General features: G+C 59.4%; 47 protein-coding genes (1 of these 47 running past the window's edge). 25 read left to right on the forward strand and 22 right to left on the reverse strand.

The genetic code is table 11. The features are described from left to right. Window positions 1-271: 271 nt before the first annotated feature. Window positions 272-1,861 carry an ABC transporter substrate-binding protein gene (locus VCA57_RS21135; protein WP_411187320.1) on the reverse strand — a complete coding sequence of 530 codons (1,590 nt, stop codon included), beginning with the start codon at window positions 1,859-1,861 and terminating at the stop codon, window positions 272-274. Between the two features lie 347 nt (window positions 1,862-2,208). On the opposite strand from VCA57_RS21135, the gene rpmB reads away from it, so the two are divergent. Together rpmB and rpmG are read left to right on the forward strand one after the other, a co-directional pair. Next, window positions 2,209-2,445 carry a 50S ribosomal protein L28 gene (gene rpmB, locus VCA57_RS21140; protein WP_090240685.1) on the forward strand — a complete coding sequence of 79 codons (237 nt, stop codon included), beginning with the start codon at window positions 2,209-2,211 and terminating at the stop codon, window positions 2,443-2,445. 10 nt (window positions 2,446-2,455) lie between these two features. Beyond that, window positions 2,456-2,611: a 50S ribosomal protein L33 gene (gene rpmG, locus VCA57_RS21145; RefSeq protein WP_007894709.1), complete on the forward strand. Its 156-nt coding sequence runs from the start codon at window positions 2,456-2,458 to the stop codon at window positions 2,609-2,611. 127 nt (window positions 2,612-2,738) lie between these two features. On the opposite strand, the gene VCA57_RS21150 is transcribed toward rpmG, so the two are convergent. Beyond that, window positions 2,739-3,104 (reverse strand): cupin domain-containing protein, encoded by a 366-nt coding sequence (locus VCA57_RS21150; protein ID WP_411187322.1) that lies wholly within the window; start codon window positions 3,102-3,104, stop codon window positions 2,739-2,741. Window positions 3,105-3,333: 229 nt separating this feature from the next. Between VCA57_RS21150 and VCA57_RS21155 the strand changes: the two genes are divergently transcribed. Both VCA57_RS21155 and VCA57_RS21160 read left to right on the forward strand, forming a co-directional pair. Next, on the forward strand, window positions 3,334-4,827 hold the full coding sequence (locus tag VCA57_RS21155; RefSeq protein ID WP_411187323.1) for an aldehyde dehydrogenase: 1,494 nt from the start codon (window positions 3,334-3,336) through the stop codon (window positions 4,825-4,827). Between the two features lie 134 nt (window positions 4,828-4,961). Further along, entirely contained in the window at window positions 4,962-6,152 is a 1,191-nt protein-coding gene (locus tag VCA57_RS21160; RefSeq protein ID WP_411187325.1) for an MFS transporter, read from the forward strand. Here VCA57_RS21160 and VCA57_RS21165 read toward each other — a convergent pair. Then, window positions 6,136-7,602, reverse strand: a complete 1,467-nt coding sequence (locus VCA57_RS21165; RefSeq protein ID WP_411187327.1) for a PLP-dependent aminotransferase family protein — start codon at window positions 7,600-7,602, stop codon at window positions 6,136-6,138. The two genes, VCA57_RS21160 and VCA57_RS21165, sit on opposite strands and share 17 nt — an antisense overlap. A gap of 181 nt (window positions 7,603-7,783) precedes the next feature. Between VCA57_RS21165 and VCA57_RS21170 the strand changes: the two genes are divergently transcribed. Next, the gene (locus tag VCA57_RS21170) at window positions 7,784-8,029 is read left to right on the forward strand and encodes a DUF1127 domain-containing protein (RefSeq protein ID WP_411187329.1); all 246 of its coding nucleotides are present in this window, start codon (window positions 7,784-7,786) and stop codon (window positions 8,027-8,029) included. 40 nt (window positions 8,030-8,069) lie between these two features. Here VCA57_RS21170 and VCA57_RS21175 read toward each other — a convergent pair whose 3' ends face one another. Next, window positions 8,070-9,383, reverse strand: a complete 1,314-nt coding sequence (locus tag VCA57_RS21175) for an NAD(P)/FAD-dependent oxidoreductase (protein ID WP_411187331.1) — start codon at window positions 9,381-9,383, stop codon at window positions 8,070-8,072. 175 nt (window positions 9,384-9,558) lie between these two features. Here VCA57_RS21175 and VCA57_RS21180 point away from each other — a divergent pair, with 175 nt between their 5' ends. Then, window positions 9,559-9,912, forward strand: coding sequence for a YkgJ family cysteine cluster protein (locus tag VCA57_RS21180; RefSeq protein WP_411187333.1), 354 nt, complete (start codon window positions 9,559-9,561; stop codon window positions 9,910-9,912). A 69-nt stretch (window positions 9,913-9,981) separates the two neighbouring features. On the opposite strand, the gene VCA57_RS21185 is transcribed toward VCA57_RS21180, so the two are convergent. After that, window positions 9,982-10,470: an Lrp/AsnC ligand binding domain-containing protein gene (locus tag VCA57_RS21185; RefSeq protein ID WP_136663590.1), complete on the reverse strand. Its 489-nt coding sequence runs from the start codon at window positions 10,468-10,470 to the stop codon at window positions 9,982-9,984. Window positions 10,471-10,625: 155 nt separating this feature from the next. On the opposite strand from VCA57_RS21185, the gene dadA reads away from it, so the two are divergent. The 5 genes from dadA (at window position 10,626) to VCA57_RS21210 (ending at window position 14,707) form a co-directional block, all read left to right on the forward strand. Continuing rightward, window positions 10,626-11,924, forward strand: a complete 1,299-nt coding sequence (gene dadA, locus VCA57_RS21190) for a D-amino acid dehydrogenase (protein WP_411187335.1) — start codon at window positions 10,626-10,628, stop codon at window positions 11,922-11,924. Further along, entirely contained in the window at window positions 11,899-12,249 is a 351-nt protein-coding gene (locus tag VCA57_RS21195) for a RidA family protein (RefSeq protein WP_411187337.1), read from the forward strand. The genes dadA and VCA57_RS21195 overlap by 26 nt, the downstream gene beginning before the upstream one ends. Window positions 12,250-12,434: 185 nt before the next feature. Beyond that, window positions 12,435-13,523, forward strand: a complete 1,089-nt coding sequence (gene alr / locus VCA57_RS21200) for an alanine racemase (protein ID WP_411187338.1) — start codon at window positions 12,435-12,437, stop codon at window positions 13,521-13,523. Between the two features lie 102 nt (window positions 13,524-13,625). Beyond that, entirely contained in the window at window positions 13,626-14,174 is a 549-nt protein-coding gene (locus VCA57_RS21205; protein WP_411187340.1) for a cupin domain-containing protein, read from the forward strand. 110 nt (window positions 14,175-14,284) lie between these two features. Further along, entirely contained in the window at window positions 14,285-14,707 is a 423-nt protein-coding gene (locus tag VCA57_RS21210; RefSeq protein WP_411187342.1) for a c-type cytochrome, read from the forward strand. A gap of 68 nt (window positions 14,708-14,775) precedes the next feature. Here the strand turns inward: VCA57_RS21210 and VCA57_RS21215 are convergent, their stop codons facing one another. Both VCA57_RS21215 and rep read right to left on the reverse strand, forming a co-directional pair. Next, the gene (locus tag VCA57_RS21215) at window positions 14,776-15,348 is read right to left on the reverse strand and encodes a xanthine phosphoribosyltransferase (RefSeq protein WP_411187344.1); all 573 of its coding nucleotides are present in this window, start codon (window positions 15,346-15,348) and stop codon (window positions 14,776-14,778) included. 106 nt (window positions 15,349-15,454) lie between these two features. Beyond that, entirely contained in the window at window positions 15,455-17,464 is a 2,010-nt protein-coding gene (rep, locus tag VCA57_RS21220) for a DNA helicase Rep (protein WP_411187346.1), read from the reverse strand. Window positions 17,465-17,729: 265 nt separating this feature from the next. On the opposite strand from rep, the gene VCA57_RS21225 reads away from it, so the two are divergent. After that, a complete protein-coding gene (locus VCA57_RS21225; protein WP_411187348.1) occupies window positions 17,730-19,400 on the forward strand; it encodes a putative bifunctional diguanylate cyclase/phosphodiesterase in 1,671 nt (556 codons plus the stop codon). Between the two features lie 109 nt (window positions 19,401-19,509). On the opposite strand, the gene pbpG is transcribed toward VCA57_RS21225, so the two are convergent. Next, window positions 19,510-20,412: a D-alanyl-D-alanine endopeptidase gene (gene pbpG / locus VCA57_RS21230; RefSeq protein WP_411187350.1), complete on the reverse strand. Its 903-nt coding sequence runs from the start codon at window positions 20,410-20,412 to the stop codon at window positions 19,510-19,512. A 153-nt stretch (window positions 20,413-20,565) separates the two neighbouring features. On the opposite strand from pbpG, the gene chrA reads away from it, so the two are divergent. Then, window positions 20,566-21,909, forward strand: coding sequence for a chromate efflux transporter (gene chrA, locus VCA57_RS21235; RefSeq protein ID WP_411187352.1), 1,344 nt, complete (start codon window positions 20,566-20,568; stop codon window positions 21,907-21,909). Between the two features lie 309 nt (window positions 21,910-22,218). On the opposite strand, the gene VCA57_RS21240 is transcribed toward chrA, so the two are convergent. The 7 genes from VCA57_RS21240 to dibA form a co-directional block, all read right to left on the reverse strand. Beyond that, the gene (locus VCA57_RS21240; protein ID WP_411187354.1) at window positions 22,219-23,565 is read right to left on the reverse strand and encodes a glutamine synthetase family protein; all 1,347 of its coding nucleotides are present in this window, start codon (window positions 23,563-23,565) and stop codon (window positions 22,219-22,221) included. An 18-nt stretch (window positions 23,566-23,583) separates the two neighbouring features. After that, window positions 23,584-24,141: a helix-turn-helix domain-containing protein gene (locus VCA57_RS21245; RefSeq protein WP_411187356.1), complete on the reverse strand. Its 558-nt coding sequence runs from the start codon at window positions 24,139-24,141 to the stop codon at window positions 23,584-23,586. Between the two features lie 11 nt (window positions 24,142-24,152). Continuing rightward, the gene (locus VCA57_RS21250) at window positions 24,153-25,442 is read right to left on the reverse strand and encodes an NAD(P)/FAD-dependent oxidoreductase (protein WP_411187358.1); all 1,290 of its coding nucleotides are present in this window, start codon (window positions 25,440-25,442) and stop codon (window positions 24,153-24,155) included. 271 nt (window positions 25,443-25,713) lie between these two features. Continuing rightward, window positions 25,714-27,366: a diguanylate cyclase gene (locus VCA57_RS21255; RefSeq protein ID WP_411187360.1), complete on the reverse strand. Its 1,653-nt coding sequence runs from the start codon at window positions 27,364-27,366 to the stop codon at window positions 25,714-25,716. Next, window positions 27,359-27,745, reverse strand: a complete 387-nt coding sequence (locus VCA57_RS21260) for a response regulator (protein WP_411187362.1) — start codon at window positions 27,743-27,745, stop codon at window positions 27,359-27,361. Before VCA57_RS21260 ends, VCA57_RS21255 begins: the two co-directional genes overlap by 8 nt. Further along, complete coding sequence (locus VCA57_RS21265) at window positions 27,738-31,637, reverse strand: PAS domain S-box protein (protein WP_411187364.1); 3,900 nt, start codon at window positions 31,635-31,637, stop codon at window positions 27,738-27,740. Before VCA57_RS21265 ends, VCA57_RS21260 begins: the two co-directional genes overlap by 8 nt. Window positions 31,638-31,669: 32 nt before the next feature. Next, window positions 31,670-33,961, reverse strand: coding sequence for a phosphodiesterase DibA (gene dibA, locus VCA57_RS21270; RefSeq protein ID WP_411187366.1), 2,292 nt, complete (start codon window positions 33,959-33,961; stop codon window positions 31,670-31,672). 165 nt (window positions 33,962-34,126) lie between these two features. Between dibA and desA the strand changes: the two genes are divergently transcribed. From desA to VCA57_RS21315, 9 genes are all read left to right on the forward strand, one after another. Continuing rightward, window positions 34,127-35,314, forward strand: coding sequence for a delta-9 fatty acid desaturase DesA (gene desA, locus VCA57_RS21275; protein ID WP_411187369.1), 1,188 nt, complete (start codon window positions 34,127-34,129; stop codon window positions 35,312-35,314). A gap of 162 nt (window positions 35,315-35,476) precedes the next feature. After that, window positions 35,477-36,448, forward strand: a complete 972-nt coding sequence (locus VCA57_RS21280) for a GGDEF domain-containing protein (protein ID WP_411187371.1) — start codon at window positions 35,477-35,479, stop codon at window positions 36,446-36,448. 448 nt (window positions 36,449-36,896) lie between these two features. After that, a complete protein-coding gene (locus VCA57_RS21285; protein ID WP_411187373.1) occupies window positions 36,897-38,198 on the forward strand; it encodes an OprD family porin in 1,302 nt (433 codons plus the stop codon). A gap of 182 nt (window positions 38,199-38,380) precedes the next feature. Further along, window positions 38,381-38,707 carry an ArsR/SmtB family transcription factor gene (locus VCA57_RS21290; protein ID WP_411187375.1) on the forward strand — a complete coding sequence of 109 codons (327 nt, stop codon included), beginning with the start codon at window positions 38,381-38,383 and terminating at the stop codon, window positions 38,705-38,707. Continuing rightward, window positions 38,704-39,135: a YeeE/YedE family protein gene (locus VCA57_RS21295; RefSeq protein WP_411187377.1), complete on the forward strand. Its 432-nt coding sequence runs from the start codon at window positions 38,704-38,706 to the stop codon at window positions 39,133-39,135. Before VCA57_RS21290 ends, VCA57_RS21295 begins: the two co-directional genes overlap by 4 nt. 2 nt (window positions 39,136-39,137) lie before the next feature. Next, window positions 39,138-39,554 carry a DUF6691 family protein gene (locus tag VCA57_RS21300; protein ID WP_411187379.1) on the forward strand — a complete coding sequence of 139 codons (417 nt, stop codon included), beginning with the start codon at window positions 39,138-39,140 and terminating at the stop codon, window positions 39,552-39,554. A gap of 20 nt (window positions 39,555-39,574) precedes the next feature. After that, a complete protein-coding gene (locus VCA57_RS21305; protein ID WP_411187381.1) occupies window positions 39,575-39,766 on the forward strand; it encodes a DUF2892 domain-containing protein in 192 nt (63 codons plus the stop codon). A 41-nt stretch (window positions 39,767-39,807) separates the two neighbouring features. Then, window positions 39,808-40,671 (forward strand): MBL fold metallo-hydrolase, encoded by an 864-nt coding sequence (locus VCA57_RS21310; RefSeq protein ID WP_411187383.1) that lies wholly within the window; start codon window positions 39,808-39,810, stop codon window positions 40,669-40,671. Beyond that, window positions 40,661-42,382, forward strand: a complete 1,722-nt coding sequence (locus VCA57_RS21315; protein ID WP_411187385.1) for a SulP family inorganic anion transporter — start codon at window positions 40,661-40,663, stop codon at window positions 42,380-42,382. Before VCA57_RS21310 ends, VCA57_RS21315 begins: the two co-directional genes overlap by 11 nt. Before the next feature lie 4 nt (window positions 42,383-42,386). Here VCA57_RS21315 and mgtE read toward each other — a convergent pair whose 3' ends face one another. From mgtE to VCA57_RS21345, 6 genes are all read right to left on the reverse strand, one after another. Beyond that, window positions 42,387-44,033, reverse strand: coding sequence for a magnesium transporter (gene mgtE, locus VCA57_RS21320; RefSeq protein WP_411187387.1), 1,647 nt, complete (start codon window positions 44,031-44,033; stop codon window positions 42,387-42,389). Window positions 44,034-44,129: 96 nt separating this feature from the next. Continuing rightward, window positions 44,130-45,236 carry an agmatine deiminase gene (gene aguA / locus VCA57_RS21325; protein ID WP_411187389.1) on the reverse strand — a complete coding sequence of 369 codons (1,107 nt, stop codon included), beginning with the start codon at window positions 45,234-45,236 and terminating at the stop codon, window positions 44,130-44,132. A gap of 309 nt (window positions 45,237-45,545) precedes the next feature. After that, entirely contained in the window at window positions 45,546-45,755 is a 210-nt protein-coding gene (rmf, locus tag VCA57_RS21330; RefSeq protein ID WP_411187391.1) for a ribosome modulation factor, read from the reverse strand. A 384-nt stretch (window positions 45,756-46,139) separates the two neighbouring features. Then, window positions 46,140-47,720 carry a glutamate--cysteine ligase gene (gshA, locus tag VCA57_RS21335; RefSeq protein ID WP_411187393.1) on the reverse strand — a complete coding sequence of 527 codons (1,581 nt, stop codon included), beginning with the start codon at window positions 47,718-47,720 and terminating at the stop codon, window positions 46,140-46,142. A gap of 139 nt (window positions 47,721-47,859) precedes the next feature. Then, window positions 47,860-48,246, reverse strand: a complete 387-nt coding sequence (locus tag VCA57_RS21340; RefSeq protein WP_411187395.1) for a PaaI family thioesterase — start codon at window positions 48,244-48,246, stop codon at window positions 47,860-47,862. Next, complete coding sequence (locus VCA57_RS21345; protein WP_411187398.1) at window positions 48,243-50,567, reverse strand: Tex family protein; 2,325 nt, start codon at window positions 50,565-50,567, stop codon at window positions 48,243-48,245. The genes VCA57_RS21340 and VCA57_RS21345 overlap by 4 nt, the downstream gene beginning before the upstream one ends. 225 nt (window positions 50,568-50,792) lie before the next feature. Between VCA57_RS21345 and ompR the strand changes: the two genes are divergently transcribed. The 3 genes from ompR (at window position 50,793) to VCA57_RS21360 (ending at window position 56,681) form a co-directional block, all read left to right on the forward strand. Beyond that, window positions 50,793-51,533 carry a two-component system response regulator OmpR gene (ompR, locus tag VCA57_RS21350; RefSeq protein WP_411187400.1) on the forward strand — a complete coding sequence of 247 codons (741 nt, stop codon included), beginning with the start codon at window positions 50,793-50,795 and terminating at the stop codon, window positions 51,531-51,533. After that, window positions 51,533-52,846 (forward strand): ATP-binding protein, encoded by a 1,314-nt coding sequence (locus VCA57_RS21355; RefSeq protein ID WP_411187403.1) that lies wholly within the window; start codon window positions 51,533-51,535, stop codon window positions 52,844-52,846. The genes ompR and VCA57_RS21355 overlap by 1 nt, the downstream gene beginning before the upstream one ends. A 64-nt stretch (window positions 52,847-52,910) precedes the next feature. After that, on the forward strand, window positions 52,911-56,681 hold the full coding sequence (locus tag VCA57_RS21360) for an EAL domain-containing protein (RefSeq protein WP_411187405.1): 3,771 nt from the start codon (window positions 52,911-52,913) through the stop codon (window positions 56,679-56,681). A 94-nt stretch (window positions 56,682-56,775) separates the two neighbouring features. Here the strand turns inward: VCA57_RS21360 and rimK are convergent, their stop codons facing one another. Next, window positions 56,776-57,671: the 3' portion of a 30S ribosomal protein S6--L-glutamate ligase gene (rimK, locus tag VCA57_RS21365; protein ID WP_411187407.1), read on the reverse strand. It continues 10 nt past the right edge of the window; 896 of the gene's 906 nt are visible here — the last part of the coding sequence; the start codon falls outside the window, past its right edge — the gene reads right to left on this strand; its stop codon occupies window positions 56,776-56,778.

Below are 57,671 nucleotides of genomic sequence, written 5' to 3' on the forward strand. Positions count from 1 at the left end.
GGCTATAGGGTCTGTTCCCGTTTCGCTCGCGGCCGCGCCGAAGCCTGTTTTAGCGCGAGGCAAGGCACGAGACACGAAGTTTGGTTGTTCCAAATGAGTGTCGAGAAACGCAGTATCGCGCTAAAACAGGCCCGGCCCTGCGGGTTACGCGCAAAATCTCGCCATGCGGTGTTGGAGGACTTGGCAAGGGAACAACCATTACCTGCGTCCTCCGCCTAGCCTGGCGAGATTTTGCGCAGCAACGCGGCTCGCGACGAAACGGCAACAGACCCTAGGGCGCGAGGCGCACCTTGGCGAAGTCCTGGCGGCCGAACGGACTGACCTGATACCCCTCAACCTGCTTGCGGGTCAGTGCATAGGCCGTTGGGTGGGCCAGCGGCAGCCAGAGTGCCTGCTCCTGGATAATCCGCTGCGCCTCTTTATATATCGCGCTGCGTTTGCTCTGCTCGCTGGTGCTTTTGCCGTCAGCGATCAGCTTGTCCAGTTGCGGGTCGCAGTAGCGCGCGAAGTTCAGCCCGGATTTGACCGAGGCGCAGGAGAATTGCGGGGTAAGGAAGTTGTCCGGGTCGCCGTTATCACCAGCCCAGCCCATAAACAATAGGTCGTGCTCGCCGGCTTTGGCGCGACGAATCAGCTCGCCCCATTCGATCACGCGGATTTCCGCTTTGATGCCAACCTTGCTGAGGTCGGCCTGCAGCAACTGCGCGCCGAGGCTCGGGTTAGGGTTGAGTACGCTGCCGCTGGGGCGAGTCCAGATGGTGGTGCTGAAACCATCTGCCAGGCCGGCCGCCTTGAGCAGTTCGCGGGCTTTCTGCGGGTCGTAGGCGTAACCGGGTAGCTCGCTGGCGTAGCTCCAGGTGCTGGGCGGATAGGGGCCGTTGGCGGCTTCGGCGCTGTTCTCGAATACGGCCTTCAGGTAATTGGCCTTGTCGAATGCCAGGTTGATTGCCTGGCGCACAGCGGGTTGGTCGAGTGGTGGGTGCTGGCTATTGATGGCCACGAAGGCGGTCATAAAGGCGGCGGTATGCACGCTCTGCAGGCTGCTGTCGCCGCTGATAGCCTGCACATCCTGCGGTTTGGGTGACAGGGCAATGTGGCATTCGCCACGGCGTAGTTTCTGCAGGCGCACGTTGGCGTCCGGGGTGATGGCAAATATCAGGTTGTCTACAGCGGGTTTGCCGGCGAAGTAGCTCGGGTTGGCGCTGTAGCGCACGCTGGCGTCTTTCTGGAAGCGCTTGAAGACAAACGGACCGCTACCAATCGGCTTGCTGTTGAGCGCTTCCTGCGTGCCGGCGGCCAGCAGTTGCGCGGCATACTCGGCGGAATAGATCGAGGCAAAGCCCATGCTCAAGGTGGCGAGAAAGGTGGCGTCAGGATGGTTGAGGGTAAAGCGCAGGCTGTGCTCGCCGGTCTTCTCGATGCCCTTGATCAGGCTTGGCAGCTGCATCGATTGGGCGTGTGGATAGCCGCTGGCGGCAACCTTGTGCCACGGATGAGCCGGGTCGAGCATGCGCTGAAAGCTGAACAGCACGTCATCGGCATTCAATAGGCGGCTGGGGGTGAAGTAGTCGGTGGTGTGAAAGCTCACATCCGTTCGCAGGGTGAAGTCATAACTCAGGCCGTCGGGGCTGATCTCCCATGCTTGAGCCAGGCTTGGCTGAAGCTTGCCCGTTACGGCATTGAAGTCGACCAGGCGATTCATCAAGACGTCAGCCGAGGCGTTGGTGGTTGTCAGGGAGTTGTACTGCACGACGTCGAAACCGTCCGGGCTGGCCTCGGTGCATACGCTAAGCGTGCTGGCCTGGGCCAGTGCGGAAGCCAAGAACGGAGCGAGTAGCAGCGGTAGGGCGGCAAGGCGCATGGCAAACTCCTGAATCGATGGGGCCAATGGGTAAAGGTCTTACCCTAGGCCATTATCTGGCAGCAGGGCAATGAATCTTGGCGACGAGCGGTTAAGTGGCGTTTTGCCCGCTTGCGACAGGCCCGTTGGCATAAATCTGCGTCTGCTCTTTGTTAGCGAAAGTACGTTTAACCTTGTTGCGGCTTAGGCGTTCTGGTATAAAGCAGCGCTCTTTTGTAGGGGCCCGGTTCTTGCGCTTTCAGGTACGGCCGGTAAGACCCTCGAGATACGCGGCGCTGAGCGCCAAGATTGAATAATTAGCGGCCAACCCATGCCGGGTTGGGCATGTGGTTTTAGAGGGCTGAGGCATGTCGAGAGTCTGTCAAGTTACCGGTAAGGGTCCGGTAACCGGGAATAACATTTCCCACGCAAACAACAAAACCCGTCGTCGTTTCCTGCCGAACCTGCAGCATCACCGCTTCTGGGTCGAGTCTGAGAACCGTTTTGTGCGTCTGCGCGTTTCTGCCAAAGGCATGCGTTGCATCGACAAGCGTGGTATTGACGTCGTTCTGTCCGAGCTGCGTGCTCGCGGCGAAAAGGTTTAAGGGGAAAGTCATGCGTGAATTGATCCGTTTGATCTCGAGTGCCGGTACTGGTCACTTCTACACTACCGACAAAAACAAGCGCACTACTCCGGACAAAATTGAAATCAAAAAATTCGATCCGGTTGTGCGTAAGCACGTGATCTACAAGGAAGGCAAGATCAAGTAATTGATCTGGCTCCTTGCCGAAAAAGCCCGCCAACTGGCGGGCTTTTTCTTGCCTGGAATTTAAGTGGGCAAATTGCGCGCATTAAAAAGCCCGCGCAAAGCGGGCGAAGGGAACGCATGAGGTAGGCTCAGTTACTGGTTTGCTCGAAAATTACATAGACCTTGCGGCAGGCTTCCAGCACTTCCCAGGTGCCAGAGAAGCCGGCCGGGATGACGAAGCGGTCACCGGCGCGCAGGGTTTTCGCGTTGCCATCTTTGTCGCGAAGCACCGAGACGCCTTGCAGGATTTCGCAGTATTCGTGTTCGGTGTAATTGACGGTCCATTGGCCAACTGCGCCCTCCCAGATCCCCGCATTGAACTGCGCGCAAGGGCTACCGTAGTGGTTGCGCACGCTTTGCTCGGGGTCGCCCTTGAGGATTTTTTCCGCTGCTGGGCGGTAATGCTCCGGCGCGGTGGTGGCAGTGGCGAAGTCGACGATCTGTTCGATGTTCATAAGCGGTTCCGGGTTGGGTTATGACTCGGCTGTGGTAGTGATTTCGGCAGTCTATGTTTAATAAAGCGCACATAACAAGGCGGGTTGTGAGCTTTTGTAAAAAATATTGGAAGTGTGCGTGCCGCTGGTTTAGTGTTGCCGGCAGAATTGGGTTGTGGAATCCATGCAAAATAATTGACAGCGCGTGCGGCTGGCCTGCGGCGCTTTACTAGCGATAGAGGATGTAGCAATGACTAGCCTGACTCGTGCCGACTGGGAGCAGCGCGCCAAGAATCTGAAGATCGAAGGTCATGCCTTTGTGCATGGCGAATATCGCCCCGCTTTATCTGGCGCGACCTTCGAGTGCATCAGCCCGGTTGATGGTCGTGTGCTCGGCTTGGTGGCCAGCTGTGATTTGGCTGATGCTGATGCTGCCGTCGTCGCTGCCCGCGCTGCCTTTGAGTCTGGCGTGTGGTCGCGCCTAGCGCCGGTTGAGCGCAAGGCAGTGATGATTCGCTTCGCTGACCTGATCGACGCTCATGCCGAAGAGCTGGCTCTGCTGGAAACTCTGGATATGGGTAAGCCGATCAGCGACGCATTGAGCATCGACGTGCCGGCTGCCTCGCGCGCCATCCGCTGGAGCGGTGAAGCGATCGACAAGATTTACGACGAAGTGGCGGCTACCCCTCACAACGAGTTGGGCCTGGTCACTCGTGAGCCGATCGGCGTGGTCGCGGCCATCGTACCGTGGAACTTCCCGTTGCTGATGACCTGCTGGAAGCTCGGCCCGGCGCTGTCCGCCGGTAACTCGGTAATCCTCAAGCCGTCCGAGAAGTCGCCGCTGACTGGGATTCGTATCGCTCAGTTGGCCATCGAGGCTGGTATTCCGGCCGGCGTATTCAACGTTCTGCCGGGCTTCGGTCACACCGTGGGCAAGGCATTGGCCCTGCACATGGATGTCGACACCCTGGTGTTTACCGGCTCGACCAAGATCGCTAAGCAGTTGATGGTCTACGCTGGCGAATCGAACATGAAGCGCGTCTGGCTAGAGGCCGGCGGCAAGAGTCCAAACATCGTCTTCGCCGATGCGCCTGATCTGCAGGCCGCTGCGGAAGCCGCTGCGGGTGCCATCGCCTTCAACCAAGGCGAAGTATGCACTGCCGGCTCGCGCCTGCTGGTGGAAAACTCGATCAAGGCCCAGTTCGTGCCGATGGTGGTTGAGGCGATCAAGGCTTGGAAACCGGGCAACCCGCTTGATCCGGCAACTAATGTCGGTGCCCTGGTCGATACCACTCAGATGAACAACGTGCTGTCCTACATCCAGGCCGGCCATGATGACGGTGCCAAGCTGGTTGCTGGCGGCCAGCGGGTGCTGGAAGAAACCGGTGGCACTTACGTGCAGCCGACCATCTTCGACGGCGTGAGCAATGCCATGCGTATCGCCAAGGAAGAAATCTTTGGTCCGGTACTTTCGGTTATCGGTTTCGATAGCACCGAGGAAGCCGTGGCAATTGCCAACGACACCATCTATGGCCTGGCGGCAGGTGTGTGGACCAGCAATCTGTCCAAGGCTCATTTGGTCGCCAAGGCGCTGCGTGCCGGTAGCGTGTGGGTCAATCAGTACGATGGCGGTGACATGACGGCGCCGTTCGGTGGTTTCAAGCAGTCGGGTAATGGCCGCGACAAGTCGCTGCATGCGTTCGACAAGTACACCGAGCTGAAGTCGACCTGGATCAAGCTGTAAGTCGACGCGCCAAGGCCAGCTTACTGCTGGCTTGGTAACGGCAAATCTGCGGCCGGGTTCCTATCAGGGGCTCGGCCGTCGCTTTTTCTGCGCTGTTAGCTGGCTGTTGGCTCCACGGGATGGGAGTTGGGTAAATGAAGTGGGCAACCTATTTCGCTGTCAGTGCGGCGGTGGTGATTGTCGGGCTGTCGCTGGGGGTGACGCTGCCATTGGTGTCGTTTCGCCTTGAGAGCTGGGGTTATGGACCCTTTGCGATTGGCGTGATGGCGGGCATGCCGGCCGTCGGTGTGCTGCTTGGTGCGCGCCTGACCGGGCACTTGGCTGGCTGGTTCGGTACGCCGCAGACCTTGCGTCTGTGCTTACTGGCCAGTGCGGTGTCGGTGGCGTTGCTGAGTGTGATGCCGAGTTATCCGCTGTGGCTGCTGTTGCGCTTGCTGATTGGTATCTCCCTGACGGTGGTGTTTGTCCTTGGCGAAAGCTGGATCAACCAGTTGGTCGAGGATCGTCTGCGTGGCCGCTTAGTGGCGTTGTATGGCACCTGTTTTGCTCTTAGCCAGCTGTGCGGGCCATTGCTGTTAACCCTGTTGGGCACTGACAGTGATCGCGGTTTCTGGTGTTCGGCCGCGCTATTGGTTGCAGGTAGCCTGCTGCTGTTGGGGCGCGATGGAGCGCCCAAGGTTGATGCGCAGAGTGCTTCGGGGCGTGGCTTATTTGCCTTCTGCCGATCCTCGCCGGCGATTGCCTGGGCGGTGGTGTTATTCGCCGCCTTCGAGGCCATGGTATTGACGCTGCTGCCGGTGTACATGTTGCGCGAGGGTTTTGCGCAACAGCAGGCACTGATCATGGTCAGCGTGGTGGTGGTCGGCGATGCCGCTCTGCAGTTACCGCTAGGCTGGTTGGCCGATCGCGTGCCACGGCAGGCGCTGTTCCGCTGCTGCGGTGTGGTGCTACTGCTGTCTAGCTTGAGTATTCCGCTGCTGCTGCACACGCCGCTGATCTGGGGTGTCTTGGTGCTGTTCGGCGCCAGCGCGGGCGGCCTGTACACGCTGTCGTTGATTCTCGTCGGCCAGCGTTACCGAGACGATGCGCTGGTGCGCGCCAATGCACACATTGCCTTGCTGTGGGGCGCGGGTTGCCTGCTCGGGCCGCTGTCCACGGGGGCTGCCAGCCAGTGGGTCAGCGGTCATGCCTTGCCGGTGATGATGGCGATTGGTGCTGCCGGATTTGTCTGGTTGGCGTTCCAGCGCGGGGCATTCAGTGAGGTGGTTAGGGGCTCCGGAACGGCCGCGAACGAAACGCCAACAGACCCTAGCGCCAGGACGTGAGCATGGCGTCTGCCGCTGTCTGGGCGAGTTGCTGTTCGCTCAGCAGTTCGGCGACGCATGCACCTGTCTGGCGGATCGCCTCTTCAAGCTCGGCGGTGGGTTTGCCTGCGTAATTGATGCGCAGGCAGTTACGGTATTTGCCGGCGGCCGAGAAAATGCTACCTGGGGCAATCTGTATGGCATGTGGCAGCAGTTTGCGGTTCAGCCGTTGGCTGTCGAATCCGGCCTCCAGCTCAATCCACAGCATAAAGCTGCCCTGCGGCCGGCTGACCCGTGTGCCTGCCGGGAAGTAGCGGCTGACCCAGTCAATCATCAGGTCGCGTCCGCGTTGGTACTGGGCGCGCATGCGCCGTAGGTGCGGCTCGTAATGGCCGGCTTCTAAGTATTCCGTGATGGCGAGCTGTGGCAGTTGCGCAGTGCTGCCGGTGCCCATGTATTTCATGTGCAGCACTTGCTCCAGGTAGCGCCCGGGGGCAATCCAGCCAATACGCAGGCCGGGGGCTAGGGTTTTGGAGAAAGAGCTGCAGAGCAGCACGCGGCCATCTTCGTCATAGGATTTGATGGTGCACGGACGCGGGTAGCTGTAGGCCAGATCGCCGTATACGTCGTCTTCAATAATCGCCACGTCATAGCGCTGTGCCAGGGCCAGCAGGGCGCGTTTGTTGGCGTCGGGCATGATGTAGCCCTGCGGGTTGTTGCAGGTTGGGGTTAGCTGGATGGCTTTGATCGGCCATTGCTCCAGGGCCAGCTCGAGGGCTTCCAGGCTGATGCCGTTGATTGGATCGGTAGGCAGTTCAAGGGCTTTCATACCGAAGCCTTTGAGTGCCTGCATGACCCCGTGAAAGCTTGGCGAGTCCACTGCCACAATGTCGCCAGGCTGGCAGACAGCGCGGATGGCTGCGGACAGCGCCTCGTGGCAGCCAGTGGTGACGATGATCTCTTGGGGCGACAGGCTGCAGCCGGAGTCGAGCATCAGCCGGGAGATCTGCTCACGCATGCCCAGATGGCCGTAAATGCAGCCGTAGGTCAGGCTCGTAGCATCCTGACGGCGACTTAGGCGTGACAGCGAGCGCAGCAACGGCTTGAGTGTCGGGCTGTCGATATCCGGTCGACCACGGCCGAGTTGCAGCAAGCCTTCTTGTCCTGGGGCCCGGCTGATCAGCTCCAGCACTTGATCCCACTGCGATACGTCCACCGGGCGTTGGGCCATGCGGCTGACCACGGGTAGCGCCGGTTGGTGGCGGGCGACTGGCACAAAGTAGCCGGATTTGGGTTTGGGAGTAGCCAGGCCTTGGTCTTCCAAGTGGCGATAAGCCTGCTGCACGGTACTCAGGCTGACGCCGTGTTCGAGGCTCAGGGCGCGCACGGACGGCAGGCGATCACCGGGGCGATACAAGCCTTGCTCAATGCGTGCGCCTAGCAGCTCCGCCAGGTTGGTGTAGAGCGTCATAACAGTTACCTCGCGGTATTCCTTGAAAACTCAGCAGGCAGTACAGATCAGCTAGAAATCTACCATTCAGAGCTCGTTTGCCAAGATCTGTATGGATTTAAAAGTCATTCTTTGAATCTGTCATGCTTTTTCTGCGTCGCTCATCATGATCTCCCATCAGGCTTTCTAGCAGGAGCAGGCGATGAACGGGTTGAGTGATGTCAGGCTGGTGCTGAAATCAGAAGAGTTGCGGCAGGTGACTGTTGATCAGCATCTGTGTGCTCCGGTGAGCGCGAATGCGCCAACTGTTAGCCGCTGGCGCGGATTCTGGCGGCGCCTGACCACTCGCCGGGCACTGCTGACGCTGAGCGATGAGCGGCTGCGGGATATTGGTCTTAGCCGTGCGCAGGCCAGGCGTGAAGCATTGCTGCCGTTCTGGAAGCTGTGAGGTCAGTGCGCAGCAGGCCGAGGCATGTTGCGCACGGCGATCAGACCAGCTCTTTCATCCGATGCCAGAGCATGCCCAGCGCGAGGAGAGGCGAGCGCAGGTGCTTGCCGCCCGGGAAGGTCATGTGCGGCACCTTGGCGAACAGGTCGAAACCGTTGCTGGCTTGGCCGGCGATGGCTTCAGCGAGCAGCTTGCCGGCCAGGTGTGTGGCGTTGACGCCGTGGCCTGAGTAAGCCTGGGCGTAATACACGTTGGGTTGCTCTTTGAGGCGGCCGATCTGCGGCAGGCGGTTGGCACCGATGCCGATCATGCCACCCCATTGGTAGTCGATGCGCGCGTCTTTCAAACCGGGGAAGACTTCCAGCATTTTCGGTCGCATATAGCCGGCAATGTCTGCTGGATCGCGTCCCGAATAGTGGCAGGCTCCGCCAAATAGCAGGCGGCGGTCGGCGGACAGGCGGTAGTAGTCCAGCGCCACCCGTTGGTCGCACAGGGCCATATTCTGCGGAATGATCGTCTGCGCTTGTGCTTCTGACAGTGGCTCGGTGGCGATCACATAGCTACCGGCGGGTAGCACCTTGCCGCCCAGATTGCTGTTCAGGCCGTTCAGGTAAGCGTTGCAACCAAGCACCAGAGTAGCGGCGCGTACCACACCGTTGGCGGTATGCACTTTGACCTCGTTACCGTAGTCGATGCGCGTCACTGTCGAGTTCTCGAACAGCTGCACACCCAGGCTCTGCGCAGCAACCGCTTCGCCGAGAGCCAGGTTGAGCGGATGCAGGTGGCCTGAGCCCATGTCGATCATGCCGCCGACATAGCGGTTGGAGCCCACCACTTCATGCATCTGTTCTGGCTGTAGCAAGCGCATCTCATGGCTGTAGCCCAGCTGCTTGAGTTCGGCCATGTCCTCGGCAAAGTCGCTGAGGTGGCTGGGCTTGTTGGCCAGGTCGCAGTAACCCCAGGTCAGGTCGCAGTCGATGTTGAATTGCGCAACGCGCTGGCGAACGATTTCCACCGCTTCCAGGCCCATCAGTTTCAGCTCGCGTACACCTTGCGTACCAATCACCGAGGCGAACTGCTCGACGCCATGACCGACGCCGCGAATCAGTTGCCCGCCATTACGCCCGCTGGCCCCCCAGCCGATCTTGTGGGCTTCCAGTAGCACTACCGAGAGGCCTTTTTGCGCCAGTTCAATCGCGCTATTGAGGCCAGAAAAGCCACCGCCAACAATGCACACATCGGCGCGCAGTTCACCGCCGAGGGCGGGGAAGTCGAGCTGGCGATTGGCGCTGGCAGCGTAATAGGAGTTGGCGTGCTGACTGTCGTGAACCGGCTGGTGAACGCGGGCGTTCATGTGTGGAATCCTGATTGTTATGTTTGGAAAATTTTACGAAGAATAAGCGCGGGATTTGCCAAACGCCAAGCGACAATCGCGAAATAAGCAGCATTGTGTCGTTTTAGCCAGGCAACTGCCGCGATCTGATGGGCTGTCACGTTACTATGACGGCTTGTGTTCCAGGATTACGCCGATGAGTTGTACCCGCCGAAAAATCGACCAGCTGCGTTTGCAGATTCCCAGCTTTGCCTGTGTGCCGGGCTGTCACGACTGCTGTGGCCCGGTTACCGCCTCAACCGAGGAAATGTCGCGGCTGCCGCGCAAGAGCGCTGCCGAACATGATGCGGCGCTGGCCGACTACAACTGCGTACACCTCGGGCCGCAGGGTTGCCAGGTGTACGACCAGCGCCCGCTGATCTGTCGCTTGTTCGGCACCACGCCAAGCCTGCCGTGTCCGCGTGGTCAGGGGCCGGAGCAGATGATTGAGCCGGCAGTGGAAAAACAGGTGCATAACCTGATTGCGACGACCCGCCAAGTATTGGTGTAGGTTGGGTCGGGCCACGTTGGTTGAACGCAGCGATACCCAAAAACTCTAGAGGCGCTGTGCAAGCCAGGGCTACTCGGCAATCGGCAGGCTCAGGCTCTCTTTCACTTCTTCCATGACGATATAGCTCTTCGACTCGCGCACGTGCGGTAGCTTGAGGAGGATGTCGCCGAGCAGCTTGCGGTAGCTGGCCATTTCGTTGATCCGTGCTTTCACCAAGTAGTCGAAATCCCCTGAAACCAGGTGGCATTCCAGTACGTGCGGCAGCTTGAGTACGGCGCGGCGAAACTCCTCAAAGGTGTCGCCGGATTTGTAATCCAGGCTGATCTCGACGAACACCAGTAGGCTGGCCTTGAGTTGCTGTGGGTTGAGGCGCGCGTGGTAGCCCATGATGATCCCTTCGCGCTCCAGGCGGCGCACGCGCTCGGTGCAGGGAGTGGTCGACAGGCCAACTCGCTCGCCCAGCTCGGTGAAGCTGATGCGCCCATCGTCCTGCAGGATACGGAGGATGTTGCGATCGATTTTGTCCAGTTCGCGGCGGCTCTGATGCTGGGTGCGCATGGTGGATCCCCCTCTACATAAGGCGATATTGCCAAGAATTGTCGCCAAATATAGCTATTTATATAGTGAAAAGCACTGGCTGTCTCTTCCTATACTGCGCTCAATTGTGGTCTCAAGAATTATCCGCCGTGTTTACTCGCGGCGAGGAGAGCGTCATGCGGGTTTTGGTTCTCGGTAGTGGTGTGATTGGTACAGCCAGTGCGTATTACTTGGCGCGTCAGGGTTTTGAAGTGGTGGTAGTCGATCGGCAGAGTGCGCCGGCGATGGAAACCAGCTTCGCCAACGCCGGTCAGGTTTCCCCTGGCTATGCCTCGCCGTGGGCTGCGCCGGGTGTGCCATTGAAAGCCATCAAGTGGCTGCTGCAGAAGCACGCACCGCTGGCGATCAAAGCCACCGCCGATATCAACCAGTACCTGTGGATGGCACAGATGCTGCGCAACTGCACCGCCAGCCGTTATGCGGTGAACAAGGAGCGCATGGTGCGCTTGTCCGAGTACAGCCGCGATTGCCTTGATGAGCTGCGCGCTGAGACCGGTATTGCTTATGAAGGCCGCAGCTTAGGCACCACTCAGCTGTTCCGCACCCAGGCGCAGCTGGACAACGCCGCGAAAGACATCGCCGTGCTGCAGCAATCCGGTGTGCCTTATGAAGTGCTCGATCGCGCTGGCATTGCCCGTGTTGAGCCGGCCTTGGCCGCCGTCACCGATAAGCTGGCCGGAGCCCTGCGCCTGCCCAACGACCAGACCGGCGATTGCCAGATGTTCACCACTAAGCTCGCCGAGATGGCCAAGGCGCTGGGGGTCGAGTTCCGCTTCGGTCAGGATATTCAACGCCTGGATGCCGCCGGCGACCGGATCAATGGCGTATGGATCGACGGTAAGCTGGAAACTGCCGACCGCTACGTGCTGGCGCTGGGCAGCTTCAGTCCGCAAATGCTCAAGCCGCTGGGTATTCGCGCGCCGGTGTATCCGCTCAAGGGTTACTCACTGACGGTGCCGATCACTAATGCGGCTATGGCGCCTGCGTCGACCATCCTTGATGAAACCTACAAGGTGGCAATCACCCGTTTCGACAACCGCATCCGCGTCGGTGGCATGGCCGAAATCGCTGGTTTCGACCTGAGCCTCAACCCGCGTCGTCGTGAGACTCTGGAGATGATCACTGCTGATCTCTACCCGCAGGGCGGCGATCTTAGCCAGGCTGAATTCTGGACTGGCCTACGTCCGGCCACTCCAGATGGCACGCCGATTGTTGGGGCCAGCAGTTTCCGCAATTTGTTCCTTAACACCGGTCACGGCACACTGGGCTGGACCATGGCCTGCGGTTCCGGTCGCTTGCTTGCCGATTTGATGGCGAAAAAGCGTCCGCAGATCAGCGCCGATGGTCTGGATATTTCCCGTTACAGCCGCCACCAGGAGACTCATAAGCATGTCAGTACAGCGCCTGCACACTGAAAGTCGATACAGCGAAATCGTTATCCATAACGGCACTGTCTATCTAGCCGGACAATTGGCCGATGATTACAGCGGCGACATTGTGCAGCAAACCCGCGAAACCCTGGCCAATACCGATCGTATGTTGGCCGAGGCCGGTAGCGATAAGTCGAAGATCCTCTCGGTAACGATCTACCTGAAGGATATGGACCGCGATTATGCCGGCCTCAACCAAGTTTGGGATGCCTGGGTCGCGCCAGGTGCTGCGCCGGCGCGGGCCTGTGTTGAGGCGAAGATGTACAAGCCTGAGGTGCTGGTGGAAATGACCATTGTGGCTGCTCTCTGAGCCCCGTCACGACCTGCCGCAACTCGCTCTGCGTCGTTTGCGATAAGTGTTTGCCCGGCCATCACTCCGGGCTTTTTTATCGCCTGCCATCCCTGGCGGCCAACCTGCGGGCCATTGCTACGCAACGTTAAAAATGACCCCCGGTCATTTTGTAATTCTGAAAACTGCTGATAGCCGAGAACGCCATGCGTCCAGCCCGTGCCCTGATCGACCTGCAAGCTCTGCGTCACAACTACCAATTGGCTCGTGAAATTAGCGGCGCGCGTGCCTTGGCAGTGATCAAGGCCGATGCCTACGGTCATGGCGCTGTGCGTTGTGCGCAGGCGCTGCAAGACGACGCCGATGGCTTTGCTGTGGCCTGCATTGAGGAGGCGTTGCAACTGCGCGAGGCTGGTATTAGTGGACCGATCCTGTTGCTCGAAGGGTTTTTTGAAGCCGACGAGCTAGCGCTGATCGAGCTGCACGGTTTTTGGTGTGTGGTGCATTCGCAGTGGCAGCTTGAAGCAATCGAGCGCAGCACCCTGAGCATGCCAATCACCGTCTGGCTAAAGATGGACAGCGGCATGCACCGTGTCGGTTTTCATCCGGCGGATTATCAGGCGGCCTATCAGCGTCTGTTGGCCAGCGGCAAGGTGGCGAAGATTGTGCTGATGAGTCACTTCGCTCGCGCCGACGAGCTAGATTGCCCGCGCAGTGACGAGCAACTGGCAGTCTTTCAACGGGCGCGCACGGGCATTGTTGCTGAGGTTAGTTTGCGCAACTCGCCAGCCGTATTGGGCTGGCCCCAGCTATTTGAAAAGCAGGTGCCGAGCGACTGGGTGCGCCCCGGCATCATGCTCTATGGCGCTACCCCATTTGAGCAGGCGCAAGCCGTGGCGGCACGCTTGCAGCCGGTGATGACCCTGGAATCAAAAATCATCAGCGTGCGCGAACTGCCGGCGGGTGAGCCGGTAGGTTACGGCGCGCGGTTTGTCAGCGAGCGGCCAACCCGCGTCGGTGTTGTCGCTATGGGTTATGCCGACGGCTACCCGCGCCATGCGCCAACCGGTACGCCCGTGGCGGTGGATGGCCAGCTAACCCGGCTGATTGGTCGTGTATCGATGGATATGCTGACGGTTGACCTTACCAACGTGCCCCAGGCTGGCTTGGGTAGCCGTGTCGAACTTTGGGGTAAACAGGTGCTGGCCAGTGATGTGGCAACCCAAGCTGGCAGTATTCCCTACCAAATATTCTGCAACCTGCGTCGGGTGCCGCTGCTCTACACCGGGGGATGATTGTACGGCTGTAGATGAGGTTGAACGCGAGTGTTGTAAATTCCGAACGCTATGCGATGATACGGCGACTTTTTCGTATCTATCCCAAGGGGGACTCCAGCATTGGACGTCGGTGTTCGACTGCAATCCATTCGCAAACTCAAAGGCCTTTCCCAGCGTGAACTCGCCAAGCGGGCGGGCGTCACCAACAGCACTATTTCGATGATCGAGAAGAACAGCGTAAGCCCTTCGATCAGTTCGTTGAAAAAGGTGTTGGCGGGTATTCCCATGTCGTTGGTGGAGTTCTTCTCCCTGGATGTGGAGCCGGATAGCCAGGCCCAGGTGGTCTATCGCGCCGCCGAACTCACCGATATCTGCAGCGGAGCCATCACCATGAAATTGGTGGGTAAAGCGCACCCAAGTCGCGCCATTTCCTTTCTTGATGAGACCTATCCCAGCGGTACCGACACGGGCGATGAAATGTATGCTCATGAAGGTGAAGAGGCTGGGATGCTGGTCGAAGGCAAGCTGGAGCTGACGGTGGGCACTGAGGTGTTTATTCTCGAACCAGGCGACAGCTACTATTTCGAGAGCAGTAAGCCGCACCGTTTCCGTAATCCGTTTGCTCAGCCCGCCCGGCTGATCAGTGCCACCACGCCGGCGAACTTCTAAATAACCCTGCGACAATATGGGTTGTTTCGGCTGAAGCGGCTTCCCGTTATACTGTCGCCCGCTCGCGAAACCGTGGCCGCGGGCGTGACTAGCCACGAAGAGGGTGTACCGTGAACCTGATTAAAAAGATCCTGGTAGCACCGGCTACCGTATTGGCCCTGTGGGCAGTGACTGCTCATGCCACGACCGACGACGCCATTGCCGAGCGCTTGAAGCCGGTCGGTCAAGTCTGCGTGATGGGTGAAGAATGTAAGGGCGTCAACGCTGTTGCAGCCACCGCTGGTGGTGGTGCGCGTACTGCTGACGACATCATTGCCGGGCACTGCGGTGCCTGCCATACCCCAGGTATTCTGGGTGCGCCGAAAATTGGCGACACAGCTGCCTGGAAAGAGCGTGCTGATACTCAGGGTGGTCTCGACGGCATCCTGGCTAAGGCGATCACCGGTATCAATTCCATGCCGCCTAAAGGCACCTGTGCTGATTGCTCGGATGACGAGCTGCGCAGTGCAATCAAGAAGATGTCTGGCCTGTAATAGGTTTGACTCTGCTGTAAAAAAGCCGCCTGCTCAGGCGGCTTTTTTGTGGCTCAGAGCCCGCGCTATCAATCGATAAAACTGACCTGGCCATCTTTGAGTGAGCCGATGCGCGCCAGTGACTCGACTCGATAGCCTTGTGCATCCAGCTCGGCACGGCCGTTCTGGAACGATTTCTCGATCACCACGCCGATCCCGGCGATGCTCGCACCCGCTTGGCCGATCAGGTCGATGAGCGCCTTGGCGGCGTGGCCATTGGCGAGAAAATCGTCGATCAACAGCACATGGTCGTGGGCGCTCAGGTGTTTGGCCGAGATGGCCAGAGTGCTTTCGGTTTGCTTGGTAAACGAAAACACTTTGGAGATATACAGGTCGTCCTTGAGCGTCAGCGACTGATATTTGCGCGCAAATATAACCGGCACGCCAAGCTCCAGCCCGGTCATTACTGCCGGGGCAATGCCGGATGCTTCAATGGTGACGATCTTGGTAATGTTCTGGCCGGCAAAGCGCTGGGCGAACTCGTGGCCGACCTGCTGCATCAGCTTTGGGTCAATCTGGTGGTTGAGAAAGGCATCGACCTTCAATACTTGCTCTGAGAGCACGGTGCCTTCATCGCGAATCTTCTGTTTCAGCGCTTCCACGCGTTTACCCTCGTTGGTGATGTGGTGCCCGATCTATGCTGGGCTCGGGAATAAGCTTAGTTTTTCTGGCTTGCCATCCCGGGTGGCCACGCAGCTTACGCAGCGATCATTTCTTAAGCATGGCGCGCATATTGGCCAGCGCCGAGTTACCGGTAGCCGCTTTGACTTCAGGAGGTGCATCTTCCAGGCCTTCCCAGACCAGATCCTCGGGAGGCAGTTCATCGAGGAAGCGGCTGGGTGAGCAGTCGATAATTTCGCCGTATTGTTTACGTTTGGCAGCAAAGGTCATGGTCAGGTTGCGCTTGGCGCGTGTAATGCCAACGTAGGCCAGGCGACGTTCTTCTTCAACGGTGTCAGCTTCAATACTGGAGCGGTGCGGGAGGATTTCTTCCTCCACGCCGAGGATATACACCGACGGATATTCCAGGCCTTTGGACGCATGTAGGGTCATCATCTGCACGCCGTCAGCGCCGTCCTCTTCTTCTTGCTGACGCTCCAGCATGTCGCGCAGTACCAGTTTGCCGATGGCGTCCTCGATGGTCATTTCGCCATCTTCGTCGCGCTCCAGGGTGTTCTTCAGCGCTTCGACGAGGAACCAGACGTTGCCCATCCGCGCATCGGCGACTTTGTCGTTGGAGGCGTTCTGGCGCAGCCAGTTCTCGTAGTCGATGTCCATCACCATGCTACGGATCGCGGCAATGGGGTCGTTCTGCGCGCATTCCTGGCGCACCCGGTCCATCCACTTGGTGAAGCGTGCCAGGCGTTCGGTATAGCGCGCGTCCAGGCTTTCGCCCAGGCCGATTTCGCCGGCGGCAGCGTACATGCTGATCTTGCGCTCGGTGGCGTAGTTGCCGAGTTTTTCCAGGGTGGTTGAACCGATTTCGCGGCGCGGTACGTTGATCACCCGCAGGAAGGCGTTGTCGTCATCCGGGTTGACCAGCAGGCGGAAGTAACTCATCAGGTCCTTCACCTCCTGGCGGGCGAAAAAGCTGGTGCCGCCGCTCAGGCGGTAGGGAATCTGATGGTGCTGCAGTTTCAGCTCCATCAGCTTGGCCTGGTAGTTGCCGCGATAGAGGATCGCGTAGTCGCTGTAGGGGCGTTCGGTGCGCAGGTGCTCGGTGAGAATTTCCAGGGCTACGCGCTCGCACTCGGCGTCTTCGTTGCGGCAACGAATCACGCGGATTTCGTCGCCCATGCCCATCTCGCTCCACAGCTGCTTTTCGAACTCATGCGGGTTGTTGGCGATAAGGATGTTGGCGCATTTGAGGATGCGGCTGGTGGAGCGGTAGTTCTGCTCTAGCATCACCACCTTCAGCGAGGGGTAGTCCTCTTTTAGCAGCATCAGGTTTTCCGGGCGCGCGCCACGCCAGGCGTAGATCGACTGGTCGTCGTCGCCAACCACAGTGAACTGATTGCGCATGCCCACCAGCAGTTTCACCAGCAGGTATTGGCTGGCGTTGGTGTCTTGGTACTCGTCGACCAGCAAGTAGCGAATACGGTTCTGCCACTTTTCCAGAATGTCCGGGTTGTTCTGGAACAGCACCACCGGCAGCAGGATCAGGTCGTTGAAGTCCACTGCGTTATACGCTTTAAGCGTGCGTTGGTAGTGCAGGTAAACGATGGCGGCGGTCTGCTCCTTGGGATTGCGCGACTCGCTCAAGGCCTGCTCAGGCAGGACCAGGTCGTTCTTCCAGCTGTCGATAAAGTTCTTGATCTCATCTGCACCGTCGTCGCCGGCATACTCCTTCTGCATAATGTCGGTCAGCAGCGCTTTGATATCGCCATCATCGAAGATCGAGAAGCCGGGCTTGTAGCCCAGCCGCGCGTATTCCTTGCGGATGATGTTCATGCCCAGGTTGTGGAAGGTCGAGACCGTCAGGCCGCGTGCATCCGGGCCTTTGAGCAGCGTACCGACACGCTCCTTCATTTCCCGCGCAGCCTTGTTGGTGAAGGTCATGGCGACAATGTGACGGGCCTGGATACCGCAGTTCTTTACCAGGTGGGCGATTTTGCGGGTGATTACGCTGGTCTTGCCGGAGCCTGCGCCGGCGAGCACCAAGAGTGGGCCGCCGACATAGTTCACGGCTTCTTGCTGCCGGGGGTTCAGTCGGGACATATAAGCAATCGTCAGGGAAGTGGGCGCGCATTTTAGCAGGCCTGAGGTTTCTCCTGTGAGCATCTGAAAAGTGTGTCGCAATCTACATAATGGAAAGTTGCCGGGCTTGGCTAATTTTTGTATTCCAGTACTCTTGTGCCACTTTCGGGGGCTGGCCTTCCCGCAAAATACGCTCCACTGACACAAGGATGTGCGTGACTAGACGTCGATTACGACGCATCCGGGCAGCTTTTCTGCCTTTTATTTGTGCTGTGGGGGAAGTTGTTTGACCGCGTTAGTCGAACCGTTACGGTTGCTTTTACTGGCGCAAACGCCAGTCTGGGCCGAGTTGCTGCGTGAGCGCCTGAGCATGTTGGGCAGTGGCTATGCACTGATCACTGCCCCCTCCTGGGAGGCTGCCAGTGCATTGTTCGATAACCCCTGCAATGCCTTGCTGCTGACCACGCCGCAGCACTTGCCCCCATTAGGTTGTTCTCTGCCGATTATTTTGCTGCTGGATGCCGAGCCCGCAGTGGCCCCTGAGGGTGTCTACGATTGGCTGGTACGCGATCAGCTCAGTGCCGAGGTGCTGCGCCGCTGCCTGCGTTATGCCAGCGAGCGCGGCAAGCTGAATGACACCCTGCAGAGTCTGTCTGAGCAGGACGCCCTGACTGGCATTGCCAATCGTCAGGGTTTTCAAACCATGCTCGCCGCACGCTTGGCCGAATACCAAGGACGTGGCCTGACCCTTGGCCATCTAGATTTGGATAACTTCCGCCACGCCAATGACACCCTGGGTTATCAAGGGGGCGATCACCTGATCCGGCAGGTGGTGACGCGGATCAAGGCGTTGTTGCAGGCTGGTGATCGGGTCGCGCGTCTGGGTAGCGATGAATTTGCTCTGCTGCTCGATAGCCGGCGTGACCCGCAGCGCGCTGAACGCCTGGCGGCGCAGATTGTTGAAGCATTGGCCGAGCCTTACTGGATCGAAGGCGAAAGCCTGTTGCTCGGCTGTAGCCTGGGTTTGGCGCATTCTCGCGCCGAACTCAGTGCCGATGCGCTGATGTGGCATGCGCACATTGCCATGCAACAGGCCAAGAGCCAGCAAGGCTGCGCTTTTCATTTCTACGACGAGCGGATCAATCGCGGCGCACGTAGCCAGGCTGATCTAGAAAGCGAGCTGCGCCGCGCGTTGCGTCGTGACGAGCTGGAGCTGCATTACCAGCCGCGCTTGTGCCTGCAAACCGGACGCATCCTCGGGCTTGAGGCGTTGGTGCGCTGGCGGCACAGCGAGCATGGCTTGCTTGCACCCAGTGAGTTTGTGCCGCTGGCCGAGGAGAGCGGGTTGATCGTGCCGCTTGGCTATTGGGTGATCAGCCGGGCGTTGCGTGATATGCAGTGGCTACGTGGTCGTGGTATCCCGCCGCTGCATATGGCCGTTAATTTATCGTTCCGCCAGTTCCAGGATAGCCAGTTGCTACCGACCCTCAGCCGATTGATTGCAGAGCGCGGGGTGGATGCGCAGTGGCTGGAGTTCGAGTTGACCGAGACGGCGGTGATGCGGCGCAGTGAGCAAGTGCAGCAGACCATGCAGGCGCTGAGTCGTCTCGGGGTGCGCTTTTCCCTCGACGACTTCGGCACCGGTTTCTCGTCATTTGTGCACCTCAATAGCTTGCCGATTACCTTGCTGAAGATCGACAAGAGCTTTGTAGGTGGCATGTGTGAGCGTGCGGAGAATCGCCAATTGGTGCGGGCGATGATCAACCTGGCGCACAACCTCAATCTGCAGGTGGTGGCTGAAGGTGTGGAGCATGCTGAACAGTTGGCGTTGCTGCGTCAGTATGGCTGCGATCAGGTGCAGGGCTACCTGATCAGCAAAGCCTTGCCGCTTAGCGAGCTGGCGCGTTTTCTGGTGTTTGGCATGCGCCAGCCGTTGTTCGGGCTGAATAACGGCTGAGTTAGGGGCTGTTGCCGTTTCGTTCGCGGCTCGCGACGAAACGGCAACAGACCCTACGCCCCGATTGAAAAAGGCCCGCATTTGCTGCGGGCCTTTTAGTTTTATGGGTTTACTGCGCCGCTTGAGCCTGGCGCTGGGCCAATTTCTGCTGGCGGTAGCTGATGGCGGCTGGCGGCACCGCAGTGACCTTGCCGGTTTCCAGCCAGCGCTTGAGGCGGTTAGCGTCGGCCATGTGGGTGTATTTGCCAAAGGCGTCCAACACCACGAATGCCACTGGGCGCTGGTTCATCACGGTATTCATCACCAGGCAGCGGCCGGCTTCGCCGGTGTAGCCGGTCTTACTCAGGCGCACGTCCCAGCCAGGCTTGTTGACCAAATGGTTGGTGTTGTGAAAGCCCAAGGTGTAGTTGGGTTTGCGGAATGCCTGGGTTTTTTCCGTGGTGGTGGTGAATTGGCGGATCAGCGGGTATTGCTGAGCGGCCTTGAGCATCAGCACCAGGTCGCGGGCGTTGGATACGTTATGTTCGGACAACCCGGTGGGTTCGACAAAGTGTGTGTGCTTCATCCCCAGTGCTTTGGCCTTGGCGTTCATGGCCGCGACAAAGGCGCTGTGTCCGCCCGGGTAGTGATGGGCCAAGCTTGAGGCTGCACGGTTTTCTGAGGCCATCAGGGCCAGCCAGAGGGTGTCGTAGCGGCTCAGCTCACTGCCCACGCGCACCCGGGAAAAGACCCCGCGCAGCTCTTGCGTGTCGCGGATCATGATCGGCAGCATTTCTTCCAGAGGCTGTTTGGCATCCAGGGTGACCATGGCCGTCATCAGTTTGCTCACGGAGGCAATCGGCACCACCGTATCGGCGTTGCGCTCATACAGCACCTTATTGCTCTGCAGATCGACCAATAAGGCGCTGCCGGCAGCGAGGTCCTGCTGTTTAGCGGCGGCCTGGGTGTTCGATGCAACTACAACACAGCTGCATATCAGCAGCAGGTTTACTATCGAATGGCGAATTTTCACGGCGTCTTCACGGGCTGATTGTAGGGGCGCGTCACGGCAGGCGACGCGCTTCGCAGTATACGGAAATCTGCGGTTGGGCTTGAGCTGCGCGCGCTTAAATTGTCATGTGCTCGCGCTATAGTGCGACCGCGTTTATTGCCATGAGTTGCCCGCATGTCTGAATCGTCTGCACAGACCGCGCCGCCCGCCGTCAGCCTGGGTGAAGCCTTCTGGTTCTGGCTGAAACTCGGGTTGATCAGCTTCGGCGGGCCGGCTGGGCAGATCGCGATCATGCATCAGGAGTTGGTAGAGAAGCGCCGCTGGCTGTCCGAGCAGCGCTTTCTGCATGCCTTGAACTACTGCATGTTGCTGCCGGGGCCGGAGGCGCAGCAACTGGCCACTTATATTGGCTGGCTGCTGCACCGCACCTGGGGTGGGGTGATCGCTGGGGTGCTGTTCGTGCTGCCGTCGCTGTTTATCCTGATCGGCCTGTCATGGCTGTATATCGCCTTTGGCGACGTGTCGCTGGTGGCGGGGATTTTCTACGGGATCAAACCAGCGGTCACTGCGATTGTGATGCAGGCGGCTTGGCGCATCGGCTCGCGCGCATTGCAGAACAACTGGCTGTGGGCCATTGCCGGGGCGTCCTTTGTGGCGATTTTTGCCTTCAATGTGCCGTTTCCGTTGATCGTGATTGGCGCGGCGCTGCTCGGCTACCTCGGTGGTCGCCTGCTGCCGCAGCAGTTCAGCCTGGGCGGCGGACATGCGGCGCAAAGGGCGAGCTACGGTCCGGCGTTGATCGATGATGACAGCCCGCCGGCTGCACACACGCGTTTTCGTGTGTCGCGCTTAGTGCTGTTGCTGGCGGTGGGCGCGTTGCTCTGGTTGCTGCCGATGGGCCTGTTGACCTGGCTGTATGGCTGGGATGGCACGCTGACGCAAATGGCCTGGTTCTTTACCAAGGCCGCGCTGCTGACCTTTGGCGGCGCTTATGCGGTGCTGCCGTATGTCTACCAGGGCGCCATCGGTCACTACGGCTGGCTGACGCCGACGCAGATGATCGATGGTCTGGCATTGGGCGAAACCACGCCGGGGCCGCTGATTATGGTGGTGGCCTTTGTGGCGTTTATCGGCGCTTATCTGCAGCCGGTATTTGCCGGCGATTCGGGATTTATCAGCGGCGCAGTGGCGGGCGCGCTGGTTACTTGGTTTACCTTTTTGCCGTCCTTTCTGTTCATTCTCGCCGGCGGGCCACTGGTGGAGTCGACCCGTGGTGAGCTGAAATTTACCGCGCCACTGACCGCGATTACCGCTGCAGTGGTGGGGGTGATCGTCAACTTGGCGCTGTTCTTTGCCTACCACGTGCTTTGGCCGCAAGGCTTTGCCGGCAGCTTTGACTGGCCATCAGCACTGATCGCCCTGGCAGCGGCGCTGGCGCTGTTGCGTTTTAAGCGTGGGGTGATGGAGGTACTGTTGGTGTCGGCGTTGGCCGGGCTGGCGGTGCATCTGTTGCGTTGAAGTCGCGCCCGCATGGACGACCCGTAGGGTGGGTTAGGCGCTTGTTACGATTGGGATGGTTTATACGATTTACGCTGTGCCGTAACCCACCAAGGCCACAACGCCAGCTAACGCCCGGTGGGTTACGCGACGCACATAGAGCCGCTGTGCCTGAGTGTGCGGAGCATAGCGTCCCTAACCCACCCTACGAATTTGCACATTTATGGCTCACATAAACCAGCCCGTAGCGCGGATAAGCTCCAGCGCAATCCGGGGGATTTCCCGGATTGCGCCAAGGCTTATCCGGGCTACGAGAGTGTTGCGCGAGGGTTACAGAAACCAGCGGTACTCCCGCGCACTGACTTCCTGCATAAAAGCCAGATGGTCCTGGCGTTTGTTTTCGCAGTAGACCATCACAAACTCCTCGCCCAAACCTTGGTTTACTACGGAATGCTCGCGCATGGCGCTGACTGCGCTGAGCATGTCCTGCGGGAAGTCGATGCCGCTTTGACGGTTCTCGTTGAGCGGCGCAATCGGCTCCTGGCCTGCATCCAGGCCGTGTTCCATGCCGGTGAGGATCGCCGCTAGAACCAGATAAGGATTGGCGTCAGCGCCGGCCAGGCGGTGTTCGATGCGTAGGTTTTTGCCGTCTGATTCGGGAATGCGGATGCACGCGTCACGGTCCTCATAACCCCAGCTGGCGCGGCTGGCGGCGTTGACCATGGCACCGTAACGGCGGAAAGCGTTGTGGTTGGCGGCGAAAATCGGCATGCAGTGCGGCAGTAGCTCCAGGCAGCCGGCCACGGCGTGGCGCAGCGGGCGTTGCTCATTGGCTGCCAGCAGGTTATTGCCGGCGGCGTCATACAGGCTCACGTGTACATGCATGCCGCTGCCCGGGGCGTGCAAGTACGGTTTGCTCATAAAGCTGGCGCGTTGGCCGTGCTTGAGCGCCACGCCACGGGTGCTGCGGCAGAACAAGGCGGCCCAGTCGGCGGCGCGCAGGCCGTCGTCACAGTGACCGAAGTTGATCTCGAACTGGCCGGGGCCTAGTTCGGCGGTCATCACGTTGGCGTCCACGCCCTGCTCGTTGGCGGCGTCGACGATCTCGTGCAGCACATCGGCAAAGCGCGACAGGCGCTCGATGTGCATATTCGGTTGGTCGTCGGCATCGTCGCACTGCGGGTCGCGGGGGAACTGCGGCAGGCCGTCTTGCAGCTTGCGGTCGAACAGGTAGAACTCCAGCTCGAAGGCCACCACCGGATGAATGCCGCGCGCTTGCAAGCGCTTAAGTACGCGGGCCAGCACTTCACGTGGCTCGAATTCGATAGGCGCTTCAGTGCCGTCGGAGCTAATCAGCATTTGCCCCAACGGCTGGCTTTCCCAGCGCACTGGCTTGAGCGTGCCGGGGATCAGCCGGCGCGGCGCGTCCGGGTCGCCGTCGTTGAAGCAGTAATCACCAATCGGGTACAGGCCGCCCTGCACGCCCAGTAGCACACAGTTCTGCGGGATTTTCAGCGGGCTGCCGGCGGCGACCTTCTCCAGCATCTCGATGGGGTAGCGCTTGCCGTAGAAATGCCCGGGAATATCCAGGCTGATCAGGTCGACATAGCGCACCTCAGGGTGGGCGACGCGGAAGGCGCGGACTTCGCTAAGCAGGTCGGGGAGTGCGGTTGTCATGGTGGTTATCTGCTCAGGTTAGGTGAAGACCCAGAGGACTCGTGTGGGTGAACTGGAAAGATTGGCGTAGCGAAATTGTGCGTGGGGCGGCAGCTGGAAACTGTCATTCACGCCAAGGGTGACCGGCTCGTCCGCTTCGCCGTACCAGATCGTCAGCTCGCCTTCGAGGACGAAACCGCCCTGTTCGGAGCTGTCGTTGAGGTGGCCTTCGCCGCTGGTCGCGCCAGGTTCTAGATGGCTTTCGAGCATGGAGAAGCCGCCGGCCATGGTCGGCGAGGTCAGTACGTCGGTAATGCCGCCGGCGTAATACAGCGTGCGCCGCTCACCCGGGCGGGTTACCCAGCGCACAGCGCGTGGCTTGTTCAGGTTGTAGAAGTAGGTGGTTGGCACGCCAAGGCTTTCGCTGATGGCGGTGAGGTCCGCTACGGTCGGGCGCGACAGGCCGCGCTCAACCTGAGAGAGAAAGCCCACTGAGCGGTCAATACGCGCGGCCAGCTCGCCGAGGGTAAGGTTCTTGTGCTTGCGCAGGTCGCGGATCAGGATCGCCAGACCTTCGACTTCTTCCTGCATGTCCATGGGCATCGTCCTTAGATTATGTCGCGCAGACGATACCAAGCCTTGCCCACGGCTTCGATGGGCGCGGCGAGTAGGTCGCCGCCGGGAAAGCGCGGGTTACTCAGGCCCTGGTACAGCTCAAGCAGGTCGGCGTCACCGAGGATCGCGTCGCTGACCGCGCGGGCGGCGGCCAGAGTCGGCAGGATGCCGTGGCCGGAGAAGCCCTGCAGCCAGTATTTCTGCCCGCTGCGGCCAATATCCGGGGTGCGCTGCATGGTGCAATCGATGTGTCCGCCCCAGCCGTAGTCAATCTGCACGCCGCGCAGCTGCGGAAATACCCGCTCCAGATAGGGCCGAGTGGCCGCCGGCACGTCTTTAGGGATGCCGCCGAGGTAAGTGCAGCCGCCGCCGAATAGCAGGCGATTATCTGGCGTGACGCGGAAGTAGTCGGGCACGAACTGGTTGTCGATGGCGCAGGTGCCGCGCGGAAACAGCGAGCGCGCCAGCTCTGGATCAAGCGGCGCAGTGGCGACCTGATAGGAACCCACCGGCAGCAGGCGTTTCGCCAGCTGTGGGTCGAGGCGGTCGATATAGGCGTTGCAGGCCATGACCAGCACGTCGCTGCGCACCTCGCCTTGTTCGGTGTGCACTGCATAACCTTCGGCGGTTTCGCGGTAGTCCAGTGCTTTGCTCTGTTCGAAAATCTGCCCGCCGGCCGCTTCGATAGCCGTCGCCAAACCTTGCGCCAGCTTCAGCGGGTTGAGGTGGGCGGCGCCGCTGTCATGCAGGGCGGCCCGGTAACGCGGGCTGGCGATCCACTCGGGCAGTTCGGCTTTTGGGATAAAGCTCAGCTGTGAGTAGCCGTATTTCTGCTCGGCTTCTTCGAGGCTTTCCTGCAGTTGGCGTACGCGGCGCGGCAGCACGGCGGTGTAGATCGCGCCGGTGCGGTAGTCGATATCGAAGTTGTGGCGCTGCGGCAGTTTGCGCATTTCCTCGGCGGCCCAGACCATGCTGTCCCATAGGCGGCGCGCGCGATCCAGGCCGAGCGCCTTCTCGAACGGTGGCATATCGCAGGACCAGCCGGGCAGCGCCTGCCCACCGTTACGGCCGGATGCGGCCCAAGCCAGGCGACTGGCCTCCAGCAGTACCACCTTCTTGCCGGCCAGGGCCAGGCGCAGCGCCGTGTGAAGGCCGCTAAAGCCACCGCCGATAATCAGCACATCGCACTGCAACGCCTCCTGCAGGCGCGGGCGCAGGGGAATCTGGCCTGGGTAGGTGCCAGCGTAGTAGGTGCCGATGTGCTGGGCGGATTGTTTGAACATAGCGCGCCTCATGAAAATATATATAAATAATTTCATGAAAATCTACGCCATAAATTTCATAAAGCCAAGCGCGGTGGCTTTGCTCGCTGGAGGTCGCCAGGTGAACGTGTCGCCGGCAAGCGGTTGGATAGCTGTATTCGCCGTTACTTTCTCGCTACTCGAAAAAGTAAAAACTGTTCGCCGCTGCAAGGGCGCGTCAGGTTCAAACTCAACCCGCTAATGGCCAGGTTTAAGCCTGAAGGCGGCGCTGGCAAAGTCTGCAGTGCTTTATTTACTGCACCCGGTTGCGCCCGCTGTGTTTGGCGGCATAGAGCGCGCGGTCGGCTTTATCGAGCAACTCGTCGGCGGCCTTGGGGACGTCTTCGGTGGAGGCGATGCCGGCACTCAGGGTGACGACGAACTGCTGGCCGCTGGCGATAAATTGCAGCTCGGCAAAGCGTTGGCGGATTTCATCAAGAATCAGGCGCGCCTGTTTCGCCGAGCAATCGGGCAGCACCACAAGAAATTCCTCGCCACCATAGCGGCCCAGGCTGTCGATGCGCCTCAGGCGCTGGCGCAACAGGTTGGCCAGGGCGCGGATGACGTTGTCGCCTGCCGCATGGCCATAGTTATCGTTAACCTTCTTGAAAAAGTCGATATCCAGCATGGCGACGCTGGCCGGCTTGCCAGTGCGCAAGGCGCGCTCCAGTTCCACGGCGACCTGTTCCTTGATATCGGCGTGCTTGAGCAAGCCGGTCAGGCTGTCGCGCGACAGGGCATTACTCAGCAGGCGGGCGCGTTGGGCGCGGGAGAATATGGCGGCGACCAGGGCGTTGTCGGAGATCGGTTTGGTGACAAAGTCGTCGCCGGCCTTGATCAGGGCATTCATCTGCCGGGTGATATCGGTTTCTGCTGACAGGTAGATAATCGGCACGCGCAGCCAGTCATCGTTCATGCGGATGATCTGTGCCAGTTCCGGGCCGGTACAACCGGGCATGCTGACATCCAGCAACACCACCTCTGGGTTGAAACTGCGCATGCACGCAAAGATCTCGGCCGGCTCGTAGAGCATCTCTACCAGCATGTTGGCCTCACGCAGAATCAGGCTGAAGCGACTGGCCAACTCGCGATCGTCGTCGATGATCAGCACTCGGTAAGGTTCGCCCTGTTGTTGGGTGAAGCAGCGATCCAGGCGATTCTCTAATTGCGGAATATCTACTGGCTTAGTGAAGAACCCCATGGCACCGACACGCACGGCCTGCAAGTGGGTGGCGAAGTCGTCCTGGCTGGTAATCACCAGCAGTGGCAGCGGTTCGTCTAGCCGTTGTTGCAGATTGGCGGCATATTCCAGGCCGGTGAGGTGTTCGTCGGGAAGGTTGACGTCGACAATCAACGCGTCAGGCAGCTGTTGTTGCAGGGCCGCATCTAGGTCAACGATGCGGCTGAAGTGTTTGGCTTGATAGCCGAAGTTGTTTAGCGTCAGGCGCATGTTCTCGCCAATCGCGAGTTGGTCCTCGAGGATGTAGATGCGCCGCGCGGTACTGCTTGGCTTTGGGCTGCGCCTCGTTCGGCTGGTCGGTAATTGACGGTGCTCAGCCTGGAAGTGCTGGCTGGCCAGTTGTTGCAGGCTGTGGCTGAAGTCCTGCAGGCTTTGCTGCTCCTTTTGCAGGGTTTCCAGCCACAGGTCGGCTTCTTGCTCCAGTTCGCGGGCACGTTGGCCGAGGCTGCTGAAACCGAAGGTGCCGGCGGCTCCGGCCAGTTTGTGTAGTTGGTCGCGCAGGGTTTGCAGGTACTGCAACTGTTTCTGCGGATCGCTGGTGTGTAACAGCTGTTCGGCGTTGCGGCCCAGGGCCGGCAGTTCTTCCTGCAGGCGCAAGGTGAAGGCGCTGCTGAGTTGTTGCAGGTGCTCTTGCAGTTTGTCCGTGGGCGGCTTGTTTTTACTCATGCGCCTGACTCCAGATAGCGCGTACCTGTGCGGCCAGTTGTAGCGGATCGAAGGGTTTGATGATCACATCACGGGCACCAAGGCTGCGGTAATGGGCGATTTCTGCCGGCTGCACCTTGGCGGTCATAAAGGCTACGGGCACCTGATTGATATCAATCAGGCGGGCCATACGCGCCAGGGTTTGTGGGCCGTCCATATCCGGCATCATCACATCCAGCAGAATAAAGTCTGGAGCAAAGCCCTGCAGTTGATCCAGGGCGTCCTGGCCCGAGGCGCAGCTAAGGACTTGAAAGCCGCCGACGGCCTCTAAGGCCAGCTTGGCGACGGCCTGGATTGAGGGGTCGTCTTCCACGTGCAGGATGCGCTGTAATTCAGGCATGCCGGTTGTCCTCGGGAACTCTATCGGTTTCAGATGCGACGTCTTTGGTCAGGGTAGTCAGTTCAAACCAGAAAGTCGCGCCGTGTCCGGGTTGCGAGTCGAAACCGATCTTGCCGCCCATACGCTCAATGATTTCTTTACTGATGGCCAGGCCCAGACCAGTACCACCTTTTTGTCGGGTGTCGGTGGCATCGGCCTGGGAAAATTTGCTGAAGATCCGCGCCTGGAAGTTCTCGGGCACGCCAGCGCCGTGGTCGCGAACGCTGACGCGCACGCGTGAGCCCTGCTGCTCGATGCGCACCTCCACAGCCTGTCCGTGGGGTGAGAACTTCGCTGCATTGGACAGCAGGTTGGCCATAACCTGAGCCAGGCGCAACCGGTCTACGCGTACTACGGCCTGGGTCGCCGGACCTTGTAGCTGGAGGGTTACCTGAAGGCGCGTGGCATAGGGCTGGTTTTCTTTGATGGCCTGTTCCAGCAGCGGTTGCAGTGGCTGATCCTCTAGCTCGAAGAGCATCTTGCCGGCGACCAGCTTTTCCATGTCGAGTAGGTCATTGATCAGCAGGTTGAGGCGCTGGCTGTTGTTCTGGGCGATCTGCAGCATTTGCTGCATGTTGGCCGGCACGCTGCCCAGCACACCGCCATTGATCAGGCCCAGAGCACCGGCGATGGCGGTCAGCGGGGTGCGCAACTCATGGCTGACGGTGGACACGAATTCGTTCTTCATCCGCTCAATGCGTTTGCGCTCCTCGATATCGCGGATCACCGCAATAAAGCGTCGTTCTCCCTGGTGGCTGATTTGCGAGATGGCCAGCGATATGGTGAAAACCTCGCCGTTATTGCGCATAGCGGCCAGTTCAATCTCTTTGCCGAGCATCTTGTGGATAGCAGTTTTCAGGAAGTGGCTGAGGTAGCGGGCGCGTGTTGAGCGCTGTGGCTCTGGTAGCAGTAGGGTGAAGCGGTGTCCGGAAATCTCTAGGTGACTGTAACCAAAGATGCGTTCGGCGGCATGGTTGAAGGTTTCGATATAGCCCTGCTGATCGAAGGTGATGATTGCATCGAACACGTTGTCGAGCAGCGCACGCAGGTAATCTTCACGCTCGCGGATGGCCATTTCTGCGGCAATGCGTTCATTAAAGTCCTGGATCTGTACGACGAAGTGCACAGGGTTATCGTCATTGTCCCGCACCAGGGATACGCTCAGGAGCACCCAGATAATTCGCCCCTGACTGTCCAAATAGCGCTTTTCCATTTGGTAGTTGCTGACTTCTCCGGCCAGCAGCTCCTCGATATGTAGCAGGTCGGTATCCAGGTCATCGGGGTGAGTAAGTTGCTGGAAATTGCTGTTCAGCAGCTGTTCGCGACTGTAGCCGAGCATCTCGCAGAGTACTTCGTTGACCTCCAGCCACTGCCCTTGCAGAGACACCAGCGCCATGCCTTGAGGCGCGGTGCTGAAGGCGCTGCTGAACCGTTGCTGGCTGAGTCGCAGTTGGTCTTCGATCGCCTTGCGGTCGCTGATGTCCCAGATAAACCCGGAAATCCACTGCAGTTGACCCTGGCTGTTGTATTCGCCGCGGCCCTTTTCTCGCACCCAGACACTGTGGCCATCAGCGTGCAGTAGGCGATAGGTCAGCTCGAAGGATTTCTGCTGTTCGATGGCCGCCACCGCGCGGTAGGTAATTGGTAGGTCGTCGGGGTGTACCACGCTAGAGAAGCTGCGTACGCGGCTGTTAATAAAGTCAGAGGCTGGGTAGCCACTGAGCACCTGAATTTCCTCGCTGAGGTAGCTCATGGACCAATCGGCATCGTTGTGACAGCGGTACACCGCTCCGGGTAGGTTGGCCACTAAACCGCGGAAGCGGCTTTCACTTTTTTGCAGGGCTCGGGTGGTTTGGTGCAGGTCGCTAATGTCACTGGCGATACCGAGGTAGCCGTTGATAACACCCTCGGCATTGCGCATGGGACTGACGGTGAGGTTGACGATACGGTGCTCGCCACTCTTGCATCGATAGGTCCACTGGCGGGTTTCCGATCCACCTTTGGCTGGGATGCACGTGAATACCTCAAAGCCTTTGACTTCATGCCCCTCCTGGCGGCTTAACTGCTGGCCGCGAGCTTGTATCTCCTCGCTCAGATGGAACAACGCCGGGCTGGACTGGCCGATTACCTCTGCGCTGCGATAACCCAGCAGGCGCTCGGCACCTGAGTTGAAAAGAGTGATCAAGCCTTGAGGGCTGCAGGTGATGATGGTTACCCCGGTCGCGGAGTCGAGTACTGCCTGTAGGTCGCGTCGCGCCGCGCGGGATTGTTCTTCATGCTGCAGTTTTTCCAGGGTTGCACCTATCCAGCGGGCAAACAGTCGCAGAAACGCTTCGTCGGCGTCATCGAAGGGTTTGCTGCGCGCTTCGCTGGAGGCGAAGCACAGGGTGCCGAAGCACTGCCCTGCAACCCAGATACGGGTGCCGATATAGCTTTCCAAGGCAAACAATGGGTAGCAGGGGTGCGCGGCATGTTGGCTCTCGCCCATGGCGGCAATGGCCAGCACATCGTCGCTGCGCAAGACAATGCTGCAGTAGGTATCACCCAGCGCAAAACACTGGCCATCCTGCAGGCTGCCAGGTGGTGAAACCTGTGCGATTACGCGGTAGGTGTCTGCTTCAATCTGGCTAATGATACCGATCGGCATGCCATAGAATTTCTCACCCAGCGTCAGGGCCTGCCGCAGTTGTTGCTGAGCGCTCAGCTTGGGCAGTGCGGTAATTTCGTTGAGCATGCGCAGGGCCGCTTGTTGGCGCTGCATGTGTTGCTGGGCCTGCAGCTGGGCGTGATGCTGGCGCATCAGTATCTGGCTGTTATGGCGGGTGACTTTTAGTAGCACTAACAGTAGGGCTTCAGCTGCAAGCCAGGCCAGCAGCCATTGAACCAGCAGCCAGTGTCTGTCGTGCTGGTAGTGGATGTAGAGGTCACTGATGTCGTACCACGTCAGGGCAACGATGGCTGGCTCGGTTACCTCAACTGCGGTTTGGTAGTTGGGCAGCACAAACTGGTTAAGTAGATAGGTCTGCGCCTGATCCTGCAGCAGGCTGAGGTTGTCGCCGGCTTCGGGGGGCGGTAGCAGGTGCTGGGCTTGCCAGCGTTGAACCTGTGGGCGGGAAAAGCCTTCTAGGTGCCAAGTGGGGTGCGCGCTTGTGTTACTGCTACCGAGTCGTGGTGAGCGGCCCAGCAGCAGGGCAACCCCAGCACCCAGTTCCTGATCCAGGAGCCGCAGGTTATTCGCCATGTCCAAACTGATTTCCAGTGCCCCGACGTTAGCCTGATCCGCGTTGCCTTCGGCCTGTAGTGGGGTGATGGCGCGTACGACTAGTCCGTCATCGACAACACCCAGGCCTGCTTGGCCGGATACATTCTGTAAAACGTCAAACAGCATGCCGCGTTGAGCGTCAGGGGTGTCACCAAACCATTCTGGTTGATGTACGCGCAGCAACACCTTGGCATTACCGGCCAGGTGCAGGGTAAGGTTGAACGGATGGCTGGATTGCAGCGTGCGCCAACGCGGCTGCAGATGGTTTAACAGTTGCCTACGGATATTCTGCAGCGTCTGCGCTGCTGTTGCGCTGTTCTTATCCAGTGCGTAGGCCTGATGGACGAGGTCTAGCAGGCGCTCATCAGCGGCGAGCGTTCGCGCGAGCAGATGAGCCTGATTGGCCAGATTGAGATTCGCGCTGCTCAAGGCTTGTCGCTGCAGTTCGTGTTGCTTGCTGATCTGCAACTGCCAAAGGCTTTCACGCTCACTCAGGGCACCTCCGCCGAGCCAGGCAAAGAGTATCGTCAGGCCGAGGCTGCCGAGCGCTGCGATCCAGCGCATGGTTGAGGGTTTTACGTCTGTGTGCATCAGATGGCCCCAAGGTGCATCACGCCGATGCACTAGTCATGTGCTGAGTCGTTTTGCTGCGCCAATAGCTCGGCAAGTTGGGCGGCCGGTTGCGGTCGGCCGAAATAGTAGCCTTGGCCATGGTCGCAGCCTAGCTGATTGAGCAGTTCGAGCTGTTCAAACTGCTCAATCCCCTCGGCCAGTACCTTCATGCCCATGCTGTGGCCAAGGGCGATCACCGCGCGGGTTATTGCGATATCGTCCTGGTCATGGGGCAGGCCGCTGACAAAGCTTTGGTCGAGTTTGAGTTTGTGTACTGGCAGGCGTTTTAGCCGCGCCAGGGAGCTGTAACCGGTGCCAAAGTCATCGATGGCCAGACGCACGCCCAAGGCGCGTACGCGCTCAAGTAGGGCCAGCGCCGCGTCAGGGTTGTCCATGATGGCGCTTTCGGTTACTTCCAGCTCCAGGCAGGCGGGATCAAGGCCGGTATCGCGCAGTACGTCGGCTACCCGCAGGTCGAGCTCGTCGCGGCTGAACAGCCGGCTGGAGACATTGACCGCAACGAATTGCAGAGTAAGTCCAGCATTACGCCAGGACACCATTTGTCGGCAACTTTGTTGCAAAACCCAGGCATCGATGGCCCCGATCAGCCCGGTTTCTTCGGCGACTGGGATAAATTCCCCGGGTGGTACCAGGCCGCGTTGTGGGTGCTGCCAGCGCACCAGGGCCTCTACGCCGATCAATTTACGATTATGTAGGCACAGCAGCGGTTGGTAATAAACGCGTAGTTCTTGGTGGTCCAAAGCGTGACGCAGGGCGCTGGCCAGTTCCACACGTTGATGAGCGTGCTCGGTCAGTTCTTCGCTGTAGAAAGCGTAGCTTTCACGGCCACTGCTCTTGGCCTTGAATAATGCCGAGTCAGCATTGCGCAGTACCTGGGCGACATCCTCGGCGTCGCTAGGGTAAAGGCAGATGCCGATACTGGCCGTTATGAACAGCTCATGGTCGCTTATGATAAATGCGTGGGTCAGGCAGCGTTGCAGGCGCTGGGCCATGACCGCTGCTTGTTCAGCGTTGCGGCACTGCTCGTAGAGCAAGCCGAACTCATCCCCACCTAAGCGGGCCAGGGTCATACGTTTGCTGAGTTGTTCGCTGAGGCGATCGCTTACCGCCTTGAGAAGCAGGTCGCCGATGTTATGACCAAGGCTCTCATTGATGTGCTTGAAGTGGTCGAGGTCAATCAGCAGGACGGCACCGTTTTTCTGCTCGGTTTTGTCGTGCTCCAGCGCGCGAGCGACGCGTTCAGTAAACAGCAAGCGATTGGGCAGGTTACTCAGCGGGTCGTGGTGGGCCAGGTAGTCCAGTTCGCGCTGTGATCGCTTGAGGGCGCTAATGTCAGAGAACACTGCGACGAAGTGACTGATCTCACCCTGCTCGTCGTGGATTGCTCGAATGCATTGCCATTGCGGGTAAATCTCCCCGTTCTTGCGCCGGTTCCATACTTCACCGCTCCATGCCCCGTGGTTTTGTAAGGACGCCCACAAGTTTTCGTAGAATAGTTTGTCGTGGCGACCGGACTTCAGCAGGTTGGGGGACTGGCCAAGGATTTCTTCCTGGCTGTAACCGGTGATGCGGCTAAAGGCTGGGTTGCAGTGCACGATATGTTGCTGCGCATCGGTTACCAGCACACCTTCCTGGGTGGCATCGAACACGGCTGCCGCCTGGCGTAGGCTTTCTTCATCCCGGCGCTGCCGGGTGATATCGCTGGCGGTGCCAATCAGTCGTTGAGCCTGGCCGTATTCATCAAGTAGCAAGCGACCGCGAAATTGGATCCAGCGGTAGCTGTCATCGTCATGGCGCAGGCGATAGTTGACCTCATAAGGCGCTAGGCTGCCTGCTGCTAGGCGTTTTTGCAGGTTGCTTTGGAAGGTGTCACGGTCGTTTGGGTGCAGGCGCAGCAGCCATTGTTGTTGGTCGGTGCCGAGGGCTTCGCAGGTGATGCCGAGCAGGGCAGCGTAGCCGGGGGAAAAATACAGCTGCTGGGTTTGCAGGTTCCAGTCCCACATTCCGACCTGAGCAGCTTCCAGAGCCTGGTGTAGACGCCTCTCGCTGCGCTGCAAGGCGTGTTGTCCACGCTCGTACTGGCGCTGATACATTCTCAGGATTGCATACAGCAGGCTACCGGTAATGAGGACAAAAGCCATGCCTTTGAACAGCTGAGCGCGCTCTAATTGCTCAAGCGTCAGACCTATTGCGGTCAATTGGCTATCGCTGAACAGTACCCAGAGGCCGGCTGCCAGAACATAGCTGAAGGTCAGGCGCCAGGCGCGGTATGGAGCAGTCATAGGCAGCGCAACAGTCCTTTATTTGTGCCCAGCAGTATAGATGCGGACAAGGGGCAATATTCTTATGCAAAAGGCCAACTGTTTTTCTGATCCTAGTCAGGGATAATAACCGCAGATATGCGCTAAATATCAGCTAGGTCTTCCTTTGCACGAGGCACGCGACCCATGTGGTACAACGGTTTTTTAGACTTGTCGATCTGGCAACTGATCGCAGTCACCCTGCTAATGACGCATGTGACCATCGTCAGCGTCACGGTTTATCTGCACCGCTACTCCGCGCATCGTGCGCTGGAACTGCATCCGGCGCTGAAACACTTCTTCCGTTTCTGGCTATGGCTGACCACGGCGCAAAATACCCGCGAGTGGACGGCCATTCACCGTAAGCACCACGCCAAGTGTGAAACCGTCGATGACCCGCACAGCCCGGTGATAAAAGGCTTGAGCACGGTGTTGCGCACAGGTGCCGAGCTTTACCGTGAGGAAGCGAAGAATCAGGAAACCCTGCGTATTTATGGCAAGAACTGCCCGGAAGACTGGATCGAGCGTAATGTCTACTCGCGTTTCCCAGTGGGCGGTATCGCCATTATGGCCGTTATCGACCTGGCCCTATTTGGTGTGCTCGGCATGACCGTTTGGGCGATCCAGATGATGTGGATTCCGGTCTGGGCTGCCGGGGTGATCAATGGTCTGGGCCATGCCGTGGGTTATCGCAACTTTGAATGCCGCGATGCGGCGACCAACCTGGTGCCCTGGGGCATTCTTATCGGCGGCGAAGAGCTGCATAACAATCACCACACCTACCCGAACTCGGCCAAGCTCTCTGTGCGTAAGTGGGAGTTCGATATGGGCTGGTTCTGGATCAAGCTGTTTAGCCTGTTCGGCCTGGCCCAGGTACAGCGTGTAGCGCCGATTGCTCATCGCGTAGAAGGCAAGCGCAGCATGGATATGGACACCGCCATGGCCATTCTTAACAACCGTTTTCAGATCATGGCGCAGTACCGCAAACTGGTCATCGCGCCGCTGGTGCAGCAGGAACTGGCCAAGGCCGATGCCTCTGTACGGCATCATTTCCACCGCGCTAAGCGCTTGCTGTCGCGTGAAACCAGCCTGCTCGATGAAGGTCATCAGATCCGTATCCAGCGCATGCTGGAGCAGAGTCAGTCGCTCAAGGTTATCTATGAAAAGCGTCTGGCCTTGCAGCACATCTGGGTAAAAACCAGTGCCAATGGCCATGACATGCTTGAAGCCATCAAGCAGTGGATTCATGAGGCTGAGGCTAGCGGTATTCAGTCGCTGCGAGAGTTCGCCGAACAGCTAAAAACCTACTCGCTGCGGCCAGTGGTTGCCGTTTAGCGACGTGCTTTTGTTGTTACTTAAACCCGCCAATCGGCGGGTTTTTTATGGCCGTAATTTAGGCGCAGATCACGTTATTGATGCGCGAGGCGGGGAGTTGCGCCCCAACTTCTGCTAGTTGCCGCTGTCTTTATTGGGTAGCTAAACACAGTGGCGGTATCTATGGATGAAGTAAGCAGGCAGCAGCTTGAGCAGGAGGAATTGACCCTGGCCCTGCTGCATGCGCGCGCGGAGGTCGCACGTTTGCAGGAGCGCGAGCAACTGTTCAGCACGTTGCTGGGCAGCGTGAATGCAGCGCTCTGGGCGTTTGATTGGAATGCTCAGCAGATCATCTACGTCAGCCCAGCCTATGAGCGGATATTCGGCCGCTCCACCGGGTTGCTGTTGGCAGGCTATGAGGAGTGGCGTAACAGCATCTATCCCGATGACGTGGATTACGCCGCCGAGAGCCTGGCCCAAGTGCTGGAAACTGGCGCTGTCGAGGCGCGCGAGTACCGCATCATCCGCACTGACGGTCAGGTGCGTTGGCTCAGTGACAAGTGTTTTGTCAGCCGCGAAAGCGCTCCGGGAAAGCCGCACATAATCGTCGGGATCGCTGAGGATATTACCGAGAAGAAACTACTTGAAGGCGAGCTGCATCGTTTGGCCACCACGGATGTGCTGACCCAGATCAGCAACCGTCGGCATTTTTTCGAGTGTGCCCAGCGTGAGTTCGAGCTGGCCCGTGAGTACGGCAGCCCGTTAGCCTTTTTGCTAATTGACCTCGATGACTTTAAACAGATTAATGATCGTTATGGCCACCAGGTCGGCGATCAAGTGTTGCAGCGTCTGGCGTACTGCGGTGCGACCACCTTGCGTCGTGGTGACCTATTCGGTCGCATCGGTGGTGAGGAGTTCGCCGCGTTATTTCCACGTTGTGAGCCCGATCAGGCGGAGAAAATTGCTGAGCGTTTACAGCGAGAAGTGCGGCGTTTGAGCTTTAATCACGAGGATGCGGCTTTCGCTGTGACCCTTAGTCAGGGTCTGACAAGCCTGCGGCCTGAGGATGGCAATTTGGACGCTCTGTATGTGCGCGCCGATGCCGCGATGTACCGGGCGAAACGCCAGGGTAAGAATCGGGTTGTGATCGATTGATAAGCGCTGGCGGTAACCCGCCTTTTTGATTTGCCGATCAGCAGGAATCCGCTTATTGCATCTTTGTGTAGAATTTATGAATGTTATTATTGCTCGCTAAAGCCCCGAGATAGAAAGCTCGCCAGCATGTCCGCAGTTATTGGCACAGTATCTGCCTACGGGTCTATTTATAACGACTAGGATGTCGACCCAAAATAACAATGAAGAGAACAATGCTATGACCCATACATGCCCGTTGATTTGTTCTTATTCCCCAGCATGCGCGGACTGCCTTCACGCGCCCACCTGATTTTGCTTATTGCACGACCGGCCAATGACTGCGGCGGTATCCGCCTGCGCGCTGTCTGGCTCGGCAGTAAGCTTCCTGAATTCGGTGCGCGCCTGTCCCTTGATTACAAGAAGTCGTACCGCGCCGATGTGCAACTCACACACAACTGGAGAAATCATAATGAGAAAGACCTCCCTGGCCCTAGCTGTTACTGCCAGCACCCTAGGCCTGTCGCTGAGCCAAGTGGCCCATGCTGACCTTATTGGCGACACTAAAGCCACCATCGAAGCGCGTAACTTCTATTTCAACCGTGATTTCCGTCAGGGCCATACCGAAGGTCCTGCTCTGACGCAATCCAAGCAGGATGAGTGGGCGCAGGGCTTTATTCTGCGTATGAACTCCGGTTTCACTGAGGGCACTGTGGGCTTCGGCGCCGATGCTATTGGTATGTTTGGTTTTAAGCTTGACTCCGGTGATGGTACCGCTGGCAGTGGTCTGCTGGTTCCTGATAAGTCTTCCGGTGGTTCGCAGGACAACTATTCAGACCTGGCCGTGGCGGCCAAGGTGAAGGTTTCCAACAGCACCCTGCGCGTCGGTCAAATGCAGTTCAAGAACGCTGCCATTGCTTCTAGCGACGGTCGCCTGTTGCCGCAGGTGTTTGAGGCCGGGCATCTGGTTTCTCAGGAAATCGACGGTCTGATGCTTGAGGCGGCGCATGTACGTGAGGTCAATAATCGCAACTCTAATGACTACGAAGATATCTCTATCGCCAACAGCTACAACAGTACGCGTGGCACCGTAGGCACCCGCGGTATTCGCTTGAGCGGTGGTGCTACCACCGATTCGTTTGATTTTATTGGCGGTACCTACAAAGTTACCAAAGAGCTGACGGCCGGCTACTACTACTCCAACTTGGACGAGTTGTATAAGCAGCATTCCTTCAACGCTGTGCATGTTATGCCGCTGGGCGACAAGCAAAGCCTGAAGACTGACCTGCGTTATGCGCGTTCCACTGATGATGGTAACCGCAGTAACGTCGATAACACGGCCATCGGCGCTATGGTTACCTACGGCCTTGATGGCCACGCTTTCGGTCTGGGTTACCAGAAGATGAGCGGTGACACTGGTTTCGCCTATATCAACGGTACTGACCCGTTCCTGGTCAACTATGTACAGATCGGCGATTTCGCCAATAAGGACGAGAAGTCCTACCAGGCACGCTACGACTTCAACTTCGCCTCTATCGGCATTCCGGGTCTGACCTTTATGACCCGCTACCTGACCGGCGATAACGTCGATCGCGGTCGCAATGCTTCCGAAGGCAAGGAGTGGGAGCGCGACAGCGAGTTGATGTACGTGTTCCAAGAAGGCGCGTTGAAAAACCTGGGCGTGCGCTGGCGCAACGCGACTGTGCGTTCGAACTTCGCCAACGACATCGACGAAAACCGTCTGATCGTCAGCTACACCCTGCCGCTGCTTTGATTGCGGTGGTGACAGGCTGAGCTGTTGCATCCAGCTCAATCTGAGCAAAACAAAAAACCCGGACCTAGCCTAGGTCCGGGTTTTTTATTGCCTGTAGTTCGGCGACGACAAGACAGGTTATGGGGCTTGCTATTCAATATATAAAAGAATAGATTGTTTTTATCTTAATTGAATTGCATGCCATGAAACCAGATGAAATCTCGCTAGATATCCAGCAGCTGCGCGCTAATGCCGATGCAGCTGGGCAGTTGCTCAAAGCCCTGAGTAATCCGGATCGCCTGCTGTTGCTGTGCCAGTTGTCTCAGGGCGAGATGAATGTCAGCGAACTGGAAGCCCTGCTGGGGATTCAGCAGCCGACCTTGTCGCAGCAATTGGCGGTATTGCGCCGTGAGGGGCTGGTGGCAACCCGGCGTGAGGGTAAGCAGATCTATTACTGCATCAGCAGTCCAGCCGCACTGGCGGTGATCAATACGCTCTATCAACTGTTTTGCGCAGGTAGTGAATCATGAGTATTGATTGGTACAACTTCACACCCTGGACTGCCTTGGCTGGTGGCGCACTGATTGGCCTGGCGGCCAGTCTGTTTGCTGTGATGAATGGCCGGGTGGCCGGTATTAGCGGCCTGCTGGGCAGTTTGCTGGAGGGTGGTGAAGGGCGCGGGGAAAAGGCGCTGTTTATCCTCGGTTTGCTGGTTGCGCCGCTGCTCTGGCAGTTGGTCAGCCACTTACCCGAGATTGAGATTAATAGCGGTTGGGTGGCGTTGACGGTCGCGGGCCTGCTGGTTGGCGTCGGTACGCGTTACGGCTCTGGGTGTACCAGCGGTCACGGCGTTTGCGGGCTGTCACGGTTATCGCCACGTTCCCTGGCGGCGACCCTGAGTTTTATGGCTGCAGGGTTCGGCACGGTGTTTGTCCTACGTCATCTGTTGGGGGCTTGATTATGCGCAAACTGGTGGCCTTTCTCGCCGGCGTGCTGTTTGGCCTCGGTCTACTGCTGGCCGGTATGGCTAACCCTGCCAAGGTGCTGGCTTTTCTTGACCTGAGCGGTGCTTGGGACCCTTCGCTGGCGTTGGTGATGTTTGGGGCTATCGCTGTGGCCTTCTTGCCGTTCAGTTGGGCGCGATTACAGCGCAGCAGTCTGCTCGGTGCGCCGATGCAGTTACCGAGCAAGCGCGAACTGGACCGTCGATTGATCGGTGGCAGCCTGTTGTTTGGTATCGGTTGGGGGATTGCCGGCATTTGTCCTGGTCCAGCTCTAGCCATTCTGCTGACTGGACGCTGGCAGGTGCTGTTGTTCGTAGCGGCCATGTTGGCGGGAATGATTTTGTTTGCTGCGCTGGAACGCCGGCGCGGATGATTGATGATCGGGAGATCACTATGAACGCAAATGTTGGCACCCTCGACCGTAGCCTGCGCATTGCCGTAGGTCTGATTCTGATTGGCTTGAGCCTGAGTGGCGTGGTTGGCCTGTGGGGCTGGATCGGCATCGTGCCGTTGGCCACGGGAATATTCCGCTTCTGTCCGGCGTACCCGTTGTTGGGCATTAGCACCTGTAAAACCAAGCGTTAATACTGCTGGCCGACCCTGCGGTCGGCCAGTCTGGAGTTGCCATGTCACCGCTTATCCAGGCTTTTTTCGACCCCACCACCTCGACCTACAGTTATGTCGTCAGTGACCCGGCTAGCGCGCAGTGCGCCATCATCGACTCGGTGCTGGATTACGACGCGGCGGCTGGGCGCACGGATACCAGCAGTGCCGACCGACTGATCGCCTATGTACGCGAGCAGGGCTTGAGCGTGCAGTGGTTGCTGGAAACCCACGTGCATGCCGATCACCTCTCGGCTGCGCCGTACCTCAAGGCTGCCTTGGGTGGCAGGCTGGCAATTGGTCAGCAGATCCGCGTGGTGCAGAGTACATTCGGCAAGCTGTTCAATGCCGGTACTGAGTTTGCGCTGGATGGTCGTCAGTTCGATCAACTATTTGAGGATGACCAATCATTCCAGATCGGCACGCTAAGCGCCCGTGCTCTGCATACACCGGGGCACACGCCAGCCTGCATAACCTATCTGATCGGTGATGCTGCGTTTGTCGGCGACACCCTGTTTATGCCGGATTACGGCACCGCGCGATGTGATTTCCCCGGCGGCGATGCACGTACCCTGTATCACTCGATTACCCGGTTGTTTGCCCTGCCAGACAGCACCCGGTTGTTTATGTGCCACGACTACCTGGCCCCAGGGCGTGAGGAGCATCGCTACCAGACAACGGTGGCTGAGCAGCGCGCGCACAACGTGCACGTGCACCAGGGCGTTGATGAAGAGGCTTTTGTTGCCATGCGCCATGCCCGCGACGCTGGCTTAGGGATGCCGGCGTTGATGCTGCCTGCGGTGCAGGTGAATATGCGTGCCGGTCACTTGCCGCCGGCCGAAGACAATGGCGTGCGCTACCTCAAGGTGCCCTTGAATGTTCTCTAAATGGCCGCTGCTGAAAACCCTGCGCGAATACGATCGCAGCCAAGCGGGGCGTGACGTTTTGGCGGCCTGCCTGATCTGTTTGTTGCTGGTGCCGCAGGCGTTGGCTTATGCGCAATTGGCCGGGTTACCGGCTGTGGCAGGGATGTACGCGAGCATTCTGCCGCTGGTGGTTTATGCGTTAATCGGCGCTAGCCCCGGTGTGGCGCTGTCATATGGGCCGGTGGCGGTATTGGCGTTGATGACAGCGGCGGCGTTGACTCCCATCGCGGCAGCAGGCAGCGCTGCTTACAGTGTCGCTGCCGTGGGGCTGACCCTTCTGGTCGGTGCTTTTCTGCTGTTGATGGGCGTATTACGTCTGGGTTTTATTGCCAACTTTCTCAGTCATCCGGTGATCTCCGGCTTTGTCAGTGGTGCTGCTGTACTGATTGCGGTAAGCCAGCTGCGCTATCTGCTCGGTGTGTCGGTTGACGGTCTAACCCTGCCACAGGTGCTGCCTGGGCTTTATGCCCAGCTTGCGTCGATACACCGGCCAACGCTGCTACTGGCGGCGCTAAGTCTGTTACTGCTGGTGTTGCTGCGGAACTTGAGTTTGCTCAGTGTGCCTGCTGCCTGGGCGTCGCGGGTGAAGCAGCTCAGTGCGCTGTTGCTGATGCTCCTGGCGATGGCCGTCGGAGCGTTTTTGCCGCCGGAAGGCTATGGCGTGAAAGTCGTGGGGCAGGTGCCTGCCGGGCTGCCCACGCTAAGCCTGCCAACGTTGCCGCTGGGCTTGCTGCGTGAATTGCTGCCGGCCGCGGTGCTGATTGCCCTGGTCGGGTTTATTGAGTCGATATCCATTGCCCAAAGTATGGCCATGCGTAAGCGCCAGTCGATTAGTCCCGACCAGGAGTTGTTAGGTCAGGGCGCGGCTAATGTGGCGTCTGCCTTGAGTGGCGGTATGCCCGTTGCGGCGAGCTTTTCCCGTTCGGCGGTGGCCCGGCAGAGCAATATGGCCACGCCGCTGGTTGGCATCTTTGCGGCGGGCTTGATGTTGGCTGCCGTGCTTGGCCTGGCCCCGATGTTGCGGCACCTGCCGCAGGCGGTATTGGCGGCGAGTATTCTGGTGGCGGTAATCGGCCTGGTAGACGTGCCGACCTTGCGCCACACCTGGCGCTATTCAAGGGCGGAGGGTGGGGCGCAGTTGGCGACCTTCTTTGGAGTGCTGCTCGAAGGGGTGGAGGCCGGCATCATGCTCGGCGTTTGCCTCTCGCTGTTGCTGTTTCTCTGGCGCACCAGTCGGCCACATATGGCGGTGGTCGGGCAGGTGCTGGGCAGTCAGCATTTCCGCAATATTCAGCGCTATGACACGCTGCAGAGCACGAGTGTGCTGTCGTTGCGGGTCGATGAAAGCCTGTATTTCCCCAATGCGCGTTACTTGGAGGCGCGTATTGGTGAGTTGATTGCTGCTAGCCCTGACGTGCGCCATCTGGTGCTGATGTGCTCGGGCGTCAATCAGATTGATGCCAGTGCGCTGGATACGCTGGAGGCAATCGCCGAGCAGTTGCACGGTGCCGAGGTGCAATTGCACCTGTCCGAAGTTAAAGGCCCGGTGATGGATCGCTTGCAGCGCTCGGACTTTCTCCAGCGCTTCGGCGGCCAGGTGTTCCTCAGCCAGTACCAGGCCTTATGCACTCTGGACCCGCAGTGTGCGGTGCGTGGGCTGACGCCGGAATAACCTGCTAGAGCAACAGCAGGGTGGCGAGGCCAAGGAAGGCGAAGAAGCCGATAACGTCGGTCACCGTGGTGAGGATCACGCTGCCGGCCAGCGCCGGGTCAATGCCCATGCGGTGCAACAGTAACGGGATGCCCCAGCCGGCGAGCGTGGCGCAGAGCAGGTTGAGCAGAATCGCTGCACCCAATACCGCACCAATCCCCCAATTGCCGAACCACCCGACAGCAAGCAGGGCGATGACCACTGACCACAAGATGCCGTTGAGTATCGAAATACCCAGTTCGCGGTTGAGCAGGATGCGGATGTTGCCTTTCTGCACCTGACCCAGTGCAAGCCCGCGAATGACTAGGGTTAGCGTCTGGCTACCGGCGATGCCGCCCATGCTGGCGACAATCGGCATCAGCACGGCGAGGGCCACCAGTTGTTCCAGAGTCGCTTGAAAGAGGCCGATCACCCAGGCGGCGCCGAAGGCCGTTATCAGGTTGATCCCCAGCCACAAGGCACGCCGCCGAGCGCTGACCAGCACCGGTGCGAAGATATCGGCCTCATCGTCGAGACCGGCCATGTGCATCAGGGCGCGGTCGGAGTTTTCGCGAATCAGGTCGATCACGTCGTCCACCGTGATGCGGCCGATCAGTCGGTTGTGCGCGTCGACCACCGGCGCGGAGAGCAGGTCGTCGTCTTGGAACAGCCGAGCCACTTCGTTGCCGTTAGTGTCCACGGCAATACCGGCGATGTCGCGGTTCATCAGCTCGCTCACGCGTTGGTCGAGTTCGGCCGTGACCAGTTCGCTAAGGCGCAGCGCACCTTGGTAGTGGCCTTTACGGTCGACCACCATCAACAGGTCGGTTTGCGGCGGTAGGCGCTCAAGTAGACGTAGGTAGCGCAGGACGGCACCCGCACGGACGTCGGCACGAACCTGAATCGGGTCGGCGTTCATCAGGCCGCCGGCCGAGTCCTCCGGGTAGGACAGCATCGCCTCAAGTTGCTGGCGCTGCGCCTGGCTACTGGCGTGCAGCAGTTGGTTGCCCAGCTCAGCCGGCAGCGTTTGGATCAGGTCGACGCGATCATCCAGCTCAAGCTGTTCGGTGGCGTCGATCAGGTCTTCCAGGTCAAGTTCCAGGGCCAGCGCCGTGCGGATCTCGTCATGCAGGTAAGTCAGTACTTTGCCCGCCCGCTCGGTTTCCACCATGCTCCAGGCGCGGGAGCGTTCTAGCGGTGGAATAGACTCGAGCAAGCCGGCGATTTTCGCCGGGTGCATGCGTTGCAAGAGCTTGCCCAGGCGCTTGAGCTTGCCTTGTGCCAAGGCCATGCGCACCGCTTCCAGCTGGCTGCTGTTCGGGTTGTCGGCCTCATCACTGGCCGCTAGGCCCGTTTCGCTGGAGTCGCCGGCCAATTGCGCACCTAAGCTTGGGCTCAGGTGATGCAGGGTGCGCTCTTCCAGCTCGGGATCAATTTGTTGCCACAGCGTCAGGCGCTGTTCCGCATCCAGTAGCTCCAGCAGGGCGGCAACTTTACCGGGGTGCATGCGGGCCAGTAATTTGCGTACGCGTTTGTTCTTGCCGTTGGCCAGGGCTTGGATGATGGCGCTGGTTTCCGTACGGCTATCTGCTGGGGAGTTGTCGTGTGCGGGAGGCGATGAGGATGATTTCATGCTGCGCAGAGTAACACTCGAGCTATAGCGCGTGTATGGGCGCTCGGTCGTGGCCCTGCACGCGTGAAAACGCCCGGCGCTGGCCGGGCATCCGTATTAGCCGTGTTGCGGTGTGGGTTGCTGTTGAGTGATGCAGTGGATATTGCCGCCGCCCAAGAGGATTTCCCGGCCCGGCACCATGACCACGCGGTGCTGCGGGAACAGCTTGCACAGAATGGCCTCGGCCTCGGCGTCCAGTGGGTCATTGAACGAGGGGGCGATGATGCCGCCGTTGACGATCAGGAAGTTGACGTACGAGCCAGCCAGGCGGATCGAGGGATCACGCTCCTGACTACCGGCGACCATATCCACCCCGGCGCACTCTTCGTCGCTGGCATGCAGCGGCCCAGGAATCGGCATTTTGTTCACAATCAGTTGCCGGCCCTTGGCATCACGGGCGCTTTCCAACACGCGCATGGCGGCCTGACAACGCGGGTAGTTGGGGTCGTTTACATCGTCGGTCCAGGCCAGCAGTACTTCACCCGGGCGCACGTAGCAGCAGAAATTGTCGACGTGCCCGTCGGTTTCGTCGTTGAACAAGCCGTCCGGCAGCCAGATCACGCAGTCGATGGCCAGGTGCTCGGCCAGGTAGTGCTCGATCTGCTGGCGATTCAGGTGCGGGTTGCGGTTCGGGTTGAGCAGGCATTCTTCGGTGGTGATCAGGGTGCCTTCGCCGTCGACGTGGATTGAGCCACCTTCGAGGATTAAGTCATCGGTGCGATAGCGGGCGCAGCCTTCGATCTGCAGGATCTTGCGCGCCACCTGATCATCACGCACCCAGTTGGCGTACAGGCCGCCATTAAGCCCGCCCCAGGCATTGAACGCCCAGTCGACGCCGCGTACTTCGCCGGAGGCATTGGTCACGAAGGTCGGCCCAGTGTCACGCACCCAGGCGTCATCGGTGGTGATTTCCAGCACGCGGATATTGGCGTGGGCAAGGCGCTCGCAGGCGTTTTCGTACTGGCCGGCAGATACGCACACCGTCACCGGCTCGAACTCGGCAATGGCTTTGGCTACTGCGGTAAACGCAGCCTGTGCGGGCTTGCCGCCCAGGCGCCAGTTATCCGGGCGTTCAGGCCAGACCATCCAGGTTTGGTCGTGGCGTTCCCACTCGGCTGGCATGCGAAAACCATCGGTACGCGGGGTGCTAGTGAGCAAAGTCATGGGTCACCTGTAGCGGAGAGAGTCCGGGGATAAGTGGTCGGCAAAACGTGCATGGATTGTATCCATACTCTGCGTGTGATGACTCGCAGGTATGGCGCAGTGATGAGATGCGATGGAGAGGCGCTAGTTTTATACGATAAAAATCGGCTTTAAAAGTTTATTTAAGAATTTTTATCGTTTTAAAAGTGAAATTATCGAATATATATCCGATATCTGTGCGCATAGGTACGGGGTATGTGTTTTGCGATGCAGGCGCTGTGCAGGCATAAGCGCTGCAGTCGCTGCGAAGGGGGGCTTTGTTGAGCGGGATTAGGCGCTGCGACGTTTGTGCAGCTCGAATTGCTCGTGACCATCAACCCAGCCGGCTTCCCAGGCGGCGATCAGCACATCGGCCAAGAGGGTGCGTGGGGTGCTGGTTTGTCCGGTTAATCCAGCCATGTAGCCTTGCTGGTAGGCCTTGTTGAGGCTTTCCAGGCTCCAGTGCTGGTCATCTTCCTTGTTGATATTGGCGCAGGCCATGGCGGCAGCTCGTAGTCAGGTCACCTGTGCAATGCTAGCTGTATCCCTCTGCTGAGACTGCGCCGCTGATCCTGCTTTTGCCACCGCTGACGTTTTATGTGATGCAGTTGGCGAAATGCTGGCTGCGCGCAAGAAGCTGTGATTCGTGGCGATGTTTAGGGCTTGCGAGCTAGAGCCGTGCAAGGCGCTGCATTAGTAACCGCCTCCTGCTGGTCAAAGCAGGCGAGGAAGCGGACTGGGCTCGCACTCGAGTGTACTGTTGTACATGAGCATGACTCGTTTCACTCGCCCTACGGGCCGCGCTAAAGCGCGTTAGCCACAAGTGGCTTGCCGAGCCTGTTTTTAACGCAGCAGGGCCGACGCGCAGCAGACCATAAACGCGGTTTAGACCGCCAGGGCCAATATGCTGGCCTGGTAAGCCGCCGCAAAACTGTCGAAGTCACCGTCTTCATGGGCTTCCAGCTCTGCCTGGGCCTTTAGCGACTGCGCGGCACTGGCCTCGAAGCTCGCCTGCTGTTCGCTGCTTAGCGGTTGGCTGCGGAAGTACTCGGCGTGCAGCTTGCTCTGGCGCAGCGCAAATTCGCTAAAGCTGACGCCTTTTTGCAACTGCGCCAGTACTTGCGCGGATGGCGTTAGGCTCGGGTCGGCGACCTTAGCTTGCTGCGCCTGTAGCGCCTGGCGGTGGGCGTTGCTGCCTTGGCTTTGATCGAATAGCTCGGCCAGCGGCAGAATCTGCTCCAGCAGCTCACTGGCCCAGGCTTGCAGGACAATCGGCTGGCCGTTGCGCTGCAGTTGCAGGCCCGGTCGGCGGCCTTCCTTGACCACGCTGAGGAAGTTGTCGGTGCAGGTATGGCATTCACCACTTTCCAGTAGCGGGCTGTCCTGCAGCGCGCAGAACAGCAGGAAGGCGTCGAGGAAGCGCGACTCAGTAAGGTCGATACCCAGCGGCAGGAAGGGGTTGATGTCCAGGCAGCGCACTTCAACGTACTGCACGCCACGGGCTACCAGTGCCTGGATCGGCCGCTCACCGCTGTAGGTCACGCGTTTAGGGCGAATATTCGAGTAGTACTCGTTCTCGATCTGCAGGATGTTGGTGTTCAGTTGCAGCCACTCGCCATCCTTCTTCGCACCGATTTCCACGTAGGGTGGGTAGGGCGTGCCGACGGCCTGACGTAGGCTGTCGGTGTAGCTGGATAGGTTGTTGTAGCAGGGCGTCAGCCCGGCTTGGGCTTCGCTTTGGTAGCCCAGGTCGCTCATGCGCAGGCTGGTGGCGTAAGGCAGATAGAGTGTCTCGGCGTCCAGTTCCTGCAACTGGTGTGGACGGCCGCGCATGAAGCCTTTGTGCAGCGCCGGTGAGGCACCAAACAGGTACATCAGCAGCCAGCTGTAGCGGCGGAAGTTGCGGATCAGGGCGATATAGCGCGCCGACTGATAATCCCGTGCGCTGCTGCTATCGCCTTCGGCTGCATGCTGCAGTTGCCAGAGCGCATCGGGCAGCGAGAAGTTGTAATGGATGCCGGCGATGCACTGCATGGTTTTGCCATAACGCAGCGCCAAGCCTTTGCGGTAAACGTATTTGAGCTCGCCGATATGTGAGCTGCCGTAGCGCGCAATGGGGATCGTCTCTTCGTCCGGCAGGGCGCAGGGCATCGACGGGCTCCACAGGTATTCACCGTCCAGCTTGCTGTAGGCGAAGCGGTGGATCTGCTCCAGGTCGGCCAGCGTGGTGGCCGGGTCAGGCTCGGCCGGGGTGATGAACTCCAGCAGCGATTCCGAATAGTCGGTGGTGATCTGCGCGTGGGTCAGCGCCGAACCCAATGCTGCTGGGTGTGGCGTCAGAGCCAGCTGGCCGTTGCCGTCAACCCGCAGGCATTCGCGCTCAATACCGTGCAGGCACTGGCTAAGCAGGGAGAGGTTGCTCGGCTTACCCAGCAGGGTCAGGCGGCGGGAAAGAAGATCGCTCAAGGTGTTTTTCCTAGCTGGCAGGCGTCGCAATGCGGGCAATTGCCACAATATGGGGATCGGCTCTGCACTCTGCAAGGGGGAGGTGATCGCTCGCTGTGTCGTCACCTGAGTTCGCTACGCGGGTAATCCAGGCAATGTGTCAAAGGCAGGCGAAGGTTCCTTGCGCCTTGGCGATCAGTTTGTCCTCCTGCCATACCTCGGCTTCGACCACCTGGGTGCGCCGTCCGGCATGCAGAACTTTGGCGTGACAAAGCACGCTGCCTTCGGCAACTGGGCGGATGTAGTTGATCTTGCACTCCAGCGTCACGCTGCTTGGGCTGCCGTCGCCCAGGCTGTGGCTGGCTTGGCCCATGGCGGTGTCGATCAGCGAGAACAATGCACCGCCATGCAGCTTACCGTGCAGGTTGCGCAGGTCATTGGTGAGGGTCAGGCGCACGCGCGCCTCACCGCCGCCGGCCTGGAGAATATCCAGGCCGAGCAGGCGGGAAAAGGCGCTGCTGGCGCCGGTCGAGGTGGTTTCGTTCATTTCTTCAACTGCTTCGCGTTGGCGAACAAGGCCGCCATGCCACCGCTGGCGGGGGCTGGTTTGTCCTGGCTGGAGTGGCGCTCGCTGCGCGGTGCATTGCCTGATGGCTTGCCGCCACGCTGGCCACTGCGTGTGCCTTCGATCTTCTCGCCAGGGGTGTCGCCCATGCGCATGGACAGGGCGATGCGGTTACGCGGGATGTCGACTTCCATAACCTTGACCTTGACCACGTCACCAGCTTTTACCGCTTCGTGCGGGTCTTTGATGAATTTCTCCGACAGCGCCGAGATATGCACCAGGCCGTCCTGATGCACGCCGATGTCGACGAATGCGCCGAAGTTGGTCACGTTGGTCACCACGCCTTCGAGCATCATGCCCAGCTTGAGGTCGTTGAGGGTTTCTACGCCTTCTTGGAACTCGGCGGTCTTGAACTCTGGGCGCGGGTCGCGGCCAGGTTTTTCCAGCTCGCTAAGGATGTCGCCGATGGTTACCAGGCCGAACTTGTCGTCGGTGAATTGCTTCGGATCGAGACGTTTGAGGAAGCCTGAATCACCGATCAGCGAGCGAATATCACGGCCGGTATCGGCAGCGATGCGTTGTACCAGCGGGTAGGTTTCCGGGTGCACGGCAGACGCGTCGAGCGGGTTGCTGCCGTTCATTACGCGCAGAAAGCCGGCGGCCTGTTCGAAGGTTTTATCACCCAGGCGCGGCACTTTGAGCAGTTCGGCGCGGCTGTTGAAGGCACCGTTGGCGTCGCGGTGCGCGACGATATTCTGCGCCAGAGTCGCATTGAGGCCGGAGATGCGCGCCAGCAGGGCGGCGGAGGCGGTGTTCACATCCACGCCCACGGCGTTTACACAGTCCTCGACCACGGCGTCCAGGCTGCGCGCCAGCTTGAGCTGCGACACGTCGTGCTGGTACTGGCCTACACCGATGGATTTCGGGTCGATCTTCACCAGCTCGGCCAGCGGATCTTGCAGGCGTCGGGCGATGGAAACCGCGCCGCGCAATGACACGTCCATATCCGGGAATTCTTTGGCAGCCAGTTCCGAAGCGGAATACACCGAGGCACCCGCCTCAGAAACCATCACTTTGGTCAGCTTGAGGCCGGGCAGCTTTTTGATCAGGTCGGCAGCCAGTTTATCGGTCTCGCGGCTGGCGGTGCCATTGCCGATGGAGATCAGGTCGACGGCGTGCTTGGCACACAGCTTGGCGAGAATCGCCAGGGTGCCATCCCAGTCATTGCGCGGCGCATGCGGGTACACCGTAGAGGTCTCCAGTACCTTGCCGGTGGCATCGACTACCGCCACTTTGCAGCCGGTGCGCAGGCCTGGGTCGAGCGCCAGGGTGGCGCGTGGGCCGGCGGGTGCAGCTAGCAGCAGGTCATGCAGGTTGCGCGCGAAGACGTTGATCGCTTCATCTTCTGCGCCCTCGCGCAGCTCGCCGAACAGGTCAGTTTCCAGGTGGGTGTAAAGCTTGACCTTCCAGGTCCAGCGCACCACTTCGCCTAGCCATTTGTCGGCGGCGTGGCCGCGCTGCTCAATGCCGAAGCGTTCGCCGATCATGCCTTCACAGGGGTGCATGCTGCCTGGTGTTTCATCGCCGACTTTCAGGCTGGCGCTGAGGATGCCTTCGTTGCGCCCACGGAAGATTGCCAAGGCGCGGTGCGACGGTGCGCCTTTAAGCTTTTCGTCGTGCTCGAAGTAATCGCGGAACTTGGCCCCTTCGTTTTCCTTGCCGACTACCACGCGGGCGCTGAGGATGGCGTTGTCCTTGAGGTAGCTGCGCAGGCTGGCCAGCAGGTTGGCGTCCTCGGCGAAACGCTCCATGAGGATGTACTTGGCCCCTTCGAGCACGGCCTTGACGTCGGCAAAGCCTTTTTCGGCGTCGATAAAGCGCTCGGCTTCGTTTTCCGGAGTCAGCGTCGGGTCGTTAAACAGTGCGTCGGCCAGCTCGCCGAGGCCGGCCTCCAGGGCAATCTGGCCCTTGGTGCGGCGCTTCTGCTTGAACGGCAGGTACAAGTCTTCCAGGCGGGTCTTGGTCTCGGCCAGGTTGATTTCGCGGGTCAGCTCAGGCGTCAGCTTGCCTTGCTCCTCGATGCTGGCGAGGATGCTGGCGCGGCGCTCGTCGAGTTCGCGCAGGTAGCGCAGGCGCTCTTCCAGGTTGCGCAACTGAGTGTCATCCAGGCTGCCGGTGACCTCTTTACGGTAGCGCGCAATGAACGGCACGGTGGAGCCTTCATCGAGCAGCGCTACGGCGGCGGCGACCTGTTGCGGGCGTACGCCCAGTTCTTCGGCGATGCGGTTGTTGATGCTGAGCATATAAAAAGCTATCCACACTGGAACGAAAAACCAGCCACGCAGACCACGGGCCAGACACGAAAGCCGCGCATTATAAACACTGCCTGGGCGTGCACCGAGAACCAGTCGGGGAAAAATCTGCTAACAATGCGCTGCATGTCAATTGTGGCGCATGCGCCATAATGCCGAGCATTGCACACTGCCAGCGCGTCCGCGCCAGGCGGATGTCCGGACGAGGAACCCTGAATGAGCACTGCTGCACTTCCTGTTGAAGGCGAAAAAATCCTTATTGTCGATGACGATGCCCGCCTGCGCCGCCTACTGGAACGCTTCTTCGAGGAGCAGGGCTACCGCGTGCGCGCGGTGGAAAACGTCGAGCAGATGGATCGCTTGTTGGCCCGTGAATTGTTCAACCTGGTGGTGCTCGACCTGATGCTGCCCGGTGAAGACGGCCTGTCCGCCTGTCGTCGGTTACGCGAGGCGAACAACCAAGTGCCCATCATCATGCTGACCGCCAAGGGTGATGAGGCCAGCCGTATCCAGGGGCTGGAGCTGGGTGCCGATGATTATCTGGCTAAGCCGTTCAACCCGCGTGAGTTGCTGGCGCGGATCAAGGCCGTATTGCGTCGTCAGGCACCGGTAGTGCCAGGTGCGCCGGGCAGCGAAGACGAAAGCGTGAGTTTCGGCGACTACGAGTTGCGCCTGGCCACCCGCGAACTGAAGAAGGGTGATGAGGTGCATATGCTTACCACCGGCGAGTTCGCGGTGCTCAAGGCGCTGGTGCAGCATGCCCGCGAGCCGCTAACTCGTGACAAGCTGATGAACCTGGCCCGTGGCCGTGAGTGGGACGCCCTGGAGCGTTCCATCGACGTGCAGATTTCCCGTTTGCGCCGGCTGATCGAGCCAGACCCGTCCAAGCCGCGCTATATCCAGACGGTCTGGGGCGTGGGCTATGTGTTTGTACCGGACGGTAATAATAAGTCTTGATGAAAACCCCGCTGTGGTTCCCGCAAAGCTTTTTCGCTCGCACGTTGTGGCTGGTGCTGATCGTGGTGCTGTTCTCCAAGGCGCTGACCCTGGTTTATCTGATGATGAACGAGGACGTGCTGGTTGATCGGCAATACAGTCACGGTGCCGCCCTGACCCTGCGTGCCTATTGGGCCGCCAGGCCGGAAGATCGTGCGACCATCGCCGAAGCTGCCGGGCTGGAGCGAGTGCCGCGTGAACAGGTGCCAGCCACGGAGCAGCACTGGCCCTACAGCGAGATTTTTGAGCGGCAAATGCGTACCGAGTTGGGTCCCATCACCGAAGTCCGGGTCCGCGCCAAGAGCCCTCCGGCGCTTTGGGTACACGCGCCTACCTTGGGTGACGACTGGCTGCGGGTACCGCTTTATCCCAACCCGTTGCGCGGTCAGCGAATCTGGAGTGTGCTCGGCTGGTTCCTCGGTATTGGGCTGTTGTCGACGGCAGCGGCGTGGATTTTTGTACGCCAGCTCAGTGCGCCACTCAAACGCTTGGTATTCGCGGCTCGTCAGCTAGGTAAGGGGCGCAGCGTGCGTTTGCCTGTCAGCGATACGCCAAGCGAGATGACCGAGGTGTACCGCGCCTTCAATCAGATGGCTGAAGACGTCGAGCAGGCCGCCCGTGAGCGCGAGTTGATGTTGGCAGGGGTATCGCATGACCTGCGCACGCCGCTGACCCGCCTGCGCTTGTCCATGGAGTTTCTGCACAACGATTCCGAGCTAACCGAGGACATGGTGCGTGATATCGAGGACATGGATGCGATTCTTGATCAGTTCCTCGCGTTTATCCGTGACGGACGCGACGAGCCGCTGGAGCAGCTCGATCTGCTTGAGCTGATCCGTGAAGTGGTTAGCCCTTATAACCAGAAGCAGGAACAGGTGCGTTTGTGCTTGGAAGCCGTTCCCGCTTTCCCGTTACGCCGGGTTTCGCTCAAGCGCTTGCTGGTTAACCTGATCGAAAACGCTCTGCGCTATGGCGGTAATGCCGTCGAGGTGGCGGTTTCGCTGTCGGGCGATCACAGTGCGCCTTATGTGGTATTGAGCGTGCTGGACCGCGGCGCGGGTATCGATCCGGCCGAGTTAGGTAGCATCTTTAATCCCTTTATCCGCGGCGACCGTGCCCGTGGTGGCCAGGGGGCAGGCTTGGGCCTGGCTATCGTCAAGCGCATTGCCGCGCTACACGGTGGTAGTGTTGAACTGCGCAATCGCTCCGGTGGTGGGCTGGAAGCGCGGGTATGTTTACCGCTGGGGCTGTTGTTGCCGCGCGACGCCGTCTAGCACGTGCAGGCATACTGTCATCGCACTGAACTATGCTTTATCAGCGCGATGACATGAGGTCAGCATGCCTGTAGTTTCAGACCGCCTCTCTCTATGGGCATGGCTGCTGCCGCTGCCATTGCTCCATCTGGCCACCTGGCTTTCCATGGCGACCCAGTTCTCCGACGGGTCGGCACTCTGGTATCCCCCTTTTGCCTTGGCGCTGGTCTTCGTCTTGTGGTGGGGACCGCGCGTGCTGTTGATGGTGTACCTCAATGCCATGTTGGCCATTCCGCTTTGGGGGTTGGAGTGGCAGTGGGCCCCGTTGTATGCCTTGCCGGAAACCCTCTGCGTAGCCTTGGCTTGGTGGCTGCTGCGGTTGCGCTCGTTTGACCCTGCCTTACCCGATCTCGGCCATTTGCTGCGTTTTATGCTGCTCGGTGTGCTGCTGCCGGTCATACCGATGGCGCTAGGTGTGCAAGGTAATCTTTGGCTTCTTGGACACGCCACCTTGCAGGATCTACCGTCGGGCATCCTGACGATGTCGCTGGCCGACAGCCTGACTGCCCTGGCGGTCGCAATCCCCATGCTGGCGTACCTGACGCCTTGGATGCGCCGCCGTGGTTGGCTGGCTGCGCAGGTTCTCAGCGGTTGCGAGCAGGTGCCCGACGCGCTGCGCCAGTTACCGCCGTGGCCACTGCTGGGGCTGCTGTTAATCGGTATGCCATGGTTGCTTGGGGCTCTGCCGCTGACCCTGAATCTGCCGCTGGTCGGTGTGATGATGCTCGTCCTGGCGTTGGTATGGGGTTTTGCGGGTGGTGTTTGCGGTGCGGTTCTTAGCGTGTTGATGGTGCTGATTTTGCCGTTACTGCGTGGTTTGGGTGATAACAACGCCTGGCTTGATCCGCAACGCCTGGAACTGCACTTCAGCGTGCTGCTATTTATGCTCGCCACACTGTTGGTCGGGCGTAGTCTCAGTGATCTGCGCCAGGCGCTGGCGCGCAGTGCGCAGATGCAGCAGCAATTGGCGCTGGCCAATCTGGCACTGGAGGCCAGCCCGCTCGGGGTGATCATTGCCGACGCGCGGCAGTCGACGTTGCCGCTGATCTATTGCAACCCGGCATTTGAGCGGATCACTGGCTATAGCCGCGAGGAGACTCTGGGCAATAACTGGAACTTCTTGCTACGGGGTGACCATCAGCAGCAGGGACTTAGCCGCTTGCGGCAGGCGGTACACGAAGGCATGGGCTGTGATGTGGTGCTGCGCAATTACCGTAAGGACGGCCAGCAGTTCTGGAATGAACTTACCCTCGCGCCGATGCGTGACGAGCGGGGTATCAGTCATTTCGTCGCCCTGCAAAGTGATGTGACGGCCCGTGAGCAATTGGCCGAGCAAGTGCGCGCGCAGAGTAATGAGTTGCTCAAGCAGAGCTACCTATTCAACCAGACCGAGCACATCGCCAGCCTCGGTGGCTGGGTGCTGAATATGCCCGGGCAGGATATGGATTGGAGCGCGGGTTGTTTTCGGATCTATGAGCTGGACCCGAAAAATGGCACCCCTGATCTGAGCGGTGCGCTGAGCTATCTAGATGCTGACGGGCGGTTGCTGGCCGAGCACACGCTGCAACAGTTGATCAATGGCTTGGAGCAGTTCGATATCGAGGCGCGCCTGCTTACGGCCAAAGGCAAGACACGCTGGTTGCGCATTCGTGGTATCGCTGAGCGTGATGGTGCTGAGCTGGTACGCGTATATGGCGCATTACAGGATGTCAGCGCGCGTAAGTACGCCGAGCAGCAGCTTCGCGAGCGTGACGAGCGCTTGCGTCTGTTTTTCGAGGCACCGTTGATTGGCATGGCCCTAACCAGCGTCAGTTTTGCCTGGGAAGAGGTCAACCATAAGCTCTGTAGCATTCTCGGTCGCAGTCGTGAGCAGTTGCTGGCTTGCAGTTGGGAGAGTTTGTCGCTGCATGAGGAGCTACTGGTCGAGCAGCCGCTGCTGGATCAGGTGCTCAGTGGTGAGCGCGAAGGTTTTGAATTGGAAAAGCGCTTCCATCGCGCCGACGCGAGCCTGGTGCATACGCGGGTCAGTCTGCGTGCGGTGCGCCATAGTACTGGTCGGGTGCGCATGTTCCTGCTGCTGGTCGAAGATATCAGCGAGCGGCTCCAGGCCGAGGCGCGCTACCGCACCATCGTCGAGAATGCGCCGGAGGCGATCCTGCTGTTTGATCTGCGCGGCGCATTGGTCGCGTGCAATGACAATGCACTGCGTTTGCTGCGCTATAGCCGTGAAGAAATTGCCAATAAACGCGTATTTGACCTGAGCCCGAATAAACAGGCCGATGGTCAGCTGACGGCCGAGCTGGGGCAGATCTACATGCGCCGCGTGATGGCCGGTGAGGCGCCAGTATTCGAATGGCTGCACCGCGACAGCGCTGGCCGGCAGATTTCCTGCGAAGTGCGCCTGGTGCGTATGCCGGGTGATCCGGTGTTGATTCGCGCCAGTATCACGGATATTTCCGAGCGCCAGCGCTATCAGCGTGAAATCGAGCGCCTGGCCTTCAGTGATGAACTCACCGGGCTGCCAAACCGGCGTCTGCTGCTTGATCGCCTGCAGCATGCGATGGATCGCGAGCAGCGGGAAAACACTCTGGGTGCTTTGCTGTTTATCGATCTCGACCACTTCAAGACAGTCAACGACAGCCTGGGGCATCAGGTGGGTGATGGCTTGCTGCGTGAAGTGACCGTGCGTCTGGCGGGTGGCTTGCGTGCCGAAGATACCCTGGCGCGTATGGGCGGCGATGAGTTCGTGGTGCTTCTTGAGGGGCTCGACAGCGTTCCGCAATTGGCTGCGGAATCTGCCGCCATTACTGCCGAAAAGCTGCTCAAAAGCCTGGTCGGTAGCTGCTGGATCGACGGCCATGAGCTTTCAATTAGCGCCAGTATCGGTATTGCCTTGCACCCGTTCGGTAATCAGCTCGCCTCGGATGTGTTGAAACAGGCGGATACCGCCATGTATCGAGCCAAGCAGGGCGGGCGCAATGCACTGCACTTTTTCGCCCCGGAGATGCAGGCCGCCATCGATCAGCGTTTGCAGTTACAGAGTGATTTACGTCAGGCGATACAGCGCAATCAGCTGCATCTGGTGTTCCAGCCACAGCTTGTTTTGGCAAACGGGGAAGTTAGTGGGGCTGAGGTGTTGTTGCGTTGGCTGCATCCGGAGCGTGGCGAGATAATGCCGGAGCACTTTATCCCGCTGGCCGAGGAAACCGGCTTGATCGAGGAGCTGGGCGATTGGGTGCTGGAACAGTCCTGCGCCACCTTAGCGCGTTGGTTGACACAATGGCCGGCAATGGTTCTGGCAGTCAATCTCAGCCCCCGAGAGCTGCGCCAGCGCAGCTGCGTAAAGCGCGTCAGCGAATGTTTGCAGCGCCATCACGTGCCGGCCGCTGCGCTGGAGCTGGAGATCACCGAGGGTGTGCTGTTGGAAGATGTCGAGCAATGCATCAGCAATATGCAGGCGCTCAAGGCGTTGGGTGTGCGTTTTGCCATTGATGACTTCGGCACCGGTTATTCCTCGCTGACATACCTCAAGCGCTTGCCGCTGGATCGTTTAAAAATCGACCGCAGCTTTACCTGGGATATGGATGGCGAGGACGGCAGCGGCTTGATGTTGGTGCAGACGATTCTGATGATCGCCCGCAACCTTGGCTTGGAGTGCGTGGCTGAGGGTATCGAAAGTCAGTGGCAATTCGACTGTCTGCGCGAGCAGGGTTGCTCGTTAGGCCAGGGGTATCACTTCAGCCGGCCATTAGTAGAGGCGGACTTCCTCGCCTGGATGCAGCAACACCAGCGATAGGATTAAGTCTGTGTTTGGGCATCTCAGCAGCGTTCTGTGGTGATCTGCCGCATCGGCCCGGCCATTCTTGGCCGGGTGCTCGCCTATCTGCGGCTCAGCCTTTGCCTTTGGTGCGTGTCAGGTGCGGGCCACCGTTCTTCTCGATGTATTGAATGATGATCCCAGCGACATCCTTGCCAGTAGTGGTCTCGATGCCTTCCAGGCCGGGCGAGGAGTTCACCTCCATCACCAACGGGCCGTGGTTGGAACGCAAGATATCCACGCCGGCCACGCTCAACCCCATGACTTTTGCTGCGCGAATGGCAGTCATGCGTTCTTCCGGGGTGATCTTGATCAAACTGGCGCTGCCGCCACGGTGCAGGTTAGAGCGGAACTCACCGGGTTTGGCCTGCCGCTTCATCGCCGCAATGACCTTGTCGCCGACCACGAAGCAGCGGATATCCGCCCCGCCTGCTTCCTTGATGTACTCCTGCACCATGATGTCCTGCTTGAGGCCCATAAAGGCTTCAATTACCGACTCGGCAGCGGTGGCGGTTTCACATAGCACCACACCGATGCCCTGCGTGCCTTCCAATACCTTGATCACTAGCGGTGCGCCGTTGACCATCTGGATCAGGTCGGCAATGTCATCCGGGGAGTGGGCGAACCCGGTCACCGGCAGGCCGATGCCGCGCCGCGACAGCAGTTGCAGCGAGCGCAGTTTGTCGCGCGAGCGGGCAATGGCCACCGACTCGTTGAGCGGGAACACGCCCATCATCTCGAACTGGCGTAGCACCGCACAGCCGTAGAAGGTCACCGATGCACCGATCCGCGGGATCACCGCATCGAAGCCTTCAAGTGGTTTGCCACGGTAGTGGATCTGCGGCTTGTGGCTGGCGATGTTCATATAGGCGCGCAGGGTATCGATCACCACCATCTCGTGGCCCCGTGCTTGCCCAGCTTCAACCAGGCGACGGGTGGAATACAGGCGCGGGTTGCGCGACAGCACGG

The sequence above is a fragment of the Pseudomonas sp. genome, assembly GCF_046581935.1.
Classification (GTDB): domain Bacteria; phylum Pseudomonadota; class Gammaproteobacteria; order Pseudomonadales; family Pseudomonadaceae; genus Aquipseudomonas.

What these genes read in the sequence shown, in the direction of transcription:
- VCA57_RS21135 (WP_411187320.1), bottom strand. Translation starts at nt 1,861, where the DNA reads ATGCGCCTTGCCGCCCTACCGCTGCTACTCGCTCCGTTCTTGGCTTCC.
- rpmB (WP_090240685.1), top strand. Translation starts at nt 2,209, where the DNA reads ATGTCGAGAGTCTGTCAAGTTACCGGTAAGGGTCCGGTAACCGGGAAT.
- rpmG (WP_007894709.1), top strand. Translation starts at nt 2,456, where the DNA reads ATGCGTGAATTGATCCGTTTGATCTCGAGTGCCGGTACTGGTCACTTC.
- VCA57_RS21150 (WP_411187322.1), bottom strand. Translation starts at nt 3,104, where the DNA reads ATGAACATCGAACAGATCGTCGACTTCGCCACTGCCACCACCGCGCCG.
- VCA57_RS21155 (WP_411187323.1), top strand. Translation starts at nt 3,334, where the DNA reads ATGACTAGCCTGACTCGTGCCGACTGGGAGCAGCGCGCCAAGAATCTG.
- VCA57_RS21160 (WP_411187325.1), top strand. Translation starts at nt 4,962, where the DNA reads ATGAAGTGGGCAACCTATTTCGCTGTCAGTGCGGCGGTGGTGATTGTC.
- VCA57_RS21165 (WP_411187327.1), bottom strand. Translation starts at nt 7,602, where the DNA reads ATGACGCTCTACACCAACCTGGCGGAGCTGCTAGGCGCACGCATTGAG.
- VCA57_RS21170 (WP_411187329.1), top strand. Translation starts at nt 7,784, where the DNA reads ATGAACGGGTTGAGTGATGTCAGGCTGGTGCTGAAATCAGAAGAGTTG.
- VCA57_RS21175 (WP_411187331.1), bottom strand. Translation starts at nt 9,383, where the DNA reads ATGAACGCCCGCGTTCACCAGCCGGTTCACGACAGTCAGCACGCCAAC.
- VCA57_RS21180 (WP_411187333.1), top strand. Translation starts at nt 9,559, where the DNA reads ATGAGTTGTACCCGCCGAAAAATCGACCAGCTGCGTTTGCAGATTCCC.
- VCA57_RS21185 (WP_136663590.1), bottom strand. Translation starts at nt 10,470, where the DNA reads ATGCGCACCCAGCATCAGAGCCGCCGCGAACTGGACAAAATCGATCGC.
- dadA (WP_411187335.1), top strand. Translation starts at nt 10,626, where the DNA reads ATGCGGGTTTTGGTTCTCGGTAGTGGTGTGATTGGTACAGCCAGTGCG.
- VCA57_RS21195 (WP_411187337.1), top strand. Translation starts at nt 11,899, where the DNA reads ATGTCAGTACAGCGCCTGCACACTGAAAGTCGATACAGCGAAATCGTT.
- alr (WP_411187338.1), top strand. Translation starts at nt 12,435, where the DNA reads ATGCGTCCAGCCCGTGCCCTGATCGACCTGCAAGCTCTGCGTCACAAC.
- rep (WP_411187346.1), bottom strand. Translation starts at nt 17,464, where the DNA reads ATGTCCCGACTGAACCCCCGGCAGCAAGAAGCCGTGAACTATGTCGGC.
- chrA (WP_411187352.1), top strand. Translation starts at nt 20,566, where the DNA reads ATGTCTGAATCGTCTGCACAGACCGCGCCGCCCGCCGTCAGCCTGGGT.
- VCA57_RS21240 (WP_411187354.1), bottom strand. Translation starts at nt 23,565, where the DNA reads ATGACAACCGCACTCCCCGACCTGCTTAGCGAAGTCCGCGCCTTCCGC.
- VCA57_RS21245 (WP_411187356.1), bottom strand. Translation starts at nt 24,141, where the DNA reads ATGGACATGCAGGAAGAAGTCGAAGGTCTGGCGATCCTGATCCGCGAC.
- VCA57_RS21250 (WP_411187358.1), bottom strand. Translation starts at nt 25,442, where the DNA reads ATGTTCAAACAATCCGCCCAGCACATCGGCACCTACTACGCTGGCACC.
- VCA57_RS21255 (WP_411187360.1), bottom strand. Translation starts at nt 27,366, where the DNA reads ATGAGTAAAAACAAGCCGCCCACGGACAAACTGCAAGAGCACCTGCAA.
- VCA57_RS21260 (WP_411187362.1), bottom strand. Translation starts at nt 27,745, where the DNA reads ATGCCTGAATTACAGCGCATCCTGCACGTGGAAGACGACCCCTCAATC.
- VCA57_RS21265 (WP_411187364.1), bottom strand. Translation starts at nt 31,637, where the DNA reads ATGCACACAGACGTAAAACCCTCAACCATGCGCTGGATCGCAGCGCTC.
- dibA (WP_411187366.1), bottom strand. Translation starts at nt 33,961, where the DNA reads ATGACTGCTCCATACCGCGCCTGGCGCCTGACCTTCAGCTATGTTCTG.
- desA (WP_411187369.1), top strand. Translation starts at nt 34,127, where the DNA reads ATGTGGTACAACGGTTTTTTAGACTTGTCGATCTGGCAACTGATCGCA.
- VCA57_RS21280 (WP_411187371.1), top strand. Translation starts at nt 35,477, where the DNA reads ATGGATGAAGTAAGCAGGCAGCAGCTTGAGCAGGAGGAATTGACCCTG.
- VCA57_RS21285 (WP_411187373.1), top strand. Translation starts at nt 36,897, where the DNA reads ATGAGAAAGACCTCCCTGGCCCTAGCTGTTACTGCCAGCACCCTAGGC.
- VCA57_RS21290 (WP_411187375.1), top strand. Translation starts at nt 38,381, where the DNA reads ATGAAACCAGATGAAATCTCGCTAGATATCCAGCAGCTGCGCGCTAAT.
- VCA57_RS21295 (WP_411187377.1), top strand. Translation starts at nt 38,704, where the DNA reads ATGAGTATTGATTGGTACAACTTCACACCCTGGACTGCCTTGGCTGGT.
- VCA57_RS21300 (WP_411187379.1), top strand. Translation starts at nt 39,138, where the DNA reads ATGCGCAAACTGGTGGCCTTTCTCGCCGGCGTGCTGTTTGGCCTCGGT.
- VCA57_RS21305 (WP_411187381.1), top strand. Translation starts at nt 39,575, where the DNA reads ATGAACGCAAATGTTGGCACCCTCGACCGTAGCCTGCGCATTGCCGTA.
- VCA57_RS21310 (WP_411187383.1), top strand. Translation starts at nt 39,808, where the DNA reads ATGTCACCGCTTATCCAGGCTTTTTTCGACCCCACCACCTCGACCTAC.
- VCA57_RS21315 (WP_411187385.1), top strand. Translation starts at nt 40,661, where the DNA reads ATGTTCTCTAAATGGCCGCTGCTGAAAACCCTGCGCGAATACGATCGC.
- mgtE (WP_411187387.1), bottom strand. Translation starts at nt 44,033, where the DNA reads ATGAAATCATCCTCATCGCCTCCCGCACACGACAACTCCCCAGCAGAT.
- aguA (WP_411187389.1), bottom strand. Translation starts at nt 45,236, where the DNA reads ATGACTTTGCTCACTAGCACCCCGCGTACCGATGGTTTTCGCATGCCA.
- rmf (WP_411187391.1), bottom strand. Translation starts at nt 45,755, where the DNA reads ATGGCCTGCGCCAATATCAACAAGGAAGATGACCAGCACTGGAGCCTG.
- VCA57_RS21340 (WP_411187395.1), bottom strand. Translation starts at nt 48,246, where the DNA reads ATGAACGAAACCACCTCGACCGGCGCCAGCAGCGCCTTTTCCCGCCTG.
- VCA57_RS21345 (WP_411187398.1), bottom strand. Translation starts at nt 50,567, where the DNA reads ATGCTCAGCATCAACAACCGCATCGCCGAAGAACTGGGCGTACGCCCG.
- ompR (WP_411187400.1), top strand. Translation starts at nt 50,793, where the DNA reads ATGAGCACTGCTGCACTTCCTGTTGAAGGCGAAAAAATCCTTATTGTC.
- VCA57_RS21355 (WP_411187403.1), top strand. Translation starts at nt 51,533, where the DNA reads ATGAAAACCCCGCTGTGGTTCCCGCAAAGCTTTTTCGCTCGCACGTTG.
- VCA57_RS21360 (WP_411187405.1), top strand. Translation starts at nt 52,911, where the DNA reads ATGCCTGTAGTTTCAGACCGCCTCTCTCTATGGGCATGGCTGCTGCCG.